Here is a 56,202-nt window from a genome sequence, read left to right as displayed (position 1 = left end):
AACGGCCGCTGCACCAAAAGAGGTCCGAAATGTCGGCGCGCACCAATACAGGTCCTTTCCCCGCGCTCGACAAAGCGCAATTTCAGCTCGGCACTCCAGCCTGCGGTGTCATCCGCAGCGGTGAGCAGTTCGGGTAGGGACATTCCAGTGCTTCCGAAAAACGCCGCGTTTATTGGGAAATGTCTGACATCCCGGTACTACGCAGCTGATTAAAAGCGCCTGCGAAACCCTTGTGATTGACGGGTTTGCGCGGACCTGATCGATCGATCAGTAATCGATGGAAGCTGTAAAAGCATATTGCGGGCCAGAATGGCGCATGTAGGGGATTTCTTGCGGGGAGTGTGCACTGGGATGGGGATGCAACATTTGGATCGAATGAACGCCGCGTACCCTGTGGGAGCGGGTTCACCCGCGATTGCGGTGGTGAATCCACCTTAGCAATCGCGGGTGAACCCGCTCCCACAGGGTACGCGTACGTCTTGAAGTCAGCGCTGGAATTTGGCCTGTGCGACAAGGCCTTTCACATACTCCGTCCCTGGCCGATCCAGCACCTCGGCAGTGCCGCCCTGCTCGATGATGCGCCCGTCCTTCACCACCACGATGCGATCGGCGATCGTCCTGACCACCCCCAGGTCATGGGTAACGAACACCAGGGTCATGCCCTCGGCCTGCAACTCCCGCAGCAACGCCAGGATCGCCGCCTGCACCGAGACATCCAGCGCCGAGGTGACCTCGTCGCAGATCAGCACCTCGGGCTCGCACACCAGCGCCCGGGCGATCGCGACCCGCTGGCGCTCGCCGCCGGACAGGTGATGGGGATACTTCGCCGCCGTTTCCGCCGGCAACGCCACCCGCGCCAGCGCCGCATCGATCCTTGCCCGGCACGCAGCGCCCTTGAGCCCGAAGAAGTGCTCCAGTGGCGCTTGCAGGCATTGGCCGATGCTCTGCCGGGGGTTCAGCGCGCGATACGGGTTCTGGAAGATGTACTGGATCCGGTGCCGGGTCGCCGCGTCGCGCTTGCGCGCCATCAGGCTCAGGGGTTGTCCGTCGAAGCTCAATGCACCGACGCCGCCATCGCCCAATCCGGCCAGGGTTCGCGCCAGACTGGTCTTGCCCGACCCCGACTCGCCCACCACCGCCAGGCATTCACCACGATGTACGTCCAGAGACAGGTCGAACAGCACCTGACGGTCATAGCTTAGGTTCAGGCCGCGCAGCTCCAGCAACGGCGTGCGCGCCTGGTGCACAACCTGCACCGGCGCTGTCTCTTCCTCCGGCACTGCAGTCAGTTGCGGGTGCAGGCAAGCCACCTGCTGCACGCCATCCAGCCCCTGCAACGCCGGCTCGATTGCCGAGCATGCCGCACTGCGCCGAGGGCAGCGGGGGGCGAAGGCGCAACCGGCCGGCCGCTGCCCCGGCGCCGGCGCATGCCCGGCAATTGCCCGCAATACACGCTGGCGCCCGACCTCGGGAATCGCCGCGAGCAACCCCAGGGTGTAGGGATGCCCTGGCCGCGAGAACAGCCGCTCACGACTGGCAACCTCGACGATGCGCCCCGCGTACATCACCATGACCCGGTCCACCAGGTCCTTGATCACTCCAAGATCATGGGACACATACACCGCCGCCACGCCCTGCTCCTTGCACAGCCGGCGCACGGTGGCGAGGATATGCGCCCTTGTGCCGACATCCAGCGCCGTGGTCGGCTCGTCCAGCACGATCAGCTTCGGCCGCAACACGAACGCCAGCGCCAGCATCACCCGTTGCTGCTGCCCACCGGACAGCTGATGCGGGAAGCGCCGCAGGAACTCCCGCTCCCCTGGCAGCCCGACATCCGCCAGGGTCTGCGCCAGGCGCTGCTCCCGCGCCGCGCGATCCAGCCCTGGCTCATGGGCCTGCAAGGTTTCCAGCAACAGCTTGCCGATACGGATCGCCGGGTTCAGGGCCAACGCCGGGTCCTGGGCGACATAGCCGATCAAACCGCCACGGGCCCGGCGCAACGCCTCGCCGTCGAGGGCCAGCAGGTCGGTCCCGGCCACGCTCACCCGTCCGCCATTGATCCGAGCACCACGACGGGCATGAGCGAGCAAGGCGGTCGCCAGGGTGGTCTTGCCCGAGCCGGACTCACCGACCAGGCCGAGGATCTCCCCCGGCGCCAGGCTGAAATCGATGTGCTCGATCACATCGGCGCCACTGTCCAGCTCGACCCGCAAGCCCTCGACCTGCAAAGCCTCTGGGGTAGAAAGAACGAATGCGTTCATGAGCGCGCTCCCGCGCTGTACCGGGCAATGCCTTCGGCCAGCAGGTTGGTGCCATAGGCGAACACCGCGATCAGCAACGCCGGGGCCAGCACGGCCCAGGGCTGGATCAGCAGGCCGGCCTGGTTTTCATTGATCATCAGGCCCCAGTCCGCCGCCGGAGGGGCAACGCCGTAGCCGAGGAAACTCAAGCCCGAGAGCATGCCGATGCCCCAGGTCAGCATGTTGCCGAAATGCACCAGCAGCGGTGTGAGCACATTGGGCAGGATCTCCCGCAACAGGATGCGCGTGCGGGAAAAGCCCATCATCTGCGCGGCCTCGACGAACTCCTGGCTGGCCACCGATACCGCACTGCCCCGTGCCAGGCGGATCACCCCGGGGGTGAAAGCGATGGCCACGGTCAGCACGATCAGCCACGGCTGGCGCCCCAGCATCGAAACGATCAGCAGCACCAGGATCAGGTCGGGAAAGGCCAGCCAGACATCCGCCAGCCAGGTGATCGCCTGGTCCAGGCGCTGGCGCGACAGCCCGGCGAGCATGCCCAGCGCACTGCCGACGATCAGTGCCAGCGACGCCGCGGCCACCGACATCCAGAGAATCGACAGGCCGCCGGCCAGCAGCCGCGAGAGCACGTCATGGCCAAGGAAGTCATGGCCCAGCGGCGCGCCCGCCGTGGGCGCACCGTAAACGCCGCCAAGCATGTCGGTCGGCGCATGGGGCGCCAGCCACGGGCCGAAAAGGGCCAGCAGGACCACCGCCAGGGTCACCAGGGCGCCCCGGCGTATCGACGGTTCACGCCAGAATCGTGCGCTGAACATAAGCGAATCTCCTTATCAAGGTGCCTTGGCCGCCGGACGTCGCCACCAGCTCTGGATACCGCGGCGGTTGCGCTGGATAAGGCTGGCCCGGCGCGCGGTGCGCAGTTTCGGGGTGAGCAGGACGGTGAGCAGGTCGGCCAGCAGGTTGACCAGTACCACGCCCAGGGTGATGACCAGCACCGCGCCCTGGATCAGCGGCAGGTCGCGCATCTGGATCGCGCTGTTGAGCAAGGTGCCGATGCCCGGGTAGCTGAATACCACCTCGGCGAGCAACGCACCACCGATCAGGGTGCGCAGGGTCAGGGCCACGCCCTGGATCGCCGGGACCAGCGCATTGGGCAAGGTGTGGCACCAGACCAACCGCCACTGCGGCACGCCGCGCAGGCGGGCGGCACCGACATAGTCCGAGTCCAGTGTTTCGATCATCGAGGCACGCACCAGCCGTGCCAGATACGGCAGCGCCGACAGGCTCAGGGCGAACACCGGCAAGGCCAGGTAATCCAGTTGGCGCCACAGCGGCCGGTCCGGATCGATCAGCGACACCGCCGGCAGCAGGTCGAAATGCGGCATGGAGAACAGCAGCACCAGGCCGATGGCGATCAGGTAGCCGGGCGTGGCCTTGAGCACGATCAGGGTCGCCAGGCCCCAGCGATCCAGGCGCGAGTCGCGGCGCAGGGCCAGGCCGACGCCGATGGTCAGGGCCAGCGGCAGTACCACCATCAGCACCCCGAGCAGCAGCGCCAGGGTATTGCCGAAACGGATGAACAGCAGCCCCGCCACCGGTTGCGCCGAATCCAGGGAAATCCCCAGGTCGCCGCGCAACACCTGGGCCAGCCAACTGAAGTACTGGACCAGGATCGGCCGGTCCAGCCCCAGTTGCTGGCGCAAGGTCAGGATGCTTTCCAGCGGCGCCTCGGGCCCGAGGATGACCCGGGCCGGGTCCGACGGCAGCGCCTGGGTGGCGATGAACACCACCAGGCTGATGACCCAGGCCGTCAGCAGGCCATAACCGAGCCGGCCGATGAACCACGGCAGCCAGGCGGGCAAACGGGAGGTACGGATAGGCTCAGGCATGGTTCAACCACAGGCTGTCGAAGCGCCAGGAGGCGAAGGTGGTCTGTTCGCCGTGCAGGCCGCCGACTTTCTGCGAGGCGGCATCGAGCACGTCGGTAAAGCCCCAGATCAGCAGGCCGCCACGCTGGTGCTGGATGGCCTGGGCCTCGTGCACCAGCTCGCGGCGCAGGGCGAGGTCGGGCTGGCCGAGGGCCTGGGTGAACAGTTGCGAGAAGCGCTCGTCACGGAAGTTGCTGCGGTTGTAGATCGCCAGGGGCGCATCGTTGTGCAGGCCGGTGGCGAGGAAGCCACGGGCCGGTGTCGAGCACGGCGACATCAGCCACTGCTCCTTCTGCGGGCCATTGAACACCGAACCGTCCACCGGCGTGACCTTGATCTCGATCCCGGCCTTCTTGGCCTGCTGGGCGAACACCAACGCCGCGTTGACCTCGTTGGCGGTGGTGGTCAGTTCCAGGCGCAGGTCGGTGGCCCCGGCTTGGCGCAGCAGCGAGCGAGCCTGCTCCAGGTCGTACGGACGCTGGGCGATGGCGTGGTTGTAGGTCGGGTCCTGGGGCGAATACAGGTCGTTGGCGATCCGCCCGAAGCCATTGAGGCCGCGCCCCACCAGTTCCTGGCGGTCGGCCAGCAGGCGGAACGCCTGGCGCACCCGCTCGTCCTGGAACGGCGCCTTGGCGGTATTCAGGTTGAAACCGCTGAACGAAGTGGTCGGCGAAGCCACCAGTTGCAGGCGTGGATCGGCCTTGATCAGCGCACTGTGCTCGGCCTGGATGGCACTGGCGATGTCGATCTGCCCGGCGCGCAGGGCGGCGACCCGCGACACCTGGTCCTTGAATTCGATGATCTCCAGCTCGTCGGCATAGGGCTGGTTGGGCTTGAAGTAGTTCTCGAAGCGGGTGAACAGCGCCCGCTGCCCCGGCACGAAGCGCTTGAGCCGGTACGGCCCCGCCCCCACCGGATTGTTCGGATCGTAGTCGGTGGGCACGATGCCGCCGAAGGCGATCAGGGTTTCGTCGAGGGGGAAGAAGCTGCGGCCTTCCTTGAAGCGGATCTCGATGGTCCGGTCGTCCAGCTTGCGCAAGGCCTGGCGATCGATGGCGCCGACCAGCCCGGCATAGGGCGAGGCCAGCTTCGGGTCGGTCAGGCGCAGGATCGAGAACAGCATGTCGTCCGAAGTGATGGTCTTGCCGTGGTGGAACTCCAACCTCGGCTTGATGCGGATGGTCCAGGCGCTGGCGTCGGCGTTGGGTTCGGCGAACTCGGCCAGGCCCAGGCGCGTGCTGACATCGTCGTTCCATTCCCAGAATTTGCTGTACAGCGCCCAGCCGCGAATGATCCCGCCGCCGGACGGCTTGTGCGCGTCGAGGTTGCCGGCCTGGTCGCCGTCGATGATGCCGACCCGCAGGCGACCGCCGCGCACTGGCGTGCCGGGGGCGACTGCCGCCCCGGCCACGGCAGCGGGTTCGCCGCCACCGCAGCCGCTGAGCAGGCTGGAACCGAGGATCAGGCCACCACCGACGACCAGGCCGTTGCCGAGAAACGCCCGGCGGGAAAATTCGTTGCGCATGGGTACTTCCTTAGGCCGGTTCGGCGGCCGTGCGGGCCTTGAGGCGCGGAACCTCGAAGCCATGGTCCAGGTCGAGCAGCGGGAACAGGAGGTCGGCGACCCGGTGCGCCTCATCGATCAGCGGGAAGCCGGAAAGAATGAAGGCGCTGGTGCCCTGGGCCTCGTACTCGCGAAGGCGTTCGGCGACCTGTTCGGCGCTGCCCACCAGGTAAGTGCCGGCAGCAGGACCGAGCAGGTTGAAACCGAACAGGCTCGGGCCGGTCCAGACGTTCGGGTAGATTTCCAGGTCGCGGGCTTTCGGCAGGCGACCTTCGCGGATCGCCTGGACATTGGCCTGGATCCGCGGGTCGTCGCTGTGGAAGCTGTCGAGGGTCTGGCCCGGCGGCAACTGGCGCTCGATGGCGGCGCGGGCGGTGGCCACGGAGGTGTTGTCCAGCAGCTTCTGGGCATGGGCCCAAGCTTCTTCCTCGGTCTCGCGGACGATGATCTGCAGGCGTGTGCCATAGGTCAGCTCGCGGCCGATCTTCGCCGCTTCGGCGGCCACCTTGCGGAACTTGGCACCCAGCTTCGGCGGGGTGTCAGCAAAGCTCAGGTAAACATCCAGCAGCTGCACCGAATGGGCCACACCCGGATCGGAGGTACCGGCGCCCCACAGCGGCACGGAAAGACGCTTCGGCGGATGCCAGCCACCCAGCGGGTGCCGTGCAGCCGCGGCCGGACGTGGCGCCAGCTTGACGAACTGGCCGTCATAGCCCTCGGTGCCACCGGCATAGATCGCCTGGAAGGCCCGCCAGTATTCAAGGCTGAACTGGTAGCGCTCGTCATGCGGGTAATGCACGCCCAGGGTCGCCAGCCCGGCATCGCTGCCGTTGACCACGTTGAACAGCAGGCGGCCACCGGAGAACTCGTCGAAGGTCAGCGCCCACTTGGCCAGCACGGCCGGCGACACCTCGCCCGGATGCTGGGCCACCAGGAAGCGCAGGCGCTCGGTGGCATCGATCAGCGAGGCCGCCACGGCCAGGCTTTCGTTGGGGCTGGTGCCGAGCAGCGAGCCGTAGTAGCCGAGGCGGTCTGCGCTCACGGCCAGTTGCTTGAGGTGATTGAAGTCGGTGCGCCAGCGGCCTTGCTCTTCCCATGGATAGGGGCCGTCGGGGCTGGTGAGGTACCAGAGGATCTTCACTGCCATGGTTCGATGTCCTTATGTGCGCGGGCTGTCGTTGGCGGGCACCAGGCCCAGTTCACGGGCCTGGCCGAGCAGCTTGCTCATGGTCCATTGCTGGGTCAGCACGCCCGGGCCATAAGGCCGCGATCCACCGATGGCCTCGGCCAGCAGTTGCAGTTGCGCGCCCTCCTCCAGCAGCAGGATGAATTCCGCCGTGGCCTGCAGGCCCTGGGTGCCCCACACGGTGGCGCCGCCATTGGCTTCGAGGATCGCCGGGGTGAAGGGGTTTTCCGCAAGGCTGTCGAGGATGAAGTCCACCTCGTCCTGGCGCCGGTCGATGTACACCGGCAGCTCGCGGGCGAGCTGGAAGCGCTGCACCGGCACATAGTTGAACGGCAGCGAGCGCTGGGTCTGGGCCCAGGCGCCGAGGTACGGCGAATGCACGTGGGACACCGTGGTGATCTGCGGCTGCTGGACGAACAGCCGGGTATAGCGGTTCAGCCCGCCCTTGCCCTGGCCATGCACCAGGTTGCCGGCAAAGTCGCTGACCGTGGCCTTCAGTGGCTGGTCCTTTTTCCACGGGCCCGGGTAGTTGACCGACACCAGCAACTCGCGCCCCGGCACCCGTTCGATAAAACCGACGGTGCCGTTGGCGGTGATGCTGTTGGTTTCCCGGTAGACCCGGAAGGCCTCGCCGGCCAGGTGGGTGACGTTGTCGACGAAGTCCTTGAGTTCGGCGTCGACCAGGTGTTCGGCAGTCAGTACGGTCATGTCAGATGTCCTTTTCAAGCGTGTCTTGGGAGGTGCGTTGGGCGAGCAGTTCACGGGCGGCCTGCAACGGGCGGTGGTCGACCCACTCGGCCAGGTCGAAGTCGGCCTCAAGGAAGCCATGCAGGTTGAGGAAGGTCTTCTGGATATCGAGGAAGGCCAGGCGCTGCTCGGACAGGTCCGGGGCCAGGGTGGTGTGGAAGTCGCCACGGTAGGCCTGGTCCACGCCCTCGGCACCGGCGCGGGTCTCGTCCTGGAGAATGCGCAGCACGCCCTCGCGGTTGTCCCGCGCCCAGTCGGCGGCGCGCAGGGTCTGGGCCAGGAAGCGCACCACCAGGTCGAAATGCTCGTCGAGCAGGCTCTGATGCACGGTGATCGGCCGCGGCGTACCGTTGTTGATGCGGTAGCGCGGGTCTTCGATCTGGTCCAGGTCGATACCCACTTCCAGGCCCAGGCGGCGCGCGGCATCGGCGGCGGAAGCGCCCTTGACGTAGACCGCATCCACTTCGCCGCGCACCAGGTAATCCAGGCCGGACCACAGGCGCTGCAAGCCCTCTTGCGGATTGGGCGCCTGCTCCTGGTCGTGCAGCGGCACCTCCACCAGGGTGACGTCATCGAAGCTCAGCCCGGCCAGGCTCAGCGCCCCCTTGTAACCGTGCAGGCTCATGGCCCGGGCGATGCTGCCGGGACGGCTGGCACCCCAGGCCGGCAGGGCCAGGCGCTTGCCTTTCAGGTCGGCAGCGCTGCGGATGCCGGAGCCGGGACGTACGAGGATGGTCTGCCATTCCTCGATCCAGGTCAGACCGATCAGGCGGCTCGGCGAACCGGCAGCACGGGCAGCCAGGGCCGGCACGTTGCCGCCCTCGCGAAACAGCCCGGGCAACTGGTGGTCGTAGTGATGGTGACCCAGCTGGCGGGCCTCCTGCAGGGTCAGGACCGGCAGGCCGTCGGCGGCGAATTCCTCGCCGAGCCAGCCGAGGGTGTAGGCGATGCCGGAAGCGGTCGGCACCGGGCAACGGGTGAACCAGAGTTGCTCCAGGGGCGCTGCGCCGGGCAGCGGCAAGGTAGCGGCAAGTGACATGAGTTGGCTCCATCAGGGGATCGAACGGGCCGGGTGGCCTTTGCCCGGGCTATTGCAGCGCTCGTGCCAACTCACTAATTCATTGTTTTTAAAAGGTTTTTTGTGATCGCCAAGCACCGACTGCTGATCTGCCAACACTCCCCCAGCGGGACTGCTGCTGCCTGAGCAACAATCGGCCCGGGGCTGCTGCTGGAGCAGCAACAGGGCTCGACGAAATCGCTGCAAGCCGCGCTCTGCAAGGGCTTCAGGGCGATGGCACAGAACCTGCTCCAGGGCCTGGACCTGTTCACCCAAGGAAGCTCTATCGTGTCCAACCTGCCCCGCCGCCTGGAAAGCGAAGACCAGGCCATTACCGCCGCCCACGAGATTGCCGGCGAAATCGCCGCCCTCGCCGCCGACCCGCAACACAACCGCAGCCTGCCCCGCCGCCAGGCCCAACTGCTGTCCGACAGCGGCCTCACCGCCATCGGTGTGCCCAAGGCCGATGGCGGCCTTGGCGCCTCGGTGGAAACCATCGTCGAGACGGTGCGGATCATTTCCCGCGCCGATGGGGGCGTCGGCCAGTTGCTGCAGATCCACAATGTGATGCTGCGCGGCGTGCTCAGCGGCTATCCGGACGAAGTGCGCCAGCGCCTGATCGACGATGTGCTGGCCGGCAAGCGCCTGGGTAACGCCCTGGCCGAAGTCGGCGGGAAGAACAAGTTCGCCCTCAAGACCCGGGTCGAGCGCCGCGAGGACGGCGTGCTGGTGCTCAACGGCAGCAAGTTCTACTCCACCGGTTCCTACCTCGCCGAATGGATCTCCCTCACCGCCGCCAGCGACGACGGCGGCGCCGGCGTGCTGCTGCACCGCGACACCCCCGGCCTGACCCTGGTCGACGACTGGGACGCCTTCGGCCAGAACAATTCGGTCAGCGGCACCGTGCGCTTCGACAATATCGAGCTGGACGAACGCTACGTGCTGCGCCGCCAGGGCCCGATGAAGCGCACCGGCCTGACCTTCCCGCAGATCCTGCATGCCGCCATCGACACCGGCATTGCCGCCGGCGCCCTGCAGGCCGGGATCGACTACCTCAACCAGCACGCCCGGCCCTGGGTCGAGAGCGAGGTGGAACGGGCCAGCGACGAGCCGCATATCATTCGCCAGATCGGTGAATACGCCGTGGCGCTGCGTGCAGCCGAATCACTGCTGCGCGATGCGGCACGGGTCTTCGATGCCCACGAGCGCGATCCCGAGAACAAGGCGTTGCAGGACGAACTGATCCTCTCGGTGGCCACCGCCCGCGCCCACTCCGACGGCGCCTCGCTGAAAATCTCCAGCGATATCTTCTCCCTGCTCGGCGCCAGTGCCTCCCTGAGCAAATGGAACCTCGACCGTTTCTGGCGCAACGCCCGGGTGCATACCACCCACGACCCGATCCGCTGGCGCCTGCACCACGTCGGCAACTACTACCTCAATGGCGTCGATCCGGGCGAGTACACCGCGATCCTGGCGGCAAAGCAGAAGGTCGGTGCCAGTCGCTGAATCCATCGCGCGGGTCGACCCGCGCGCTTCTTCGTCCTGTTTCGAGTTCTTCATGAGCCATCGACATCCGCTGCTGCGCAGCCTGGCGATCTACCGCGAAATGCCCTGGCGCTTCGCCCTGGTCGCCGGGTTGTTCGTTCTTATCAACCTGGGCCTGGTCTGGCAGCAATGGCTGATCGGCCATGCCCTCAACGACGTTACTGCCGGCGTCGCGGTGCGTCGCCTCGATGATGGCGGGCTCGACGGCACGGTGGCCTGGCACTGGTTCTGGGCCATTCTCGCCGTCGCCTTCGGCCGCGCCGTTTTGCAGTACGCCGCCTCCCTCGGCTCGCTGATCCTCGGCCAGGAACTGCTCACCCGCTTGCGCGAACGCATTCTCGAGCAGGTCTTGCGCCTGCACCTGGGTTATCACTGGCAGCACGGCATCGGCGAGATCGTCACCCGCACCACCCGCGATGCCGACAAGGTCCGCGATGCCCTGGTGAGCTTCTGGCGGCAATTGGTCGAGACCCCGCTGGTGGTGCTGGCCACCGTTGGCCTGCTCGGCTGGTACCACCCGCTGCTGGCCCTCGGGCCGTTGCTGCTGACCCTGCTCGGCCTGTACCTGTTCGTGCTGCAGACCGACCGTCTGGTGGAACTGGACCGGGCCGTGGGTGCGGCCTACGACCGGGTCAACCAGGACCTGGCCGAGGGCATCGGCGCGGTGCGGGTGATCAAGTCGTTCGGCCTGCAGCAGCAGCGCATCGACGGTTTCAGCGAGCAGGTCCGGCAGTTCACCGGGTTGGCGCGGCAGGCCCTGGCCTGGGCCAGCTCGCGGATTCCCCTGCCCCAGGCCCTGGTGGCGCTGGGGCATGTGTGGATTCTGGTGGTGGGTGCCCAGTTGGTCGCGGCGGGGAAGATCGGGATCGGCGAACTGGTCACCTCGCTGCTGATCGCTACCACCCTGGTGTTCCGTATCGAAGGCATTGGCCGGGTAATGCAGACCTTCGCCGATGCCCGCGCCAGCGCCGGGCGCATCTGGCAGTTGCTCGACGCACCGACGCAGATCGAAAGCGGCCCGCGCCTGCTGCCAGCGGGGCCGCTGGGCCTGCAACTGGAAGAGGTGAATGTCAGCGCCCCCGGCAGCGAGCGGGACATCCTGCGCCAGTGCTCGCTACTGATCGCGCCGGGCGAGGTGGTCGCCATCGTCGGCGCCACCGGCACCGGTAAAAGCCTGCTGGCCAGCCTGCTGCCACGCCTGACCGACGCCGACAGCGGCCGCGTGCTGCTCGGCAACCACCAAGGTGGCTGGCAGGACGTGCGCGCCCTGGACCTGAAGGACCTGCGCCGGCGCGTGCATGTGCTGCCCCAGGAAAGCTTCCTGTTCGCCGACAGCCTGGCGGCCAACCTGCGCCTTGCCGCGCCACAGGCCACGGACGACGAACTGCTCGACGCCCTGCATCGCGCCGCCGCCGACGACATCCTCGAACGCTTGCCCAACGGCCTCGACAGCCCGCTGGGCGACCGTGGCGTGACCCTTTCCGGCGGCCAGCGCCAGCGCCTGTGCCTGGCCCGCGCGCTACTCGCCTCCCCCGACCTGTTGTGTCTCGACGACGCCACCAGCGCCCTCGATGCCATCAGCGAGCGGCATGTCCTCGACCACCTGCGTCGCCCCGGAGGCCCGACCCTGCTGCTGATCGCGAGCAAGGCCACCACCGTGGAACGTGCCGACCGCGTGCTGCTGCTGGACCAGGGCCGTATCGTCGCCAGCGGCCCACACGCCGAACTGCTGCAACGCAATGCGGCCTACCGCGACCTGCTGGGGATCGACCAATGAGCAAGAACGCCGGCAATACCGCCATGAGCGATATCGAGATCGAAGAACGCCTGGCGAAAAAGGCCCTCGACCGCAGCATGCTGCAACGCCTGCTGCCACTGCTCAAACCGGTGCGCGGCCAGGTGGCCTGGGTGATCGTGCTGGAGCTGGTGCTGGTCTTCACCGTGTTCCTGCGGCCATGGTTCGTCCGTGAATTGCTTGATCGCGGGCTGGTCCATGACGGCACTGCCTGGCTGCTGGACCTGCCGCTGGTGCTCTGGCTGGGTGCCGGGCTGGCGGCGAGCTGGCTGGGGCGGATCCTGCTGGGCGGGCTGTCGCAATACATCGCCGGCAGCGCGGCCATCGCCGTCCTCAACCAGTTGCGGGTGCGGGTCTTCGCCCATGTCCAGGCCCTGAGCATCGGCTACTTCGACCGTACCCGCGCCGGGCGCATCCTCTCGCGCGCCGACCGCGACGTCGATGCCCTTGAGCCACTGCTGATCCAGGGCCCGCCGGAACTGCTCGGCGCCCTGCTGCGCTGCACCCTGGCGGCGCTGATGCTGTGGCTGATCACCCCGCTGTTCTTCTTCGCCCTGATTGGCAGCGTGCCGTTGCTGTTCCTCGCCACCTGGGCCTTCAAGCGCGTGGCCCAGCGCAACTGGGCCAGGGTCGCCGAGCAGCGCAGCCGCTTTACCGCGCACCTGGTGGAGAGCGTCGGCGGCGTGCGCCTTCTGCAGCAGAGCGGGCGCGAGGCGGACAACCAGCGGCGCTATCGCGGGCTGCTGGACGAATTCAACAACGCCCTGATCACCGGCAGCCTGCGCTCCGGCTGGTTCGCACCCTTCACCGCGCTGCTCGCGGCCGGCGGCATGGCGGTGCTGGTGCTGGTCGGCGCCTACTCGCTGGCACAGGGCACGGTGACCGTGGGCCAGGTTGGCGAAAGCCTGTTCTACGTGATGCTGTTCCTCGGCCCGCTGCAGGAGCTGACCGACCTGTTCGAGCGCTACGCCACCGGCTCGGCCTCGGCGCAGCGGATCTTCCTGCTGCTGGATACCGCGCCGGAGATTCGCGATCCCGAGCGGCCGCTGCCGTTGCCGCGGGTGCAGGGTGAAGTGCATTTCGACAAGGTGCGCTTTGCCTACCAGCCCGACAGCGGGCGACCGGTGATCGATGACCTGGACCTGCGCATCCGCGCTGGCGAGGTATTGGCCATCGTCGGCCCGTCCGGGCATGGCAAAAGCACCCTGGTGCAGTTGCTGACCCGCTTCTACGAAGTCAACGACGGCGCCGTGCGCCTTGACGGCGTGGATATCCGCCATGTCAGCCAGGCCCAGTTGCGCCGGCATATCGGCGTGGTGCTGCAGGACAACGTGCTGTTCGCCGGCAGCATCCTCGACAACCTGCGCCTGGCCGCGCCGGGGGCGGACGACGCCAGCCTGATCGCGGCGGCGCGGGAGCTGGGCGCGGACGAGGTGCTCGAGCGCTTGCCCCATCAGTACGCGACCCAGGTCGGCAGCCTCGGCAGCCATCTGAGTCATGGCCAGCGGCAACTGGTATGCCTGGTGCGTGCCTACCTCGCCAACCCGGCGGTGCTGGTGCTGGACGAGGCCACCTCGGCGGTGGACGTGCACACCGAGCGACGCATCCAGCGGGCCTTGCGCAGGCTGTGCCAAGGCCGTACGGCGATCATCATCGCCCACCGCCTGGCGACCATCCGCGATGCCGACCGCATCGTGGTGATCCGCCAGGGCCGCGTGCATGAACAAGGCAGCCACGGGCAACTGCTGGCGGCGGACGGAGCCTACGCGGCGCTGTATCGCAGCCATGACCAGCTGGCCGTGCATGAACAGTGATTGCTTTTGGGGTGCTGCCCAGGCAGCACACAGATCCTGTGGGAGCGGGTTTACCCGCGATTGCAATGGTGGATTCACCACCGTCATCGCGGGTGAACCCGCTCCCACAGGGTCCACGTCACTCCCGTGGCACACAGGTTGCACCTTCTCTTTTCAATTCACCAAAGGACCCGCCATGACCACCGAATTCTTCTGGCGCCTGCCCCTGGGCACCGACGGCCCGCAACTGACCACCGACAAGCACAACCGCGGCAGCTTCGCCGGCCAGCACGGGCATATCGCCCCCGGCCTGCTGGCCGACGGCAGCCCCGACGGTTTCACCTACATCGACTACATCGCCCAGGTGGCCAAGGCCGCCGAGCTGGCCGGCTTCGAAGGTGCCCTGCTGCCTACCGGCCCGGAGCCGTGGATAGTCGCCGCCGCCCTGGCCCGGGAAACCCGGCGCCTGCGTTTCCTGGTGGCGTTCCAGGCCACCTGGACCCTGCCCGCCTACGCCGCGCAGCAGGCCGCGATCCTGCAGCACCTGAGCCATGGGCGCCTGGACTGGAACATCATCACCGGCGGCAGCCCGGCCAGCCAGCGCGCCCAGGGCGATTTCCTCGACCATGACCAGCGCTACCAGCGTACCGGCGAGTTCCTCGATATCATCGATGGCCTGTGGAACCACGAGCGCTTCAGCTACGAAGGCCTGGTCTATCGTCTGGAAAACGGTGCCCTGCCGCCGGGCCTGGGCAACGAGCGTAAACCGGCGGTGTACTTCTCCGGCTTCTCCGACCCGGCACTGGAGGTGGCGGCCCGGCATGCCGACGTGTACCTGAACTGGGCCGAGCCGGTGGACAAGCTCAAGCCGCATATCGAGCGGGTTCGCGAACTGGCCGACAAGCAGGGACGCACGGTGCGCTTCGGCCTGCGCGTCGACCTGTTCGCCCGGGAAACCGAGGAAGCCGCCTGGCGTGACCTGCGCCGCCAGTTCGAGCGCCTGGAGGGCAAGCCCAGTGCGGTCTCCAGTGCCTTCACCCGGGCCAGCGACTCGGTCGGCGGCGCACGGCAGACCGCCTATCATCAGAACATCCAGGACTTCGACGACCTGGTCATCGGCCCTAACCTCTGGGCCGGGTTCGCCAAGGCCAAGCCGGGGCCGACCGTGGGCCTGGTGGGCAGCCACCAGAACATTGCCGAGCGCCTGGCCGAATACCGCGACGCCGGCTTCTCCACCTTCATCCTCGCCGGCAACCCGCACCTGGAAGAAGCCCTGCGCATCGGCCAGGAAGTCCTGCCGCTGCTGCGTCAACCCACTCCCCAGGCTTTCAAGGATACGATCGCCCCATGAGCACACCTCTCGATACCCTTTGGTACACCCACAGCCCGGTGCCCACCGGCCTCGGCATCGCCGTGCAGACCGGGCGCCTGGCCGAGGCCTTCGCCCCGCTGGGCACCTCGATCCAGTCGCTGCGCGAATCCAGCGAACGGGAAGTACGCGAGGCCCACTACGACCACCACCTGCCCAACTCGGTGCGCCATGGCGGCAATATCCCGGCGATCTGGGCCTACTCGGCCGGGGTCGAGACCCGGGTGCTGGGCTTGAGCTGGGCCGATGAAGTGCAGTTGATCCTGACCACCGCCGAGAGCGGGGTGAAAACCGTCCGCGACCTGAAGAACCGCCGTTTCGGCCTGCCCAAGTGGGCCAACGTACAGATCGACTTCACCCGCGCCCAGGCCCTGCGCGGCCTGGAAAACGCCCTGCGCCTGGAAGGCCTGAACGTGGGTGATGTGGAGCTGGTGGACTATCCCTATGGTGGTACCCACAGCGACGAGCAGGTCACCCATGTCCACGGCGCCGCCGTCTATCTCAGTGGTGCCCGCATCAGCCGGCGCAACAACGAGCTGATCGGCCTGCTGCGCGGCGATATCGACGCGATCTTCCTCAAGGGCGCCACGGCCTTGCAGCTCGCTTATGAGCTGGGCCTGCATGTGGTGATCGATACCGGCTCGCACCCCGACCCGCTGATCCGCGCCAACAACGGCACACCGCGCACGCTCACCGTGGACACCCACTTGCTGGACAACCATTTCGGCGCCTGCAAGCGCATCGTCGACGTGCTGCTGCGCACCGAGCAATGGGCCTGGGCCAACCCGGACGAGACCCGTCGTTACCTGGCGCGGGAGCTCAACACCAGCGAGTACTGGGTAGCGGCGGCCTACGGCGAGGACGCCCACCGGCGCCTGCGCACGACCCTCGACAGCCGCTCGATCACCGCGCTGCAGGACTTCACCGATTTCCTGTATCGCTGGGAGTTCATCCCACGGCACTTCGATGTGCGGGAATGGATTGATTTCAGGGTGCTGGAGGCGGTGATCGGGTCGACGTCGCGGGTGGCGACCTGAGGGAAACAGCTGTTGTCGCTCATGACCCCATCGCGCATTTTCTGGCGATGGGGTCGAGGTAAAAAACGATGCATAACCACACCGAAACTTATGTTTATAAAAAAGGAAATCTCTTACACCGAGCAATAAACAAGAAACAAACCTTGAAACAAACAGTATGAATTCCCGGGATTCAATCATTTAAACGCCATCTATAACTACTTCGCCTTACCTTCAAAGCAAGCCAAGCACAGGCGTCATCTCCGAGTGCAGAGTGTGACGCCGAACCCATGGCATTGGAAAATGCGGAGTAAATATGGATCAGTTGAAAGACATTATTTATGCACCCTGCCTGCGATCAAGTACATACGACCTTCTGGCACTAAGAGAAATCGAGGAGCGTCGCCGAAAGAGGATTAGTCCAATCATATCTGCCAGGGGTAATGATTTGGCCTTGATAAGCGAGTTCGCCAAGTATTGGGAAGGTGATAGCTTCTGGCTGGACTCATCAAGATTTCCACAGGACAGCCAGACCGAACTGACAAAGAAACTGAACGATCCTAGCGGAAATTTCGACGGCAAGTTTTCTGCCTTCAGTAAGATCAAACAGATCAATCCAGGCACACTGCCCGTTGTAGGTTTCAGTTCCGGTGATAAACCGCGTAACGTGGTGCAATTCGCCCTTCGACTATATAAGGAGTTTTCAGCGGTCGCCATTCGCATTGAGGGTTCTGGAGCAGTTCTTGAACGCAACCTGGCAACAGCGCGCGCCGTTCTGAACGCTGTCAGCGACGAAGATCTAGCACGTACAACCATCATCCTGGATGCCTGGAGCATCAGCCAGATCCCTTCCATGCAGGAAGGAAGCAGCCTTCAGAAAATGCTCCGTCTGACCGAGGAGTACGATGTCGCCAACGTGATCACCCTAAGCACGTCCTGGCCCGACGACCGTCCGGACAGAGGTGTCAACGCGACTGTGCCCTGCATTGACCCTTTCTGGCAGGCGATCACGCACAAACAGTTGGGTACCAGGGGAGTAGCACATGTCTACGGGGACTACGCTTCTACTAACCCGATGCGCGATCTGCTGGACGATTTCGATCCCAAGAAAATGGCGCAGCCCATTCCTTTCGCCGGCTACTACAACGCTTGCTCCTGGCATCAGGAACGCCATGGTGCAGGTGGTGAAAACGAGAAATATCGGGATATCGCCCGCTCATTCAGGGCACTCGGTAACTACCACGGTGACGAGTTCTGCTGGGGCACACGTGCAATCGGGGCAATCGCTAGTGGCGCACGTGACAAGCCCGGAAATATGGCGTTCTGGAACAAGATCCGTATCAACCAACACATCTGCGCCATGCTTGAGGACCTCTCGGGAGGCCTGCTGCAAGCCCTAAGCAACCCACATGAGCCTGAGTACGACGATCTGGATGACCTGATCTAGCCGCCCTTACGGTCCTTGAGACAAGCCAGTACACAACTGCGAATCGAGTCGATAGGAACAGATCCGGAGACCTTGCCGCGGACTTCCGCCTTGGTCTCCTTCTTTTTCACAACGATGCCGTTTTGCTCGCACAAGGCATCCAACTCCTCACGCCAGAGCAGACCAGTGAGGTCGTAAGCATTGGCTTGGCGATTAGGCTTAGCATTGCGCAACAACACGAGCCCTCCCAGGTCATCAGCAACAAGAATGCCGACGCCTTTGGGCGTGACCTCGAGTGCCTTCTCAAGATGGCGACCATGGGTACACAGCCACACCTCATCGAAGACGTTGAAATAGGCATCACATTGGCTCGGCCAGCGTTTCAACGTATCGGCACCGGATTTGATTTCAAAAGCGACAAGGCGGCCATTGGCAACTGCAAGATCCGCCCGGAAGGTCATGTCGATGGACCGCCCTTCCTGCCGGTTGACGAACCCCAGCTCCTCGATAAGCACATCATTGACGTCCTTGGAGAGATGGGTCGTGACCCAACCTTTCAGGTTGTCCCGGATGGCGGCAGGCGAAAGCATGGCGATTCCTCAAACGATAAGCGGCGGGAGTATAGGAAATCGCCAAGGGCCTAGCCAGCGTCACCTATCGGTAGCAGCCAGAAGAGTTGTTTCTAAACGGCAAAGACCGATTTCATCTTGCATGGTCGGGAAAATATGCAATAAAGGCCGCCCTACGCATTACCCGGCCTGTCGAGCCGCCATGGACTGCCAAACCGATGAACATCAACAAGAACTGCCTCGCCCTGCTGGGCCTTCTGACCCTGCCCCACGCCCGGCTGTCGATTGCCGACCCTGCCAACGGCTCCGACTCAACGGCAATCTTATTCCGAAGACCTTGCAGGAAAATGGCGTGAAGATGCCGCCGTTTACTTGGAAGGTTCAGGATTTCCAGGATTTGAATCAGTACATGGTGGGGGTGATTTCAAGAGCGCGGTGATCCGGGTAGGACAATCAAGGCTGCTAAGCCATTACAGAAAGGTACAGTTGCCACCCTTTGCTTGATTCGCCGCGGCCCTTGTGGGAGCTGGCTTGCCAGCGATAGCGGTGGTGAATTCACCGGCGTCATCGCTGGCAAGCCAGCTCCCACAGGGTCCGTGTCATCAGGCCGACTTCCCGCCACATCAGGCAACGAACTTCACCGATTTCCGACTTTCTTGTAGGCAATTTCCCAAGCATACTTCCGCGGCTTATCAGCTATTGCGTGCCGGGGAAACGCTGCCTAGTCTTGCGGCCGTCGTTGATGTCTGGCGACCGGTTTTGACAGACCGCAACCGAAAGTACCCGCAACGCCCATTTCCTTCGCGGCAGGCTTTGTATCGCCTGGGCGACGTGTCATGGCGGCTGTGCGTGGGGCGCATTCGTGCGCGCCGGGGTCCTTTCGGTCCGGTCTGTCAACCTACGTACAGCTGCCACCCGTTTGTTTGACAGCAACGCTTGGCAGTTCCTATCAATCCGAAAGGAAGTGCCCATGAAAAAGCTCGTCCCCGATCCACCCCGTGCCGTCACCGTCCACACCCGCTTTTCCGCCTGCGACGGCCACCATTCCCCGCTGTTCGCCGTCTGTGCCGGTGCCGATGTCGACAAGGCGATGGCCCATCTCGTCGTACTGCTGCGCTCTGCCTATGAAACCAATCTCCAGGCCTGCGACGCGGTCAAGAATGATCATCTGGCCGGAATCCTCTGGGCGACCCAGCACGCGCTCGAAGCGTCCCGGGCGCTGGCGGAGTCGATGATGAGGGGGATAGCGGAGCAGGCCTCTGGCTGAGCCAGTTGATTCGATGCGGACCCTGTGGGAGCGGGTTCACCCGCGATTACTCTAGTGAATTCACCGACGTAATCGCGGGTGAACCCGCTCCCATAGGGTCCGTGTCGTCAGGCCAGATATTGCAAGGCTATTACGCCTAACCGATCCCATAATTGCTCTACCCGCTTGACACCGAAGGCGCGCAACCCGGAGTGAACCAACCCGTCCACCACTTCGACATCCGCCTTGACTCCCGCTCCCACAAGTGCCACCGCATAAGCCACCCCGTGATCCCGCAACGGATCCACCCCGGCCACGGCAATGAACGCCGGCGCCAGCCCGCTGAAGTTCCCTGCCTCCAGCGGCATGGCACAAGGATCCTGCCAATCACTCTGTTGCGGCAGAAACCCCGCCAACGACCGCCGCAATCCCGCCACTGTCATCAACGGTGCCTCGGCATGCTCGCTCATCGATGGCAGATGCTCCCGTGCCGTCAGCACCGGATAGACCAGCAACTGCCCCAACGGCTGCGGCTGACCATCCCGGCGCAAGGCCATGCACAGCCCGGCAGCCAAGGTCCCGCCAGCGCTGTCACCACCGACGATCAGCCGCTCGCGACTCAGCGCCGCATCGACCCGCCCTTCGCGCAAGCCATTCCATGCACCCATGCAATCCTCCAGCGGCGCCGGATAGCAATGTTCCGGCGCCAACCGGTACTCCACCGCCACGATCGCCACCGACACCCTTCGCCCAAGCGCATAGGCAAACCAGTCATGGGTGTCCAGGTTACCCAGGTTCCATCCACCACCATGCAGATACAGCAACGTTGGCCAGCCACCATGCGGTACCGGTCCCGCTGGCTTGTAGACCCGAAGCCTCACGCCATCCAGCACCCGGTCAGCGATAGACCAGCCTACCGGCGCCTCGGGCGTACAGGCCCGACAAGCCCGCAGAAACGCCTCCCGCCGTGCCTCGATACTGTCATCGACAGGCACAAACCGCTGGCATGCCTCGACATAGGCCTGGATTTCCGGATCAAGGCGATAACTCATGACAACACTCCAAAAACGCAAAAGCCGCCGCCCGTTCCAGGGCAGCGGCAAGGTTCAAGACAAAGGTCAGAACAACGGCAAGGTATACGCCAGAATCACCCGGTTTTCATCCCGGCGCCCGGTGGCATCGCCTTGCAACTGGACATTGCGCAGGCGCAGGGCAAGGTTCTTCAGCGGCCCGTCCTGCACGGTGTAGGTGATGTCGATATTGCGCTCCCACTCGCTGCCGTCCTCGCCCGCCACCTTGAAGTTGTCGCCCTTGACGTATCGGGCGAAGGCCACCAGCCCCGGCACGCCCAGCGAGGCGAAGTCGAGGTCGTAGCGCGCCTGCCAGGAGCGTTCCTGGGCCCGGTCGAAACGCAGCACCTGCACGGCGTTGGCCGCCGCTGGCAGGTCGGTGTCGTGGATGAACGGCAACGCGCTGTCACCGGCGTTGTACTGGTAGCCGACGCGGAAGGTCTGCGGCCCGAGAGTGGCGCTGAGCATCCCGGAGGTCATGCGGCTGTCCAGCTTGCCGGCCTTCTCGGCGCCGGACTCACCGGTGTCGAGGTAGTTGAGCGTTCCGGACAGGTTCCAGTCGCCGAGCTTCTGCGTGTGGGTGACGGTAGCGAGGTTCTGCTGGTAGACATCCTCCAGACGCCCGCCCCACAGCCCCGCCGACCACTGCGGGGTGATGCGCCAGGTGCCGCCGAGGTAGTTGAAGCGGTCGCTGAACACGCTGTAGTAGTTGCCCACCTGGATATCCCGGGCGCCTGCGAATTCACGTTGATTAACCTGGCGCATCTGGCCGACGCTGAGGTCGAGGTTGTCGATCTCCTTTACATCGAGCATGACGCCTTCGAAGAACTGCGGCAGCAGGCGTGCGTCGCCGGAGCTGACCAGGGGGATCTTCGGGAACAGCCCGCCTACCTTCAGCTCGCTTTTTGAATACTTGAACTTGAGCGCGGCCGTGGCTTCGGAAAACTCGTCCACCGAACGCGGATCGGCATTGCGCGGGCCGCCGGCACGGTCGTAGGCGCCTGGCAGCAAGGCAGTGCCACTGCGCGACGGTGAAGAGTCCAGCTTCAGGCCAAGCCCGGCATAGAAATCCACGCCCACGCCAACGATGCCCTCGGTGTAGCCCGATTCACCCTTGAGGATGAAGCCCTGGGCCCACTCCTCCAGCTTGGATTGCGCGGGCTTGGTGGAGTCGCGCAGGTCGTGGTTGTAGTAGAAGTTGCGCAGGGTCAGGTTGGCCTTGGCGTCTTCGAAGAACGCCGCATGGGCGCCCAGCGGTGCCAGGCCCAGCAGCAGTGTCAGGGGTTTTGCCGAGCGAGCGAAGCCCGCCCCGTACGAGGATGATTTCATTGTTGTTGTTCTCTTTTTTAAGGGTGGTGGATCGGTAACGCGCGGCCGGGCTCAGCGCCCGTGCCAGATAAACGTCAGGGTGGTCTCCAGGGCCTCTCCCGGGGCCAGTTCATGGGTGCCGACCTCGGCCCACTCCGCTCTGGGGCGGTTGAAGGCATCGGCCAGATGAGAAACCGGCTCCAGGCACAGGTAGCCCAGGCCTGCGGGGGCGAAAGCGACCATGTGGGTCAGGTCGCTATGCAGCTGGAGCGAACCCTGCGGATAGTCCACCCGGACTTTGCCGTCCCAGCGCGACTGGTAATGGGCGACCGCCTCGCCGTTGTCGGCGGCGATGTGCTGGGTTTTCGGCGCGTCCAGGTAGCTGCCGGTAGCGAGGTAGTCGGCATCGATCTGCCATTCACGCCCGACCCGGTATTCCACGCGCATCCCGGGATGACGCTGGAAGTACGGATGCAGCCCGAGCCCGGCCGGCATCGGCGTCACGCCCTGGTTGACAAGGCGCAGGGTGACCCGCAAGCGAGGGCCCTCCAGCGCGAACGCCTGCTCGGCACGAAATGCCCAGGGCCAGTGCTCGCCCTGGTAATCGCAGCGGATCAGCGCCCTGTCGGCTTCGGCGCTGACCACTTGCCATGGCCGGGTATGACTCACGCCATGCAGGGTGTGCGGCAAGGCCGCGTGGTGGGCCGGCAGACGATGCTCGACGCCGTTGAATGCCAGGCGCGCCTTACGGATGCGGTTGGAATAAGGAAACAGCGGATAGCCCCCGGCCCGCGGCCAGTCCAGCGGGTCGAAGGACTCGCTGGTGATCGGCAGCAGCAACTCCAGCCCGTCGGCGCTGAGGGAAGCGATACGCCCGCCCCACGCCGGCAGCAAGGCCAGCTTCCAGATGGCGTTGTTCAGTTCGACACGTTGCATGACACCCTCCGTTACCCCGAAGCGGGCACGACAAGCCCCTGCCGCCACGCCGAAGCGTGGCGGAGGTTGAAAGCCAAAGGACAAGAAAGCCGATCAGTTGCGGCGCCAGCGCTCGATCACGTGCTGATCGATGTCCAGCCCCAGGCCCGCGCCTTGCGGGATCTGCAACTGGTTGCCGCTGCGCAGCGACTCCACCGGATATAGCCAGCCTGCCGGCTCGACGAACAGGTATTCCACCTGCGGCACCCACGGCTGGACAGCCGCCAGGTGCAGGGTGGCGATCAGGCCGGGGCCGAAGTACGGGCAATGCGGCAGTACCACCGCCTCGCGCTGGCGCGCCAGTTCGCCGATGCGCAGGCATTCGGAGATACCACCGACCTTGGTCACGCTGGGCTGGATGGAATCCACCGCCCCCGTCACCAGGGCCTGCTCGAACTGCACTGCGGTGCACCAGTTCTCTCCCGCCGACAACGGCACGCCCTGCCCGCGCAGGCCGGCCAGGGTGGCGAAGTCTTCCGGCGGGAAGATCGGTTCTTCCAGCCACGCCAGCTTGAGGTCACGCAGTGCCGGCAGCCAGTCGCGGGTGTCTTTTACCTTCCAGCCGCAGTTGACGTCGGTGGCCAGCGGCACGTCGTCGCCGATGGCGCGGCGGCAGGCGGCGATCTCGTCGACCGTGACTTCATGCAGCTTGATATCGCTGAAGCCCATCTCCAGGGCCTTTTCGCAGATGGCCGGGGCCACCTCGTTGTCGGAATAGCGAACCAGGCTGGCATAGGCCGGCACACTCTCGCGCACCGCCTCGCCGAGCAGGCGATGCAGCGGCAGGTTGCGCCGGCGCGCTGCCAGGTCCCACAGGGCGATATCGATGCCGGAGATGGCGAACAGGGTCACGCCATAGCGCCCGAACAGGTGCAGGCGCAGTTGCAGTTCCTGGTTGAACGCGGCGATATCGGTGATCTCGCGGTTCAGCAGCAGCGGCGTGATCAAACGGTCTATCAGGGCCTTGGTGGCGTTGGCGACGAAGTAGCCGAAGGCCTCGCCCCAGCCGACATTGCCCTGCTCGTCCTCAATGCGGACCAGCACGTTTTCCAGGGTGTTCCAGGTGGTCGGGGTAATGCCCTGGCCCTTGCCACCATCATGGAACGGGATTTCCACGATCTGCGTGTCAATGCGGACGATCTTCATTGCGGGTTCTCCAGCAGCGAAGCCAGGGGCACGCCGGCGTACGCACCGCCGACATGGTCGCGGCCCGAGCCTACCGCGGCCATGGCTTCATACGGCAGGTAGTTGTCGGCCAGATGCTCGCCGGCATTGTCCTGGGGCTGGTAGCCGAGGGCACGGGCGCGGTTGTTGTGGAACAGCGGATTGGGGCTTTCCGAGACGCCATAGACGATCTCGTTGCGCACCTCGGGGTGTTCCAGGCCGATCAGCATGAGCTGGGCCAGGTCGCGGGCGCTGGTCCACATGCGCAGGCGGCGGGCGTCGGAAACCTTGGGGTCGGCATTGCCGATCCGCACGATGAAGGTCGCCACCTCGCTGCGCAAGGAGAAGGTGGTGCAGGCGGCTTCGCCGAACACCTTGCTCAGGGCGTAGTAGCTGTCCGGGGCCACCGGCATGTCGTCGAAAAACTCGGCCCGGTCGCTGCGGTACTGGCCCAGCACATGGTGGCTGCTGGCGAAGACGAAACGCTTCACGCCATGGCGCTGCGCCGCTTCAAGCAGGTACAAGGTGCCGTGGTAATTGGGCTCCACGGTGCTGTTGAAGTGGATGTCGGTGCCATGGGCACAGGCCAGGTGGAGGATGCCATCGACCCCGTCCACCGCGCGCTGCACACAGGCCGGGTCGGTGAGGTCGCCGACCACCGCGGTCTCGCCTTCGTGCAGGTCCGCGACTTGCTGGCGGTCGAGCAGGCGCAGGCTGTAGCGCTGGCGCAGGAAGGGCCGCAGGGCGGTCCCGACGATACCGGCGGCGCCGGTGACAAGAAGCGTAGGCATAGCGAATTCCTGAAATCCGGGTAATTGCACAAGCGGGTTGCGGCCCGCAGGCCGCGTTTTACTATCAGGCTGCCGCGACCACGGCGTCGCGCTTGACCGGCGCCTTGCCGACGAAGAACGCTACGATCAGCGCTCCCAGTACACCGAGGCCGCCGGCCAGGGCGAAGCCGCTGCCGTAGGTGCCGGTGGCCTGGATGATAAAGCCGGTCACGGTCGGCGCCACGATCCCGGACAGGTTGGCCAGGCCGTGCATGAAACCGCCGGCAGTGCCCACCTGGTGATCAGGCACCGCGTCCTGGATCAGCGACCAATAGGCCGGTGCGGTGAGCATCAGGAAGCCGATGGCCACGGTCATCACCGCCACTGTGCTGGTGACGCTCTCGACCCGTCCGGTCAGGACGATGCACACCGCCGCCACCAGCAGGCAGGTAACCAGCACCACCTTGCGCGAGAACAGCTGCTTGCCGGTGCGCTTGAACACCCAGTCGATCAGCAGGCCGCCGCAGACGAAGCCGACCGTACCCACGAGCCAGGGCAGCGCGGTGACGATGCTCATGGACTTGAGGTCGATGCCCTTGGCGTCGATCAGGTAGCTGGGGAACCAGGTCATGAAGAAGTACAGGATGTAGTTGTAACAGAACAGCGAGACACCGGTGACCAGCACCGACCGTTGCAGGATGATCTGCAGCACCGGGGTGCGCGGGGCCTGCTCGGCGGTCATGACCGGGGCAACGCGGCCTTCGTTGATCTCGGCCAGTTCTTCCGGCGAAACCTTGGCGTGTTCCTGCGGGGTCGAGGTCGCCAGCCGGTACCAGGCGATAGCCCAGAGCACGCCGACCACCGCGATCACCACAAAGGCCACGCGCCAGCCCAGCCACAGCGCGAGGAAGCCGACGATCGGGCCGGCCAGCGCACCGCCCAACGGGCCGCCGGCCTGGTTGATGCCGATGGCGCGGGCGCGTTCCTTGATCGGGAACCAGCTGTTGACGGTCTTGTTCGCGGTGGTCGAAACCGGGCCTTCACCTACCCCGAACAGGGCGCGAACGATCAGCAGCGACCAGAAGTTGAAGGCCAGCGCGGTGGAACCGCAAAGCACCGACCAGAAGCTCATGGACCAGGTCAGGACCTTCTTCGGCCCGAAGCGGTCGGCCAGGTAACCGCCGACGAAGCAGAACAGTGCATAGCCGAAGAAGAAGCTGCTGAAGATCATGCCTTTTTCGGCAGGGGTCAGATGGTATTCCTGGGTAATGAAGGGCATGGCGATGGACAGTGCGGCCCGATCGACATAGTTGATGATCATGGCGATGAACAGCATCGTCAGGATCGTCCAGCGGTAATTCTTTTTCTTGTTCATGTACGTCTCCGTCCGGCGCCAGTAGCGAACCGGATCTTGTTGTTATAGCGCCGGACCCCAGGCAGGGTCCGGCTGCCTGTCGGGTCTAGACGCTGTAATCCACTGCCACCCACTCGAAGTACTGCTTGAGCTCCGCGACCAGTGCCTGGTGCGCGGGGTGTGGCAGGTACCGCTCTACCGCGGCGGCATCGTCGAAGCCCGAGTCGAGGATGTAGTCCCAGCAGATGGGGCGATCCAGCTCGTTGGCGGCGACGGTCCAGTCACGGATGAAATCGATCTCCTGATCGAGGTCGCGCATGCGCGCGACCAGGCGTTGCTCCAGTTCCGGCTGCCGCTCGACCTCGGCGAGGCGGCGAAACAACACGACGTGACGCATCATGGCGCTGCCCTCCCCTTAGCCCAGCGTCCACGCCGGCGCGTCCTGCAACGCGACCGGACGCAGGAAGCGCTCCAGCGCGGCGTAGCCGACCGAGGTGGTTTGCGGGGTGGTGGACGACGGCCAGGGCCCGCCATGCTGCTGGGCGTGGCACACCGCGACACCGGTCGGCACACCGCCGAACAGCACGCGCCCGGAGATCTTCTCGGCCGCACGAACCAACTGGCGATTGTCATCGCTGGCCTGCTCGGCGCCCCACAGGGTGGTGGTCAGGCTGCCGCCGACGGCGTTCAGCACGGCCACCACTTCGGCAACCGAAGCGGCACGCACCAGCAGCGCCGCCGGGCCGAACATTTCCTCGCGCAGATGGGCATTGGCGATGAATGCCGCCGCATCGGTGCTGAACAGGCGCGGCGCCGGGCCGGCCCCATCGGCCGCCGGGGTGAACACGGCATCGGCATTCGCCGCCACGGTGGCCGCCGCAGCATCGAAGCCCTGGCGCATGCCGGCGGTGAGCATACGGTGCGTGGCGATCGGCGCAATGGCCTCGGCCAACTGGGTGACGAAACGCTCGCTGTGGGGCGAGTCCAGCAGCACGATCAGGCCGGGGCTGGTGCAGAACTGGCCGCAGCCGAGGGTGATCGAGGCGGCCAGCGTTTTCGCCAGGCCTTCGCTGTCTTTTTCCAGGGCGGCAGGCAGGGCCACCAGCGGGTTGATCGAACCCAGCTCGCCGAAGAACGGCACCGGGCGCGGACGCTCATTGGCCGCCTGCCACAGGGCCTTGCCGCCCTGGTAGGAGCCGGTGAAGGCAACGGCGGCAATGCCCGGATGCTGCACCAGGTAGGTACCGCCAGCACGGGAGGTGGCTTCGACCAGGGTCAGCAGGCCTTCCGGCAGGCCCTGCTGGCGAACCACACCGGCCGCCATTTCGTAGACCGCACGGGACAGCTCCGGGTGACCGGAATGCGCCTTGACCACCACCGGGCAACCGGCGGCCAGGGCCGAGGCGGTATCGCCACCCAGCACCGAGAAGGCGAACGGGAAGTTGCTCGCCGAGAACATGGCGACCGGGCCGAGTGCACGCTGCACCCGCACCAGCGCCGGACGCCCGGCAGGCGGTGCGCCGGCCACGGCATCGCTGACCACCTGGCGGTACGGCACGCCCGCTTCCACTTCGCTGGCGAAACCGCGCAATTGGAAGGCGGTGCGGGCCACTTCGCCCTTCAGGCGGCCTTCGCCCAGGCCACTCTCGCGGTCGGCAATGGCGACCAGTTCGGCCTGCTGGTCTTCCAGCGCGGTCGCCAGGCCATTGAGCAGCGCAGCGCGCACGGCGGCCGGGGACTCGGCCCAGAAGTCGGCGGCGGCAACGGCCTTGGCAACCACCTGGTCGATCAGCGCCAGGGACGGATCGTGTTGAATACTCATTGAACGCTTCCTTCAGCGGGCCTTGGGTTCGAGGTGATAACCGCGGCCGGTGTAGTCGAAGTCCACCAGCTCGTTGATCGCCACGTCCTTGTCCGCCGGCGAGGCGTAGTAGGCGCGGATCTCGCGGATCAGGCCGCTTTCCTCGTCGAAGACGTACCACTCGTCACCGCGCAGGGCGGTGCCCGGCTTGCTCTTCCAGTGGGTCCATTCGATCACCGCTTCATTGCTGTCGTGGCTGACCAGGATCTTCTCGATGGTCCACTGCGAGCCCAGGTTCTCCACGCACCACACCCACTTGCGGGCGATGGTGTCGGCCGTGCGCCAGGGCACTTCCGGCAGGCCGGCGGGGAAGTAATGCACGGCGTCCGGGGTGAAGCAGGACACCAGCTTGTCGTAGTCGCCCTCGTTGCAGGCGTCGAAGTAACGGCGGATCAGTTGCGCGTGCTTGTGCTCGGCCACGGCTTAGGCCTCCTTCTTGTCGATGATCGAAGGGATCGCCGGACGGCCGCTGGCGACCCAGGCGTGGTAGTCGGAGACCGAGGCCGGGCTCGGCGGGTAGACGCCCCACAGCGGCTCGCCCGAGGCGATGCGCATGGCCAGGTAGTGCTCGATGTCGTCCTGCACGCTGCACACTTCGGCCAGCTCCTCGGCCAGGTGCGCGGGGACCACCGTCAGGCCATCGGCATCGCCGACGATGATGTCGCCCGGATACACGGCGACGCCGGCACAGCCGATCGGCACCTGCAGGTCGGCGACGTGGTGATAGGAAATGCGCGTGGTGGCGGTGATCTCGCGGGCATAGGCCGGCAGGTTCATGGCAGCGATCTCGCTGCCGTCGCGCAGTGCCCCATCGGTGACGATGGCCTTGGCGCCACGTGCCAGCAGGCGGGTCACCAGGATATTGCCGGCGGAGGCTGCGGCTGGGTCGTTGCGGCTGTCGATTACCAATACGTCGCCAGGCTGCACCTGCTCCACACCAACCCATTGCAGGTTGTCGTCGTTGGGCTTGGTGGTCATGGTCTGGTAGGTGTCGATGTCTTCACGGGCAGGAATGAAGCGCATGGTGAAGGCGCGCCCGGCGAACGGCTGGGTGTCGCGGGTCATGGCGCGCAGGCCGACCAGCGCCGGCTGACGGAAGCCGCGCTTGAACAGCTGGGTGGTCAGCGAACCGCTACTGCAGGCGGCCAGCTTGGCCAGGGTGGCGTCGCTGACTTCGACGCGCTTGCCCGAGGCGCTTTCGTGGGCATCGGCATAGGTATGGATGACGGACATTCTTATAGGTTCTCCAGGCGGATTCATCCGATGGGTGGCCGACGCCAATTCCCACCATGTGGAACACGCGCCGGCTTCAACCCCCGTTGAGGCCGATTCTATGGGGGAAAGTCCCAGCAAAAAGGGGCAGAATCCGTGTCACAGCCGTTCCGTTCCAACTGATGGGAATAACCGATGAAACCAGGTGAAGGCACCGCCGCCCTTGAAAAGGCCCTCGACGTGCTCCAGGCCGTGGGCGCCATGCCCAGCGGTATAAGCCAGGCGCAACTGGCCGCCCAGGTGCCACTGCCGCGCACCACCCTGTACCGCATCCTCGCCACCCTGGTGGAGCGCGGGATGATCCGCCGCGATCCGACGCGCAAGGTCTACCGCCTGGGCTTCAACTACCTGGAGATGGTGCGCAATGCCTACCTGGAGCCGGACCTGGTAGCGGCGGCCAGCGAGGAACTGCGCGCCCTGCGCGACCTGACCGGGGAGACTTCGTACCTGGCGGTACTCGACGGCAACCAGGTGCTGTCCCTGGAGCGCTGTGATGGCGCCCATACCCAGCGCTCGGCGGCCAGCCTTGGCCAGGGCAAACCGGTGTACTGCACCGGCCAGGGCAAGGCGATTCTCTCGGCGCTGTCGGCCACGGCGCGGGACGAGATCCTCAAGGGCGTGGCAATGGAGCCGCTGACTCCGCTGACCATCACCGACCGCCGCCGCTTGCTGGCCGAGCTGCAGATTACCCGCGCCCGCGGCTATGCCCTCGACGACGAAGAAATCCGCCTCGGCGTGCGCTGTGTGGCAGCGCCGATCATCGACAAGCAGGGTGTGGTGCGTGGTGCGTTGAGCGTGGCCGGGCCGGCCTATCGCCTGACCCTGGAGCGCCTGACCCTGCTCGGCCCGGAGCTGGCGGAGGCGGCACGGCGGGTGGGCGAGCAGTTGCGCCCGGAAGCCACCCAGCGGCCGTCGGGTGCCTTGAACGTGCTGCCGGCGCCCTGGTCGTTCCATGGCGCGTTTCCGCGCTGGCACGCGGCGAGCGGTCTCTTGTACTGGGCAGATACCTTGGCTCCGGCAATCCATTGCTGGGACGGGAAAAACAGCCGCCTGCTGACCCGCCTGGACCTGCCGGTGCGGGCCATGGAGCTGCACCGCGACGGCTTGCTGGTGGCCCAGGCCGGGGGCTGGTCATTGGTGGATTGGGAAGGCAACGAGCATCCGATGCAGGATGTCCTGGGCAGTCGCTTGCTCGCCTTGGCCGGGCATCCATCCGGCACCCTATGGGCCTGTGCCCGCACGGCCAGCGGTTGCCTGATCGGCGAGATGAGCAACGAGGGCGAGTTGCGTCATGGCTGGGCGCTGAGCGAACAGATCAGCGGGTTTCGCTGGGATGCCAGTGGCAGCGCGGTGTATGCGATCGCGCCGGAGGCCGGGGCTATCCTGCGCTTGCAACCGGGGAGCACGGTGGTGCGGCGCTTGGCGTCGCTGCCTCGGGGCGGCGGCAGCCTCAGCGGGCTGGCGCTGGATGCACAGGGTGGGGTCTGGACTACCCAGCGTGATGGCTGGAGCCTGGCGCGGTTCGATGCCGAAGGGAACCTGGAGCGGATGATCGGGTTGCCGGTGCCCTGCCCTACGGACCTGTGTTTTGGCGGGGATGGGATGCGGACGCTGTTCATAACCAGTGCGCGGCAGGAATTGAAGCTGGAGGTGCTGGGGAGTGCGCCGGATTCGGGGGGTGTGTTGCAGGTGGAGACCGAGGTGGGTGGGCAGGTTGTAGGTGGGATCAACAGGTTTCCTTGACTGTCCGGGCCTCATCGCTGGCAAGCCAGCTCCCACAGGGATCGTGTGCACCGCTGTGGGAGCTGGCTTGCCAGCGATGAGGCCCTCAGGAGCAACAGCAAAATGGAATTAACAAATGCAAATTCAGTATTTCTGGTTCTAAGAGCAAACCAGTAGTCTCCCGCTCATGGCCCCCTGCTCCAGACAAGGAATCCTCCATGAGCCACGCCGCCACCATCCTCGATTTCACCCTGCACCGCAAACGCAAGCTGGCTCAACAACAAGGTCGTCTGCTGTGGGCGATGTATGCGCAGCAGGCCGGCTTTGCCGCCAGCCCGGAGAACGTCGCCATCACCTCATCGAAAACACCGCGCCAGGCGTAATGGCATGACCACGCCCACCCGCTTTCTGATCACCTCCGACGAACCGCCTTTTGCCTTGCCCGACGCCGTCACCCAGGCAGACGACGGCATCGGCCAGCGGGTCGCCAGCAATCTCCAGCGCCTGCGCGCCAAGCGCCAACTGTCCCTCGACGCCCTGGCCCGGGCCAGCGGCGTCAGCCGGGCGATGCTGGCTCAGGTCGAATCCGGGCGCAGCGTGCCGTCGATCCGTGTGCTGTGCAAGATCGCCCGGGGCTTGAAAGTGTCGGTGGCGGCGTTTCTGGATCAGCGCGAATGCGCCGGGGTCACGGTGCTGCCGGCGCGCGACAGCAAGCGTCTGGTCAGTGCTACGGGGGCGTTCGTCAGTCGAGCGCTGTTTCCGGTGGATGTACCGCAACAGTCCGAATTCTATGAATTGCGCATCAGCCCGTTGGGCGAGGAGCACTCCGCCGGACACGGCCCGGGCGTGCGGGAGAACCTGGTAGTGGCCCAAGGTGCGCTGGAGATCAGCGTCAACGACGAGCGTTTCCTGCTGTCGACGGGCGATTCCATCGTCTTCTACGCCGACCAGCCCCACCGCTATCGCAATCCGGTGGACAGCGAAGCGGTGGCGTACCTGGTGGTGACCCATCCCGAGAGCAGGGACTGAATCAAAAGCCGTACGTCAATCCCTGTGGGAGCGGGTTTACCCGCGATTGCGATGGTGAATTCACTACTGTAATCGCGGGTGAACCCGCTCCCACAAGGTCAGTGCAAACCCGCCGATCAGCAGGTGCAGCACATCATCGGCATGCCGTTGCAGCTCATCATCATCGGCATGCTGCAGTCGTTCATCATCTTCATCATCAGCATGCAGCAGCTGTTCATCATCTCCATGCTCATGCCGGCCATCGGCATCATCTTGCAGGTCATGCCGTCGGCCATGACGGTGCACTCCATCATGCATTTCATCATCGGCATCATCATGCCGTTCATGGGCATCATCGGCATGGTCATCTGATTGCAGCCCATCAGCATCAGGTTGCCGCACTGCATCATCATCGGCATGCCGCAGTTCATCATCATCTGCATCATTTCCGCGCTGTTGCGGAACATCGCCATGTCCATGCCGGCGGCAGGCTTCATGGTGCACATCATGCCGTCGTCGACCATCTTGCAGGTCATCGTGGCCATCATCATCGGCATGCCGGTCATTGGCATCATCGGCATGGTGGCGTTCATCATCGGCATCTGCATTGCGTTCATCATGGTGAAGTCCTTGTTCAAAGTGACGAGAGGAGATGGATGCAGATTCTAGGAATCGGCGACGAGGCGGCAAGATGGCGGAAAAACAGCGGCTAGCGGTGCGGCGACGGGCAAACAGGACGCTGTGGCAATTCCATCCGATGCAATGATGACGATCCGTATAACATTGCAGCCATAACCGGCATCCAGACTGGAAAAACGACGCAATGGATATCGCCAGATGATCCATGCTCATAACCGCCATGCATATTCGGTCTAAGCCGCCGTGAAATAATCGCCGGTGGCGGCTCTTCACCCGCTGGCGGATCACGGCTAACCTTGGCGACCGGTCTTTTGGAATCCCCTGTCACGATGGAAATCTCTGCCCCTCAACCTGCGGCCAACGGCAAGGACAACGCCGGCGGACGCGTCCAGGTCATCGACCGCTCGATCGTCCTCCTGCGTGCCCTCGCCAACCTCAAGCACGGCGCCAGCGCCCTGGACCTGGCACGGCAGACCGGCATCGAACGCTCCACCATCCACCGCCTGCTCAAGACCCTCACCTATTGGGGCCTGATCGAATCCCGCGGGGCCACCTACCATATCGGCCCGGAAAGCCTGATCTATTCCGCCGCCTACCTGAACCGCCTGAACCTGCGCCGCCTGGCCCTGCCCTATGCCATCGAATTGCAGCGGGTGATCGGCGAACGGCCGGCGATCGTCTCGCTGTCGGTGCCGGTGGGGGACCAGGTGGTGCTGATCGAGCGCATGTGGACGCCAGCCACGCCGTTGAATGTGATCGTGGACCTGGCGGATCAGTTTCCGATCGAGGGCAGCCCCAGCGGCCGGGCGGTACTGGCGACCTACAGCGAAGCGATGGCGCTTGGAGTGCTCGGGGAAGAGCGCTATGCCAAGGCGCTGCCAGGGTTGCAGTTGATCCATAGCCAGCAAGACTTCGCCTTCGGGCATGGGGAGTTCAAGCCGGGACTATCGTCGGTGGCGTTTCCGATCCGCGTCGCGGGTGGGCAGGCATTGGGAGCGGTGGTGGTGGCCGGGCTGGATATGGAGGAAGAGACCCATCCGGGGTCGGCACTGGCGGCCCATGTACGGCGGGCTTGCGAGGGGATTGCGGCGCAGCTTGGGAATCCGTAACGGGTCGTATGGTCTTGGGTTGTTGCCGGCGATGAGGCCATCAGCTACAGCACACAACCCGGAAATCACAACCAGATCGCATCCCAATGCGGATAATCCCCAGCCTTCGACACCAACCCGGCACGCACCGGATTTGCAACGATGTACCGCGCCACCGCAACCACATCATCCTCCCGGCGCAAGGCACGGTCATGAAACCCCTGCTGTCACAGACGCCCCTGCCTGCCATAAGCCTTGTTGATCAAACAGGTACTTCGGCATTTCACCCGGCGCATCAAGGTTGTCAACGAAACCTGATCCAGCTCTATCAACCAATGCAAGTGGTCAGGCATGACGACCCACGCCAGTGATCGGACCATCCCGGTCCGCTCGGCATGGCGCAACTGCTCGACCATCAACCTGGCCACCGCAAAATCGCTAAATACAGGTTCACGCCCATCCACAGTCGTGGTGAGCAAATACAACTGCCCGGGAATCGAAACCCGTCCCCGGCGCAGTCGGTTGGAAGCTGGACTGTCCATGTCACTCTCCTTGCGAAATGAATCCTCAAGGTAGAAACAACAGTCCAGGAATGACCAGAAGCATGGCAACAAGGTATTTCGACCTAGGCCCCCAGCACCGCCAACAACCGGTTGCGCTGCACCTTCCCATAATGCGAACGCGGCAATTCCTCGATGAAGTGCACCTGCCTCGGCACCTTGTAGCGCGATAGCAAACCGCGACAGTGCTCCAGAAGCTCCTCCACCGTCACCACCGCGCCAGGCTCCAGGACCAGGGCCGCACACACCTGCTCCCCCCACTCCAGGTCCGCCCTGCCGAATACATGGGCCTCGCGCACCGCGGCATGGCCGAGCAACGCCTGCTCCACCTCCCCCGGCTGCACCGATTTACCGCCGCTGCGGATGATGTCCTTGCAGCGCCCGAGCACTTCCAGCAGCCCGTCAGCGCGAATTCGTCCCAGGTCGCCACTGCGCAACCAGCCGTCCACCAGCACCTCACCGGTAAGACCCGGCTGCTGCCAGTATCCCGCCATCAACTGCGGACCGGCCAGCAGGATCTCGCCGATACCGCGCTCATCCACCCGGTCGATCCTGACCGCCGCCGAGAACAGCGAACGCCCGACCACGCCTTCGGCGCTTTCGCCGGACGCACGCAGCGCAACCATTTGCGCCGCGGACAGGTAGCAGCTCCAGGGGGCTTCGGTCATGCCGTAGAGCACCGCGATGCGCCCGGCGAACAGGCTGAACGACCCCTCAAGTACCTCGCCGGTCAAGGCCGCCGCGCCAATGTCCAGGCTCTTGAACCAAGGCAGATCCGCCGGCGCGTTGCCGCTCTCACGCAACAACCGCAGCAACTGGGTCGGCACCAGCGAACTGAACGCCACCCGATACTCGCGCAGCGAATCCAGGAACTGCTTGCTGTCGAAGCGACCACCCAGCACCACCTCGCCACCCGCAAGCAGATGCGCCAGTACCGCCACCGCCGCGATCGGCCACAGCGGCCGCACATTCAGCAGGACATCCCCCGGCAGCGCACCACGGCCCATGACCACGTTCTGCAACACCGCGCAGAGGCTGGCATGCCGGTGCATCACCGCCTTGGGCACACCGGTGGTGCCGCCGGTGTAGTTGAGCGAGGCCAGGGACTGCGCCGGCTGCGCAGCGCGGACAGGCAAGGGTGATGCGCAACCGACCGTCAGCGAAGCCAGGTGCCGACACTCGACGCCCTCCCCGCGCAACGCCTCGGCCACCTCCGCATACGCCGAGGAAAACAGCAGCAATGCAGCCCCGGCATCGCGCAACTGGGCCAGCAACTCGCTCTGGGACAGGGCCGGGTCCAGCGGCACCCGCACGCGCCCGTTAGCCATGCAGCCATAATCGGCGATCAGGTAATCGACACTGGCATCGGCCAGCAGCGCCACCCGAGCCCCTGGCTCGATACCCAGGTCGTCCAGGGCCAGGCCGAACGCCGTCAGCGCCTGGTCCAGCTGCGCGAAGGACAGGCGTCGCCCGGTAGCCGGCTCGTGCAGCGCCGACGCCTCTGGCCATTTGCCTGCGGCCTGGCCCAGCAGGGTACTGATATCCATGCTCACCACCCGCTCAGGACGATGCGTCCATTGACCTGCCGCGATTCCAGCAGCGCATGGGCCTCACCCGCCTGCGGGAAGGGCATGACCCGGTCGATCAATGGCCGCACCTGCCCGCCATGGATCAGCGCCAATGCCGTGCGCAACTGCTCCAGGGTCGCACTGCCCGAGCCTTGCAGCCTCAACCTGCGCCCGATCAGCAGCCCGGGATTCACCGGTACGCTGCCCGGCTCGACATTGCCCAGCACCACCACGCGACCGCCCAGGGTCATGCTGCGCAGGGTGTCTTCCAGCGTGTGCCCGAGGTTTTCCATGGCCACATCGACGCCGCGCTTGCCAGTCAGCTTCCACACCTCGGCGCTATAGCCGCCGGCAGAAACCACGACCTCATGGGCCCCCAGCTGGTGCAGAAACTCACGCTTGGCCTCGCTCCCGGTCACCGCGATCACCCGCGCCCCCAGGGCCCGGGCCAGCTGGATCTGATGCGCCCCCAGACCGCCACTGGCGCCATTGATCAGCACCGTCTCGCCGGGCTGCAATCCGGCTTCCCCATACAGCGCGCGAACGCTGGTAGCGATCGGGCAGGACGCCAGCGCGGCGAGCGCGTAGTCCAGCCCTTCGGGCAATTCGACCGCGGAAATCGCCGGGATCCGCAGGTATTCGGCGTAGGCGCCCTCGGTATCCACCGACGGCAGGCCCAGGGCCCGGCACAGGTCCTGACGCCCGCGCAGGCAGTCGCGGCATTGCCCACAGAAACGTCGTTGATAGACCACCACCCGCGAGCCGACCTTGAGCTGCAACACGCCGGCGCCAACCTCGACCACCTCCCCGGCCACTTCATGCCCCAGCACCACCCCGGTATGGGCCCCGGGCAGTTGCCCGGCGCGGTGCAGCAGATCGTGGTGGCAGACTCCGGCGGCGTGCACCCGCACCAGCACTTCTCCCGGCCCGGCCTGTGGCGTCGGAACCTCTTCGAGTTGCAACTGTTCCGGCCCGCCGAAGGCCTTAAGTACTATCGCTTTCATTTTTTATAACCATTTGAGAGGAACACAAAACATGTTCGTATAACAAACATGTTGTTTGCATTATGAACATACATTAAGTTTTCCCCACTTCGACGCGATGCCGCAAGAGGCAAAACGTCTTTCTTTCACCCGCAGCGAAAATCGTAATGACAGTCGACTACCAACCCCTTGGCGATGGCGTGGTGCAGATCACCCTGAACCGCCCCGAGCGCCTGAATGCCCTGGATGGCCAGGCCAAGCGCGAACTGGCCGAGGCCTGGGCACGTGCCGCCGCAGACCAACAGGCGCGGGCCATCGTCCTGCGCGGCGCCGGCGACAAGGCCTTCTGCGCCGGCTCCGACCTCAAGGAAATCCAGGCCACCGGCGAAGCCGTGGCCAGCGCCCTGCTCGCCCGCGCCCTGCCCGATGTCGGCCTGGACCTGAACAAACCGGTAGTTGCCGCCTTGCACGGCCACACCCTGGGCCTGGGCATCAGCCTGGCGATCCACTGCGATTTCCGCATCGCCCGCCCGGACACCCGTTTCAGCTTCCCGGAAGTGCGCCACGGCATGCTCTCCGGATTCAGCGCGATCACCCTGCCCAGCCTGATCGGCGAGGCGGCGGCCCTGGACATCATGCTCAGTGCCCGCAGCTTCGATGCCGAAGAGGCCCTGGCCCTGGGCCTGATCAACCGTATTGCGCAGGACCCGCACAGCGCCGCCATCGAACTGGCGACACAACTGGCCGGACATTCGGCCAAGGCCATGGAATGGAGCAAGACCCTGCTGCTGGCCGACCGCAAGCGTCGCCTGCAACAACACATGGCGCTGGTCGACCAGGCCCGACAGGACGTCATGCTGTACCGATAACCAAAAGCCCAACACTTAAAAGCCTCGCCAGTACTGTCAGGAACACCCACCACCAGGAATGGACAGCGGCCCCCGATCCCGGAGCCTCACCATGTCTCGCCCCATTCTTTTCCAGCCCAGGCTCAACCTGCTGACCGCAGGCATCCTCGGCTTGTGCGTCGCGCCCCTGGCCAGCGCCGCCGATACCAGCAGCACCGACACCGCCCTGCAGACGGTGGTGGTCACCGGTGCCCGCGACAGCGGTCGCACCGTGGCCAAGAGCCTGGCGCCGATCGACGTGATCAGCGCCGACGACCTCGCCCGTTCCGGCAAGCAGAACCTGCGCGACGCCCTGGCCGCCAGCGTACCGTCCTATACCAATGCCGCAGGTTTTACCGGCGGTACCGGGCTGTCGGTGAAGTCCGCGACCCTGCGCGGCCTGGGCGGTAACCATGTGCTGGTGCTGGTCAACGGCAAGCGCCGGCACAACACGTCGCTGATCTTCGTGCAGACCGCCGCCAGTTCCAGCGGCCAGTCGCCGGCCGACCTCGACCTGATCCCGATCAGCGCGGTGGACCATGTGGAAGTCCTGCGCGATGGCGCCGCCGCGCAATACGGCTCGGACGCCATCGCCGGGGTGATCAACATCATCCTCAAGAGCAACAAGTCCGGTGGCAGCGCCAGTGCGTTGTATGGCCAGTACGAGAACCGCATCGGCGGCAAGGGCAACTTCGGTGCCCGCGGCCAGGGCCAGATCAACCAGGGCTTCGAGCTGCCCAATGACGGCTTCTTCAGCCTCAGTGCCGATATCGGCATCCAGGAGAGCTCCAACGTCGCCGGCGCCGTGCCGGAGCGCACGCGCATCTATTTCCCGGTCAATGGAGCCGCCGACCCGCGCGAAAACGGCGAAAGCCGCTACCGCCAGCAACTCGGCCAGCCGCGCTCGCAGACCTACAACTTCGGCTACAACGCCGAGTTGCCGCTGAACGACCAGGTCAGCCTGTATTCCTTCTCTACCCTCAGCCACCGCAACTCCACCAGCTGGGGCACCTACCGCACCGCCAACTCGCCGCAGAACATCGTCTCGGTGTACCCGGACGGCTTCTCGCCGCGTTTCGTGGTGGAAGAGGACGACTTCCAGACGGTGATCGGCCTGCGCAACGAGGACGTGCTGGGCTGGAAGCTGGACCTAAGCACCAGCTACGGCTACAACGACGCCAACACCCGCAACGAGAAGTCGCTGAACCCGTCCCTCGGCCCGGACAGCCCGCGCAACATGGACGGCGGCCATCTGATCGCCAGCCAGTGGACCAACAACCTCGACCTGACCCGCGCCTTCGACACCGGGCTGTTCGCCAAGCCGCTGAACGTCTCCACCGGCCTGGAGTTCCGCCGCGACGGGTTCGAGATCGAGGACGGCGAATACGCGTCCTACGCCGATGGCGGCTACGTGTTCCCGGCCGGCCACCCGCTCGCCGGCCAGCGCCCGAACCCTGGCGCACCGGGCCTGGTCGGCTTCACCCCGGCCGACGCGCACAACTATTCGCGGACCAACACCGCCGGCTACATCGACCTGAGCCAGAGCCTCACCGAGCAGTGGGACGTCAGCCTGGCCGGGCGCTTCGAGCACTACAGCGACTTCGGCGACACCGCCAGCGGCAAGTTCTCCACGCGCTATGCCTTCACCCCGCAGTTCGCCGTGCGCGGCACCATCAGCAACGGCTTCCGCGCGCCGTCGCTGCAACAGCAGTACTACTCGTCATCGCTGACTGCCTGGCGTACCAGCCCCCTGACCGGGGTACTGGAACAGGCCACCACCCGCTACGTGACCGTGGACGACGCGGCCGGCCGCGCCCTGGGTGCCAAGGACCTGAAGCCGGAAAAATCCATGAACTACAGCCTCGGCTTCGTCGCCACGCCGACCGAGAACCTGGATATCACCGTCGACCTGTACCAGATCGATATCAAGGACCGCATCCTGCAGACCAGCAACCTGCAAGGCACCGCCGTGTCCAACATCCTCGCCGCCAATGGCCTGGACCCGAACCAGATCGTCTCCTACTTCGGCAACCTGGCCGACACCCGCACCCGCGGCATCGACCTGGTCGCCGACTACCGCTACGACCTCGGCGAATACGGCAAGACCAAGTGGACCCTGCTGAGCAACCAGAGCCTGCAGACCATCGAGAAGATCAAGGAACCCGACGCCCTTGCCGGCACCGGCGTGACCGCCGTCGGCCGCGACCGCCAGGGCAACCTGACCAGTGCCTATCCGAAGAACGTCACCTCGCTGACCGCCGCCTGGCAATTGGGCGACTTCGACGTCACCCTCAAGGGCACGCGCTATTCCAAGGTCACCGGGCGCAACCAGATCTCCGCCAGCCGCGACGAGGAAATCCGCCCGGCGTTCATCACCGACCTGAGCCTGGGCTACTGGCTGAGCGACTCGGTGAAGGTGACCGTCGGCGGGGAAAACATCTTCGACCGCCGGCCACAGCAACTGAACGCCGAAGCCAAGCGCTACTACTACTTCCCCACCGACGACCCGACCTACAGCTGGTACTCGCCGTACGGCCTGGAAGGCGCGTACTTCTTCGGCAAAGTCGACGTGAGCTGGTAACCCGCGATGAACAGCCTGTCCGCAACCACCGACGCCGCGCCTGCGGCGTCGGCACCGAGCTTCGACCAGCGCCTGTACCGCAAGCTGGCCTGGCGCATCATGCCGTTCCTGTTCCTGTGCTTCGTGCTCAACTGGCTGGACCGGGTCAACATCAGCTTCGCCCACTTGCAGTTCAAGGCCGACCTGAACATCAGCGACGCCACCTTCGGCATCATCGTCGGGGTGTTTTCCATCGGCTACCTGCTGTTCGAGATCCCCAGCAACCTGCTGCTGGAGAAGTTCGGGGCGAAGAAGACCATGACCCGGATCATGATCCTCTGGGGCCTTGTCACCATCGCCACCGCCTTCGCCCAGACCCCGGCGCAGTTCTATGTGCTGCGGGTGCTGCTGGGGGCGGCCGAGGCCGGATTCTTCCCCGGGGTGATCCTGTACCTGACCTACTGGTTCCCGGCGGCCTATCGGGCGCGGATCACATCGCGCTTCATCATGGCCATCGCCGTCTGCGGCATCGTCGGCGGCCCCTTGTCCACCTGGATCATGAGCCACTTCGGCGGAGTTGGCGGGTTCAGTGGCTGGCAATGGCTGTTCGTGGTCACCGGCATCCCGCCGGTGCTGGCCGGCCTGTTCGCCTGGTATTGGCTGGACGACAAGCCGGCCAAGGCCAAATGGCTGAGCGACGTCGAGAAGCAGACCATCGAGCAGGCCCTGGCGGATGAGAAGAGCAAACGCAAGCCCGGCGGCCACCAGCGCTTCGTCGAGGCGCTGAAGGACCGCAAGGTGTGGTTCATCACCCTGGCCTATTGCCTGACCATCATGTGCACCGGCAACGTCACCAACATCTGGGCGCCGTCGATCATCCGCGATTCCGGGGTGAGCAACCTCGGCCAGCTCGGCCTGTTCTCGGCCCTGCCCTATGTGGTCGGGGTCGGCGTGATGCTCTGGGCCTGCCGCCACTCCGACCTACGCCAGGAACGCCGTTGGCATTTCGCCCTGGGCGGCCTCACCGCCGCGCTGGCCATGACCCTGCTGCCGAACCTGATCGCCGGGCCCTGGTCGGCCATCGCCCTGCTGACCCTGATGACCAGCGGTTACCTGGTGGCCACGGCGGTGTTCTGGACCATTCCCACCTACTACCTCTCCGACCGTGCCCGGGCCGCCGGCCTGGCGCTGGTCAACTGCTGCGGACAGATCAGCAGCCTGCTGACGCCGATCATGATCGGCAGCATCAAGACCAACACGGGCGATATCAGCCTGGCGCTGTACATCGTCGCGGGGCTTGTCACCTGCGGCACCCTGATCCTTTTGCTCGGCGTTCCGCGCCAGGCCTTGCGCGATGCATCCTGATCCCTTTTTCGAGACATGCCCATGACCGATTACCTGGCACTGGCCAATGAACTGGCCACCCACATCCAACCTGGCGCCGCCGAGCGCGATGCGCGGCGCATCCTGCCCCATGAGCAACTGGAGCTGATCCGTCAATCCGGCCTCGGAGCCGCCCGTGTTCCCGTCGAACTGGGCGGTGGCGATGTCAGCCAGCTCGACGTGGCACGGATCTTCATCACCCTGGCCAAGGCCGACCCGAGCGTGGCCCAGGCCTTGTTTCCGCATTTCGCCACGGTGGAACACCTGCGCCTGATCGCCGACGCAGACCAGCAGCGCCGCTACCTGGGTGCGTTCGCCGAACGCCGCCTGTCCTCGGGCGCGATTGCCGAGCGCAGCGGCAAGTTCCGCGGCGAAATCCACACGCGCCTGGAGCGCGATGGCGAACGCCTGGTGCTCAACGGCAGCAAGTTCTACAGCACCGGCTGCCTGTTCGCCGACCTGCTGAAGATCCAGGCGGTGGACGAAGCCGGAGACGCGGTGTACGTCATGCTCCCGGCCGATACCCCGGGCATCACCCTGCTCGACGACTGGGACGGCATGGGCCAGCGGGTCACCGCCAGCGGTACCACCCTGCTCAAGGATGTGCCGGTGCTGCCCGAGCAGGTCATTCCCCTGGCCAGGTGGTACCAGCGGCGCAACTACATCGGCGCCAGCGCCCAGCTGATCCACTGCGCCATCGATATCGGCATCGGCCTGGCGGCACTGGACGATGCGGTGGAGTGGTCGCGCACGGGGGCGCGGCCGGTGCGCGAAAGCGGCGTCGACCAGGCGCGCAACGACCCGTACATCCTGCATACCGTGGGCGATCTTTCCGCCGCGATCCATGGCGCCGAGGCGCTGGTGGAAAAGGCCGCGCTGACTGTCGATCTGGCCGCTCGTACCCAGTTGCAGGGCTTGCTGGAAGGTGAGGAGCTGGACGCCCTGCTCGCCCGTTCCTCCATCGCCGTGGCCGAAGCCAAGATCGCCTCGACCCGCGCCGCCCTGCATGTCTGCGAGCGGCTCTACGAAGTCGGCGGCGCCGCCACCACACAGTCGCGCTACAACTTCGACCGCCACTGGCGCAACGCCCGTACCCATACCACCCACGACGCGGTGGCGTACAAGTACAAGGCCATCGGCGACTACCTGGTGAACGGCAACTATCCGCCGATCGCCTTTACCTACTGAGGAGCCGGGATGCTGCCGTTTCGTCTTGCGGGGATCGCATTGTTACTGGTGTCAGGGGCCGTTGCCGCCGAGGATTGGGGCGACCTGGATACACGGATCGCCAAGGCCCTGCCCGGGGTGATCGAGCTCCGCCACCAGATCCATCAGCACCCTGAACTGGGCAACCGCGAAGTGCAGACCGCCGAGCGTATTGCCCGGCGTCTGCGCGAACTGGGGCTGGAGGTGCAGACCGGGGTCGCCCATACCGGTGTGGTCGGCATCCTGCGCGGCGGCAAGCCGGGGCCGGTGGTGGCGATCCGCGCCGAACTGGATGCCCTGCCGCTGACCGAGCAGACCGGCCTGCCCTATGCCTCCAGCGTGCGGGCCAAGGACGAAGGTGGCGATTTCCGCACCCGGGGCAAGGAGGTCGGGGTGATGCATGCCTGCGGGCATGACGCCCATATGGCCATGGCCCTGGGCGTGGCCGAAGTGCTGGCTGCGCGGCGCGACGAATTGTCGGGCACCTTGAAGCTGATCTTCCAGCCTGCCGAGGAAGGTCCGCCACTGGGCGAATCCGGTGGGGCGAAGCAGATGATCGAAGAAGGCGTGCTGCAAAACCCGGCGCCGGCAGTGATTTTCGGGATCCATGTCACGGCTGGCGCCTCCGGTGGTTTCACCCTGAGTCGCACTCGCACAACAGCCGCGGCGGACACCTTCGTCGCCCGGATCAAGGGCCGCCAGACCCATGCCGCCTTCCCCTGGACCGGCATCGACCCGGTGCCGGTGGCGGCGCAGACGATCCTCGCCTGGCAGACCATCCCCAGCCGCCAGTCGAACCTCAGCGTGTTGCCGGCGCCGGTGATTTCCGTGGGCCGGATCGAAGCCGGCGACCGGCATAACATCATCCCTGCCGAAGTGCGCCTGGAAGGCTCGGTCAGGACGGTCAGCGACGAGCAGCGCGAGGATGTGCTGCAGCGCATGCGCCGCACGGCGGAAAAGATCGCCGAGGCCTCGGGGGCCAGTGCCGAGGTGGACTACCTGCCCGGCAACTACCGCGCCGGCTACAACGACACGGCGCTGGTGGACCGGCTGTTGCCGGTGCTGGAAAGCGTCTCGACAGTGCCGGTCAAGGTGGATAGCGGCACCTACGGCGCAGACGATTTCGCCGAATATGCGCGGCAGATCCCCGGGATCTTCATGCGCATGGGGGTAACGCCGAAGGCACTGGCGGACAAGCCGGTATGGCCGACCCATTCGCCGGGGTTCCAGGTGGATGACGGGGCGCTGGCGGTGGGGATCCGGGCACTGGCCAGGATGACCCTGAGTTATATGCAGGAGCATTGATGGTGTGCTTGAGGGCCTCATCGCTGGCAAGCCCCACAGTGATCGCGTACACCGCCGGACCTGTGGGAGCTGGCTTGCCAGCGATGAGCATGGGTATCTACACATCTCTCAGCCTCCATGTTGAGTGCTCTTGATCTTGATCTTGATCTTGATCTTGATCTTGATTGTCCCGGCCTTCAGGAGGCTGAGTGGAGCGCTGATGTAGGGGGTGGAGGCCCATGGATGGGCCGGAAAGCGCCATAGGGCAGGAGCCCGTATGGCGCGGCCCCCGGAATCAGTGCGGAAGGAAGGGACCCGGAGCGAAGCGGAGGGCCGGATGCGGGCCGGGAGGCCTTTTGTCGGATCGCCGCACCGTTCCTTTTGGGCCTTTCCAAAAGGGAGTCGCCGTAAGGGCGAAAAGGTGACTAAATTTCACCAAAGTGAATGGATATGCTCACAAAAAGCAGGACCTAAGGGCTAAGCGGCGGTACAGAAATCGGGGGCATATCCATTACATGCAGCGCCCCCGAGTCACCCTTCCGCCCTTACGGCGGCTTACTTTTGGAAAGGCCCAAAAGTAAGCAAAAGGCCTCCGCTCCTGCATCCGGCCCTACGCTTCGCTCCGGGTTCCTTCCTTCCGCACTGCTTCCGGGGGCCGCGCCATACGGGCTCCTGCCCTATGGCGCTTTCCGGGCCATCCATGGCCCTCCACCCCCTACATCAGCGCTCCACTCAGCCTCCTGAAGTCGCGGCAGATCAAAAGCCAGATCAAAAGCAACAGCCAGAGCAAGAGCCAGAGCAAGAGCCAGAGCCAGAGCCAGAGCCAGAGCCAGAGCCAGAGCACTCCGCATGAGGCTGAGGGATGTGTAGATACCTATGCAGCGATGAGGCCCTCAAGGTCTAGACTCAACCAGCCACCCTACCCAGGAGCTGCCGTGATGACCCCGAAAAGCGCCATCTCCCACCGTGTCCGGATCGAGGCGGCGCTGAAGGATTAGGCAAGAACCCGGTCGGATCGGGTTACCGGCTGCGCCCGGCGCCCCCTGAAGATGAAACCGTCACTTACCCTACCGAGGAGTTGCGCATGCAAGTCATCGCCTATGGCGCCCATTCCGGCCACCAGCCGCTGGAGCCGCTGACCATCACCCGCCGCGACGTCGGCGCCCACGACGTGCGTATCGAAATCGCCTACTGCGGCATCTGCCACTCCGACCTGCACCAGGTGCGCTCGGAGTGGGACGGTACCCGTTACCCCTGCGTGCCCGGCCATGAGATCGTCGGCCGGGTCGCCGCCGTCGGGGGGCATGTCAGCGGCTTCAAGGTCGGCGACCTGGTGGGCGTCGGTTGCATCGTCGATAGCTGCAAGCAGTGCGCCGACTGCGACGAAGGCCTTGAGAACTACTGCGACGGCATGATCGGCACCTACAACTTCCCGACGCCGGATGCCCCGGGCTGGACCCTGGGCGGGTATTCCGAACAGATCGTCGTGCACGAGCGCTATGTCCTGCGCATCCGTCACCCCGAAGAGCAACTGGCCGCCGTCGCGCCGCTGCTCTGTGCCGGCATCACCACCTACTCGCCGCTGCGCACCTGGGGTGCCGGACCGGGCAAGAAAGTGGGTGTGGTCGGCATCGGCGGCCTGGGGCATATGGGCATCAAGCTGGCCCATGCCATGGGCGCCCATGTGGTGGCCTTCACCACCTCGGAATCCAAGCGCGAGGCGGCGCTAGAGCTGGGTGCGGATGAAGTGGTGGTGTCGCGCAACCGGGCGGAAATGGCGGCGCACAGCAAATCCTTCGACCTGATCCTCAACACCGTCGCCGCGCCCCATGACCTGGATGCCTTCCTGGTCCTGCTCAAGCGCGACGGCACCCTGACCCTGGTCGGCGCCCCGGCCACCAACCACCCGTCACCGAACGTGTTCAACCTGATCTTCAAGCGCCGCAGCATCGCCGGCTCGATGATCGGCGGGATCCCGGAAACCCAGGAAATGCTGGACTTCTGCGCCGAGCACGGGATTGTCTCGGATATCGAGCTGATTAGGGCCGAGCAGATCAACGAGAGCTACGAGCGGATGTTGAAGGGGGATGTGAAGTACCGGTTCGTGATCGATAACGGGACGCTGGCGGGCTGATCGGCGCAGGTCTTCAGGGCCAATCGCCGGCAACGCCGGCTCCCACAGGGTTTTGAGTCACTCTGGAGTCAGTGTCCGCCGCGGACTCTGTGGGAGCTGGCGTTGCCAGCGATTGGCCCGAATGAACACCACAAATCTGCCGGAGTCCCAACACCATCACTCCCCGACAAAGGTGCTGGTCATGTCCCCCATCACAGGCGGCTGCCTCTGCGGCCAGGTCCGCTTCGAAGCCCGCGGCGAGCCCTACCGCGTTGGTCTCTGCCATTGCATGGACTGCCGCAAGCACCACGGCGCCCTGCTCAACGCCTCGGCGATCTACCCCGAAACCGCCGTCAGCGTCACCGGCCAGACCGGCACCTACCAGAATCGCCATTTCTGCCCCAGGTGCGGTTCCCCGGTGTTTTCCCGCAGCGGCGATGAAGTCGAGCTGAATATCGGCTCGCTGGATGCACCCAGCCAGTTCAAGCCGACCTACGAACTCTGGGTGATACGCCGGGAAAACTGGCTCCCGGAATTTCCCGGCGTCAAGCATTTCGAACGTGACCGCACTGGCACCAGTCGCAACGAGGACTAGGCTTTTTGCTTGCTGCGCAACCGCTCCAGCACCTGCTGCGCATTCTCCGAGCAGGCCTGGCCCTGCGGCCGGCTTTCGATGCCCTCGATCGCTACCAGCAACTGTGCCTTGTTGCGCGCCAGGCGTTCCTGCAAAACCTCGATCTCCGCAACCTTGCGCCTCAGCCCGGCCAGCAGTTCCTCCTGCGGCCAGGCGCCCCCGGAAGTCGGCAGCAGGCTGCGGATCTCGTCCAGGGAAAACCCGGCGCGCTGCGCACCGGTGATGAGTTCGAGCATCCACAGCGCATCCGCCTCATAGCTGCGATAACCATTGCCCGTACGTTCCACCGTGCTCAGCAGGCCGCTGGACTCGTAGAAACGGATCCTCGACGCCGATAACCCGCTACGTTTCGCCAACTCGCCGATTTTCATTCACCACCCCGCAGCAAAGTGCTTGACCTTAAAGTTCACTTTAAACCTAAGGTGAGGCCACGACCAACCGTGGAGTCCCCTTATGAACCTGTTCACGCCCCTGACCCTGCCCAACGGCAGCGTGCTCCCCAATCGCCTGGCCAAGGCCGCCATGGAAGAAAACATGGCCGATGCCGACCATGCCCCTTCTGCCGGGCTGCTGCGCCTGTACCGGACCTGGGCCGAAGGTGGTGCCGGGCTGCTGATCAGCGGCAACGTGATGATCGATCGCCGCGCCATGACCGGCCCCGGTGGCGTGGTGCTGGAGGACGACCGTCAACTCGAACGCTTTCGCCACTGGGCCCGTGCCGGACAGGCTGGCGGCGCGCAGTTCTGGCTGCAGCTCAACCATCCCGGGCGACAGATGCCAGCCAATCTCGGCCAACCGGCCTGGGCACCCTCGGCCGTGCCCTTGGCGCTGGGCACTATGTCGCGGCATTTCGCCCCGCCCCGGGCCATGGACCAAGCAATGATCGCCGAGGTGATCCAGCGCTTCGCCAACACTGCCCGCCTCGCCGAGCAGGCCGGTTTCAACGGCGTGCAGATCCATGCGGCGCACGGTTACCTGCTCAGCCAGTTCCTTTCGCCCCTGAGCAACCAGCGCACGGATCAATGGGGCGGTTCGCTGGAGAACCGCGCACGCCTGCTGATCGAAGTGGTGAACGTCGTGCGCACCGTGGTCGCGAAGGATTTCACCGTGGCAGTCAAGCTCAACTCCGCGGACTTCCAGCGCGGCGGCTTCAGCGCCGAGGACGCCCGCGAGGTGGTGATGCGCCTGAACGAACTGCCCGTGGACCTGGTGGAATTGTCGGGCGGCAGCTATGAAGCACCGGCGATGCAGGGCGTAGCCCGGGATGGCCGGACCCTGGCCCGGGAAGCCTATTTCATCGACTTCGCCCGGGATCTGCAGGGTGTGGCGAAAATGCCGCTGATGGTGACCGGCGGCATCCGGCGTCGCCCGGTGGCCGAACAGGTGATCGCCTCCGGCGTGGCCATGGCCGGGATCGGTACGGCCCTGGCCATCGAACCCGACCTGCCGCGCCAATGGCAGCAAGGGCGGGACAACGTCCCGGCACTGCGCCCTGTTACCTGGAAGAACAAGGTATTGGCCTCGCAGGCAAACATGGCGGCGGTGAAGTTCCAATTACGCCAGCTCAGTCGGGGTAAACACACGCGGCCGCACGTAGCCCCACCATGGGCGTTGCTTGTCCAGCAACTCAGTAACGCGTGGCAGGCCCGGCTATACCGACGCTGGATCATCAGTCGCCGCTGAGGCCCTGGGCTGCATTGCCCCTGCCGGACCAACGATGAAACCACCATGCCAGCCGGCGAACTTCGGATGAATGTGGGGAAGCCCGCGACTCATGGAAATGAATAGGAACAACGGTACAGGGGTTGGGTCAAGCGGTGTTACCGCTTCTCCAAGGGCTTCCCGGATTCCAGCCATGCCTTCAAGCGTGCTTGCCATCAGTCCCGGGGCAGGAACCTGCCTGATCCGATACCAAGCGACCGGGCTCGCCAAGAGGATGTAGAACAGGCTCAACAGCAAGCGCAAAAACCAGCGCAGGGGGTTGAAAAGAACATTGATTCGCCCTGTCTCTCCACGCTTGGCCGGGCGCAACAGGCGCGAGACCCATGACAGGTAGCCGGCCGGCCACAATGAGATATCCGACATCCGCCGGAATATACGCCGAACTCCGATGACGTATGCGTCAGCGGACGGAGGACGAGTAACACATAGCCAGCTCTTGACCATGATTCGCTGGCCCACACCCATGGCCCGAAGCTTGCTAATCAACGGGATTAGCTTGTCGCCCTCTTCGACGATGTTTGGCTTCTTGTCGTTGATATGGATAGCAATGGTCGCCTTACGGTCGAAGCTGAGCGACTGACCGTTGCCGACGGGTAGGAGTAAGCCCTTCGGCCCCAGAACCAGATACAACAAAAGACCGGTACCTGCGGACCAGCACAGAAGATCGATTGGAAGATAGTGTTGGGCAGGAATAGCGTGCAGCGATTCATACTCAAATAAACCAACCAGCAGCAACTGCAGCAGCAATTGTATGAATATCAGCCACGACGGCACCACGCTCATCAGCAAAACAATGCGGGCAAGCCGAACGTTGAACACACGCAACATAAAGACATGCCACGTGGAGTCCAGCCACGCCATCAGATCCCTGTCTTTTCTTTTCGACCAGAGCAGCCAACCTACATAACAGGAGAAAATCAGCCCGATCGGCATGATCATCAAAGAGGCGAGAAATTCATGGCTGACCAATATATCAAGCGACTCAACAACAAACATTCATCCCCCTCGACGGCAAAGCAACAGGCTGTCATCCTGCACGCATGCTCGGCATGCGTCTTTATATGTCGACCTCTTCAACTGCCCAAGCAGGGTACCTGCACTGTCACGAAGCGACCTGAGAAAACACCTTGAAAATGCAATTTTTCAAGAAAAATCATCCTGATACTCGCCCTGTACTTCCAGCAGGATATCCAAATAAGGACTATCAGGCAGCAGCCTGATTTCCTGGGCAATATCGTAACGCTTTACAATCGCGTACAAATACCCCAAGGCATCGTCTGATCTCGCAGAATAAGCACCGTAGATGGATATCAAGAGAGCCGCCTCATCACTCAAATGCGCCTTGATGATATCCGCATAAAATCGTTCACCCCGAGTAGGATAAGATGCCTCTTCAATATTTCCTACGAAATGCGGCCCAATTTCACCCTCAGGCGCATTATGAAAATTGAACTTCAATACCTCGCGAACTACGTTCAAGTAGGTTATGACCTGCCTGAAGCGGAAATAAGCAGAATCACCGCCATCCGCGATATTTCCTTTTATTTCCAGCAAACTATTCAGCGTACCACGAATCAAGCTTAAACCATCGCCCCGTGGGACACTGATTTCATTTAGTAACCGGTTGTGCTGATCGAGCAACGAGAACAACGTACCCTCAAATTGCTGCTTTATCTGAGTTCTCGATTGCTCATCCAGAACCGCCTGGGTCTTTTCCTGCGCGTCAGCAGTTCGCGCCAGCTCCTCTCGAGTCAACTCTAACTCGTTGCTTTGGAGCACAATCGTCAACAGCAGGGCAATTAGTCCTAAAAAGCTGAGAATCGGGTTGAGCGTGCCGCCGACAAAGTCACCAAATGTGCCCCACTCCGCTTTCTTTGCGCTTAAAAGCATCTCCATAGATCCAAACTTAAAAAAATACAGACCAAAAACCAAAAACAACAGTACAGCAGCGAATAGCACTATGGAGGTGAGCAGCTTCACTATACGCTGTCCATCAAGAGCAGCTATCTTAAGCATCCCTATTCCTTTCGAATATTAAGCGTTAGAGCCACCTAGCCGCAGGGAATCACCGCTGAAAATGTATTCGCGGTGGTACGCTAGATAGCTAGGCATTCCATACGGTACGAAACGTAAAGGTTGCGGTAAATTCAATGCCTCTTGATGACCAGCGCTCAACCAGTGCGACACCAGCATCCGCCCTTGCTCATCGAACGAGATCAACCCGCGATAGAACAGCACATCCAGATTCGCTGACAACAACAACCCATTGTTCGGATCCAGCCGCTCCGCCGCCGTCGCCACCGCCCAGGGCTTGATATGCGAGGCACGCAACACCTCGGCGCAGGCCAGCCCGGTCACCGCACAGGCTCCGCCCCAGGTTTCCAGCAGGTCCTGGCGGAACTTGCCGCGCCCGCGGCGGGCTTGAAGGTGGGTCAGTAGCTCGGTCACCGGCTCGCGGCCTTCCAGCAGCGCATCCCGGTCCGAGGCCGCCACCGGTTCGCTCGGCGCGCAGTGGATGGCGTCGATCAAGCGCGCCCAGCGCTCGCCCCGCTGCGACGCGGGAATGGCATCCATGATCCGCCCCACCAGGGCCAGGTCCAGCTCGCTGGTGCCTGCGGACGCCAGCTTCTCCGCGCCATTGATCGCCCGCAGATCAAGGGTGACGGGCTCGTCGAACCACCAGAAGTACTCTTCCGGGCAGATCCAGGCGGGAATACGCTGAAGGTTCTGTTTCCAGTTGCGCAGGAAGTGGTGGCGGTCATCCTCGTGGATACGCCGGACCTTGGTCACGGCCCAGGCTTCTTCCCACAGTTCCTGCAGGGCGAGCTTGTCGACGATCTGCTGGCGCTGCCCCAGCAGGCGTTCGTCGAACAGGCCGACGGCGTTACCGGCGACGCCTACCAGTTGCAGGATGCCGTTGTGCGCGGCGGTCATGAACACGAAGGTCTGGCCGGCGTTTTCCACCAGCGGCGCCGCACCGGCGCCCTCGGTATGGAAGACCCGGTAACGCTGGTTGCCCTGGCGCAGGAGCAGGCGTGGCGAGTTGTTCCATTCTTCGTGGCCGTAGCCGTTTTCCCGGGCGAAGCCACTGGTGGCGAAGCCGCCGGACGGCGCGATGTAGTTGTTGGTGTTCCAGAACACCGGCTTTTGCAGGAATAACGCCATGGGACTCGGGATCCTTAGTACAACTCGCTTGCGCAGAGCACTGGATATTATTTGTGGGCAAATGATAGCAAAAAGACACTATCCTTTCGAGAGAGCGCTGCGGACCTTGTGGGAGCGGGTTCACCCGCGATTACGGCGGTGAATTCAATATGGTAATCGCGGGTGAACCCGCTCCCACAAGGTCCGCGGCGCTCAATAAAAATACTTATTCCTGATTTTGAAAAGCCAATAAATACATAACTCGCATAATTAGCTTAGAACCAAAAAGCCTTTCCCTCCCACCTGCTCGCGCGCCTATCGTTCTATCCCAAGACCCGACCCCATTCCCGGCGGAGGCCGTCCCCAACGACCTCAGCCGGAGTGAATGCGCCAATGATCCCCCTGTTTCGCAACGCCCCCGCCCCGCTCCAGCTCGCTGCCGATGTGCTGGTGATCGGCGGTGGCCTCGCTGGCACCTGGGCCGCCGTCGCCGCCGCCCGCGAAGGCGCCAAGGTGGTGCTCGCCGAAAAAGGCTGGTGCGGCACCAGCGGCGTGACCGCCAGCGCCGGGCCCGGCCATTGGTGGGTGCCGCCCGACCAGCGCCAGGCCGCGATCGGCAAGCGCGTCGAGAGTGCCGCAGGCTTGGGCGACGCGCGCTGGATGGCGCGCATCCTCGACACCACCTGGCAGTCCTTGCCGCAACTGGACCGCCTCTACCATTTCCCCAGCGATGAGCAGGGACGCAAGCAGTACCGTGCACTGCGCGGCCCTGAATATATGCGCGCCATGCGCCAGCTTGCGCTGGAGCACGGCGTCACCCTGCTGGACCAGAGCCCGGCCCTGGAACTGCTGCGCAGCGAATCCGGCGAGCTGGCCGGCGCCCGCGGCTGGCAGCGCCAGCTCAACCGCGAGTGGCAGGTAACGGCCCCGGCCACGGTGCTGGCCACCGGCGGCTGCGGCTTCCTGTCACGCCTGCTCGGCAGCCATACCAATACCGGCGACGGCTACCTGATGGGCGTGGAAGCCGGCGCCGAGCTGTCGGGCATGGAGTTCTCCGCCTACTACTGCATCGCCCCGGCCGGCAGCACCATGACCCGCTCGATGGTCTACACCTTCGGCCGCTATTTCGATGCCGCCGGACGCGAGCTGGATATTCCCCAGGGCCCTGAATTCAACAACGCCCTTGCCCGCCATCTGCTGCGCGGGCCGGTGTACTGCCGCCTGGACCGGATTCCCGCCGACATCCGCGCACGCCTGCCCTATGTGCAGCCGAACCTGATGCTGCCGTTCGATCGCCTGGGAATCGACCCCTACCGCGACAAGTTCGCCGTGACCTTGCACGGCGAAGGCACCATTCGCGGTGTCGGCGGCCTGCGGGTGACCGACGACCACTGCCAGACCACCGTGCCCGGCCTGTTCACCGCCGGTGATGCCGCCAGCCGCGAAACGGTGACCGGCGCGATCTCGGGCGGCGGCGCGGTGAATTCCTCGTGGGCGCTGTCCAGCGGGCAATGGGCGGGAAGCGGTGCTGCGCAATACGCAAAAGCCAATCGTACGGTGGTACGTACCGTGGCACGGTACGCTGAAACCTCGATTCCCGCTGCCGACGCCGATTACCGCGAGACTATCCAGGCCGTGCAGAACGAATTGCATCCGTACGACAAGAACCTGTTCCGCACCGGCGCCCAATTGCAGCGCTCGTTGCTGACGCTGGACAGCCACTGGGACCGCCTGCGCGGCAACGCTCCCCACAGCGACCCGGACAGCCTGTTGCGCCGGCGGGAAACCCAGGCCCTGCTGGCCAGTGCCCGCTGGTGCTACTCCAGCGCCCTCGCCCGCAACGAAAGCCGCGGCATCCACCAGCGCACCGACGCACCGCAACGACACGACCGCTTCGACGTGCACCTGCGCAGCGGCGGACTGGACAGCCCTTGGGTCCGTCACGACCCGGTCACGCGCGCCGTGGAGACCCCGGCATGATCGAACTGATCTTCAGCGACCGCTGCAGCGGCTGCAGCCAATGCATCAGCGTATGCCCCACCAATGTCCTCGCCCTCGGCAGCGACGGCAAACCGCGCATCGCCAACCAGGGCGCCTGCCAGACCTGCTTCATGTGCGAGCTGTACTGCGCCAGCGATGCGCTCTACGTACACCCCGATTGCGAACATCCGGTCAGCCTCGACCCCGCGCAGGTCCTGGCCAGCAACCTGCCTGGCCAATATCGCCGCGATTCCGGCTGGGACGAGTTCGCCAACGACCCGCGCTACGACAACCAGCACTGGCGCATGGAGCATATCTTCGCGCTCGCCCGGGCGCTGGCCACCCCTTCCCCCGACACAGGACCACGCCATGAGTGAATCCCTCAATCACCTGCTTGCCGAACTGCATGCCGAACGCGTGCGCACCTGGGCCCCGGAAGCCCTCAAGGTCAACATCGACCAGCGCCAGCGCCTGGTGGACGAAGCCGATCCGCAGCGCTTCATCAAGGCCGGCGACCTCGTCGAGCCCTTCGAACTGCTCAAGGTCGAAGGTGGCTCCGTGACCCTCGACCAGTTGCTGGAGAACGGACCTGCCGTGCTGGTGTTCTTCCGCTTCGCTGGTTGTCCGGCATGCAATATCGCCATTCCCTACTACGAGCGAAACCTGCAACCGGCCCTGCAGCGTCGTGGCGTGCCGCTGGTCGCGATCAGCCCGCAGGTGCCGGAGCGCCTGGTGGACATCCGCGACAAGCACCGCTTGACCCTGCAGGTCGCCAGCGACCCGGACAACCGGCTCGGCCGCCGCTTCGGCGTGCTCTACAGCTTCGACGAAGCATCGCGCCAGGCCGCCTTGGCCAAGGGCAGCAGCATCGGCGCCGTGACCGGCACTGGCACCTGGGAATTGCCGCAGCCCACGGTGGTGGTGATCGGCCGCGATAGCCGGGTGCAGTTCGCGGAGGTCAGCCCCGACTGGCTGGTGCGCAGCGAAGCCCAGCCGATCATCGACGCGGTGGATGCCGCCCTCGATGCCGATGGCCTGGTAGTCCGCCACGCCTGGGCCTGAGCCCTTCTTCTTCACCAACTACAGGAGTTGCAGCATGAGCACACGGCAATTGCACCTTGGCGCGATCCTCACCGGTGTCGGCACCGATCAGCAGGAATGGCTGGACCCGAGCATTCCCGGCAACGCGAGCATCGATATCGACTGGTACAAGCAGCAGGCCCGGGCGGCCGAAGCGGCGAAGTTCGACTTCGTCTTCATCGTCGACAGCCCCTACATCACCCCGGACTCGGCGCCGCACTTTCTCAATCGGCTGGAGCCGCTGACCTTGCTCTCCGCGCTGGCCGGCGCCACGGACCGGATCGGCCTGGTAGCGACCCTGACCACCTCGTACACGGAGCCCTTCAATGTCGCCCGCCAGTTCGCCTCGCTGGACCACATCAGTCATGGCCGTGCCGGCTGGAACGTGGTGACCACCGGACTGGAAGGCGCCGCCGGCAATTTCGGCCGCGAGCAGCATATCGACCACGGCGAGCGCTATCGCCGCGCCCATGAGCACGTGGCGGTGGTCCAGGGGCTGTGGGACTCCTACGAGGACGATGCCTTCCCGCGGGATCGGGCCAGCAGGCGCTTCCTCGATCCGTCCAAGCAGCATCGACTGGACCATCGCGGCGAGTTCTTCTCGGTCGCCGGGCCGCTGAACATCTCGCGCTCGGCCCAGGGCCAGCCGGTGATTTTCCAGGCCGGGGTGTCGGAGTCCGGTCGAGGGCTGGCCGCGCACATTGCCGAAGGGATCTTCGCCGGGGTCGACAACTTCGACGATGCCCGCGAGTACTACGCCGACATCAAGCGCCGGGCGGCGCAGGCCGGGCGCGATCCGGCGCAGGTACTGGTGTTCCCGGGGATCACGCCGATCATTGCCGATACCGATGAAGAGGCACAGGCGATCCTCAAGGCCAGGCATGGCGAGCTGGACCTGAACAAGGCGCTGGTGCAACTGGGGCGGCCGTTCAATTACCACGACTTCAGCCAGTACCCGCTGGATGAGCCGTTCCCGGAGTTGGGTGACCTGGGCAGCAATGGTTATCGCGGACATGCCGAGAAGATCAAGCGGGTGGCCCGCGAACAGGGCCTGACCCTGCGCGAGACAGCGCTCAGGTTCGCTCGGCCCTTTACCGGCTTCGCCGGATCGGCGCGAACGGTGGCCGACGAGATCGAACGCTGGTTCAAGGAAGGCGCGGTGGACGGATTCAACGTGCACGTCGGCGCGCCGGCGGCGTTTGCGCGCTTTACCGACGAAGTGCTACCGATCCTGCGCGAGCGCGGGTTGTTCAGGGAGGAATATAAGGGGCGGACCTTGAGGGACCACCTGGGGCTGGTGGTGCCGGTGAATCGGCACAGTACCAAGGATGCCGAAGTCGCCTGATCGAAGACCGCCGCAGTCCC

49 protein-coding genes and 2 pseudogenes (1 of these 51 only partly in view) are annotated in these 56,202 nt (G+C 64.7%); 24 read left to right on the top strand and 27 right to left on the bottom strand.

Annotation, left to right across the window (positions count from 1 at the left end; translation table 11 throughout):
• From ACKLLE_RS00255 to ACKLLE_RS00220, 8 genes are all read right to left on the bottom strand, one after another.
• On the bottom strand, nucleotides 1–143 hold the start of the coding sequence (locus ACKLLE_RS00255) for an urease accessory protein UreD (RefSeq protein WP_420056353.1). Its footprint begins 691 nt before the window's first position; the window shows 143 of its 834 coding nt (coding positions 1–143); it begins with the start codon at nucleotides 141–143; its stop codon lies beyond the left edge, outside the window.
• Nucleotides 144–485: 342 nt separating this feature from the next.
• Nucleotides 486–2,261 (bottom strand): dipeptide ABC transporter ATP-binding protein, encoded by a 1,776-nt coding sequence (locus ACKLLE_RS00250; protein ID WP_420056352.1) that lies wholly within the window; start codon nucleotides 2,259–2,261, stop codon nucleotides 486–488.
• A complete protein-coding gene (locus ACKLLE_RS00245; RefSeq protein ID WP_009407769.1) occupies nucleotides 2,258–3,076 on the bottom strand; it encodes an ABC transporter permease in 819 nt (272 codons plus the stop codon). The genes ACKLLE_RS00250 and ACKLLE_RS00245 overlap by 4 nt, the downstream gene beginning before the upstream one ends.
• A 15-nt stretch (nucleotides 3,077–3,091) precedes the next feature.
• The gene (locus ACKLLE_RS00240) at nucleotides 3,092–4,150 is read right to left on the bottom strand and encodes an ABC transporter permease (RefSeq protein WP_064304742.1); all 1,059 of its coding nucleotides are present in this window, start codon (nucleotides 4,148–4,150) and stop codon (nucleotides 3,092–3,094) included.
• On the bottom strand, nucleotides 4,143–5,714 hold the full coding sequence (locus tag ACKLLE_RS00235; protein WP_420056351.1) for an ABC transporter substrate-binding protein: 1,572 nt from the start codon (nucleotides 5,712–5,714) through the stop codon (nucleotides 4,143–4,145). Before ACKLLE_RS00235 ends, ACKLLE_RS00240 begins: the two co-directional genes overlap by 8 nt.
• Before the next feature lie 10 nt (nucleotides 5,715–5,724).
• On the bottom strand, nucleotides 5,725–6,900 hold the full coding sequence (locus tag ACKLLE_RS00230) for an LLM class flavin-dependent oxidoreductase (RefSeq protein WP_420056350.1): 1,176 nt from the start codon (nucleotides 6,898–6,900) through the stop codon (nucleotides 5,725–5,727).
• 12 nt (nucleotides 6,901–6,912) lie between these two features.
• Nucleotides 6,913–7,647 carry a class II aldolase/adducin family protein gene (locus tag ACKLLE_RS00225; protein WP_420056349.1) on the bottom strand — a complete coding sequence of 245 codons (735 nt, stop codon included), beginning with the start codon at nucleotides 7,645–7,647 and terminating at the stop codon, nucleotides 6,913–6,915.
• A gap of 1 nt (nucleotide 7,648) precedes the next feature.
• Nucleotides 7,649–8,725: an ABC transporter substrate-binding protein gene (locus ACKLLE_RS00220; RefSeq protein ID WP_420056348.1), complete on the bottom strand. Its 1,077-nt coding sequence runs from the start codon at nucleotides 8,723–8,725 to the stop codon at nucleotides 7,649–7,651.
• 306 nt (nucleotides 8,726–9,031) lie between these two features.
• Here ACKLLE_RS00220 and ACKLLE_RS00215 point away from each other — a divergent pair, with 306 nt between their 5' ends.
• The 6 genes from ACKLLE_RS00215 to ACKLLE_RS00190 all read left to right on the top strand — a co-directional run bounded on the left by ACKLLE_RS00215 (nucleotide 9,032) and on the right by ACKLLE_RS00190 (nucleotide 17,708).
• Nucleotides 9,032–10,249 carry an acyl-CoA dehydrogenase family protein gene (locus ACKLLE_RS00215; protein WP_037062382.1) on the top strand — a complete coding sequence of 406 codons (1,218 nt, stop codon included), beginning with the start codon at nucleotides 9,032–9,034 and terminating at the stop codon, nucleotides 10,247–10,249.
• A 52-nt stretch (nucleotides 10,250–10,301) separates the two neighbouring features.
• Nucleotides 10,302–12,065 (top strand): ABC transporter ATP-binding protein, encoded by a 1,764-nt coding sequence (locus ACKLLE_RS00210; protein WP_420056347.1) that lies wholly within the window; start codon nucleotides 10,302–10,304, stop codon nucleotides 12,063–12,065.
• On the top strand, nucleotides 12,062–13,897 hold the full coding sequence (locus ACKLLE_RS00205; protein WP_064304746.1) for an ABC transporter ATP-binding protein: 1,836 nt from the start codon (nucleotides 12,062–12,064) through the stop codon (nucleotides 13,895–13,897). Before ACKLLE_RS00210 ends, ACKLLE_RS00205 begins: the two co-directional genes overlap by 4 nt.
• Nucleotides 13,898–14,072: 175 nt before the next feature.
• Entirely contained in the window at nucleotides 14,073–15,227 is a 1,155-nt protein-coding gene (locus ACKLLE_RS00200; RefSeq protein WP_420056346.1) for an LLM class flavin-dependent oxidoreductase, read from the top strand.
• A complete protein-coding gene (locus tag ACKLLE_RS00195; protein WP_064304748.1) occupies nucleotides 15,224–16,282 on the top strand; it encodes an ABC transporter substrate-binding protein in 1,059 nt (352 codons plus the stop codon). The genes ACKLLE_RS00200 and ACKLLE_RS00195 overlap by 4 nt, the downstream gene beginning before the upstream one ends.
• Before the next feature lie 295 nt (nucleotides 16,283–16,577).
• On the top strand, nucleotides 16,578–17,708 hold the full coding sequence (locus tag ACKLLE_RS00190; RefSeq protein ID WP_420056345.1) for a beta family protein: 1,131 nt from the start codon (nucleotides 16,578–16,580) through the stop codon (nucleotides 17,706–17,708).
• On the opposite strand, the gene ACKLLE_RS00185 is transcribed toward ACKLLE_RS00190, so the two are convergent.
• Nucleotides 17,705–18,277, bottom strand: coding sequence for a sce7726 family protein (locus ACKLLE_RS00185; RefSeq protein WP_064304750.1), 573 nt, complete (start codon nucleotides 18,275–18,277; stop codon nucleotides 17,705–17,707). The two genes, ACKLLE_RS00190 and ACKLLE_RS00185, sit on opposite strands and share 4 nt — an antisense overlap.
• 283 nt (nucleotides 18,278–18,560) lie before the next feature.
• Here ACKLLE_RS00185 and ACKLLE_RS00180 point away from each other — a divergent pair.
• Together ACKLLE_RS00180 and ACKLLE_RS00175 are read left to right on the top strand one after the other, a co-directional pair.
• Nucleotides 18,561–18,695, top strand: a pseudogene (locus ACKLLE_RS00180) (cytochrome c); the annotation flags it as partial.
• A 531-nt stretch (nucleotides 18,696–19,226) separates the two neighbouring features.
• A complete protein-coding gene (locus tag ACKLLE_RS00175; RefSeq protein ID WP_420056344.1) occupies nucleotides 19,227–19,523 on the top strand; it encodes a hypothetical protein in 297 nt (98 codons plus the stop codon).
• 107 nt (nucleotides 19,524–19,630) lie between these two features.
• Here ACKLLE_RS00175 and ACKLLE_RS00170 read toward each other — a convergent pair whose 3' ends face one another.
• From ACKLLE_RS00170 to ACKLLE_RS00125, 10 genes are all read right to left on the bottom strand, one after another.
• A complete protein-coding gene (locus tag ACKLLE_RS00170) occupies nucleotides 19,631–20,554 on the bottom strand; it encodes an alpha/beta hydrolase (RefSeq protein ID WP_420056343.1) in 924 nt (307 codons plus the stop codon).
• Between the two features lie 66 nt (nucleotides 20,555–20,620).
• Nucleotides 20,621–21,901 (bottom strand): OprD family porin, encoded by a 1,281-nt coding sequence (locus tag ACKLLE_RS00165; protein ID WP_420056342.1) that lies wholly within the window; start codon nucleotides 21,899–21,901, stop codon nucleotides 20,621–20,623.
• Between the two features lie 51 nt (nucleotides 21,902–21,952).
• Complete coding sequence (locus tag ACKLLE_RS00160; RefSeq protein WP_420056341.1) at nucleotides 21,953–22,816, bottom strand: aldose 1-epimerase; 864 nt, start codon at nucleotides 22,814–22,816, stop codon at nucleotides 21,953–21,955.
• Nucleotides 22,817–22,909: 93 nt separating this feature from the next.
• On the bottom strand, nucleotides 22,910–24,001 hold the full coding sequence (locus tag ACKLLE_RS00155; protein WP_420056340.1) for a mandelate racemase/muconate lactonizing enzyme family protein: 1,092 nt from the start codon (nucleotides 23,999–24,001) through the stop codon (nucleotides 22,910–22,912).
• Nucleotides 23,998–24,810 (bottom strand): NAD-dependent epimerase/dehydratase family protein, encoded by an 813-nt coding sequence (locus ACKLLE_RS00150; RefSeq protein ID WP_420056339.1) that lies wholly within the window; start codon nucleotides 24,808–24,810, stop codon nucleotides 23,998–24,000. Before ACKLLE_RS00150 ends, ACKLLE_RS00155 begins: the two co-directional genes overlap by 4 nt.
• 64 nt (nucleotides 24,811–24,874) lie before the next feature.
• Complete coding sequence (locus tag ACKLLE_RS00145) at nucleotides 24,875–26,164, bottom strand: MFS transporter (protein ID WP_009407799.1); 1,290 nt, start codon at nucleotides 26,162–26,164, stop codon at nucleotides 24,875–24,877.
• 85 nt (nucleotides 26,165–26,249) lie between these two features.
• Nucleotides 26,250–26,543, bottom strand: coding sequence for a Dabb family protein (locus ACKLLE_RS00140; protein ID WP_009407801.1), 294 nt, complete (start codon nucleotides 26,541–26,543; stop codon nucleotides 26,250–26,252).
• Between the two features lie 15 nt (nucleotides 26,544–26,558).
• Nucleotides 26,559–27,965: an aldehyde dehydrogenase (NADP(+)) gene (locus ACKLLE_RS00135; RefSeq protein ID WP_420056338.1), complete on the bottom strand. Its 1,407-nt coding sequence runs from the start codon at nucleotides 27,963–27,965 to the stop codon at nucleotides 26,559–26,561.
• A 12-nt stretch (nucleotides 27,966–27,977) separates the two neighbouring features.
• Nucleotides 27,978–28,424, bottom strand: coding sequence for a nuclear transport factor 2 family protein (locus ACKLLE_RS00130; RefSeq protein WP_009407805.1), 447 nt, complete (start codon nucleotides 28,422–28,424; stop codon nucleotides 27,978–27,980).
• A 3-nt stretch (nucleotides 28,425–28,427) separates the two neighbouring features.
• Nucleotides 28,428–29,237, bottom strand: coding sequence for an RraA family protein (locus ACKLLE_RS00125; RefSeq protein WP_420056337.1), 810 nt, complete (start codon nucleotides 29,235–29,237; stop codon nucleotides 28,428–28,430).
• Nucleotides 29,238–29,411: 174 nt separating this feature from the next.
• Here ACKLLE_RS00125 and ACKLLE_RS00120 point away from each other — a divergent pair, with 174 nt between their 5' ends.
• The 3 genes from ACKLLE_RS00120 to ACKLLE_RS00110 all read left to right on the top strand — a co-directional run bounded on the left by ACKLLE_RS00120 (nucleotide 29,412) and on the right by ACKLLE_RS00110 (nucleotide 32,027).
• Entirely contained in the window at nucleotides 29,412–31,019 is a 1,608-nt protein-coding gene (locus ACKLLE_RS00120; protein ID WP_420056336.1) for an IclR family transcriptional regulator domain-containing protein, read from the top strand.
• A 197-nt stretch (nucleotides 31,020–31,216) separates the two neighbouring features.
• Nucleotides 31,217–31,381 (top strand): hypothetical protein, encoded by a 165-nt coding sequence (locus ACKLLE_RS00115; protein ID WP_279898308.1) that lies wholly within the window; start codon nucleotides 31,217–31,219, stop codon nucleotides 31,379–31,381.
• A gap of 4 nt (nucleotides 31,382–31,385) precedes the next feature.
• Nucleotides 31,386–32,027 carry a helix-turn-helix domain-containing protein gene (locus ACKLLE_RS00110; RefSeq protein ID WP_420056335.1) on the top strand — a complete coding sequence of 214 codons (642 nt, stop codon included), beginning with the start codon at nucleotides 31,386–31,388 and terminating at the stop codon, nucleotides 32,025–32,027.
• Nucleotides 32,028–32,143: 116 nt separating this feature from the next.
• On the opposite strand, the gene ACKLLE_RS00105 is transcribed toward ACKLLE_RS00110, so the two are convergent.
• The gene (locus tag ACKLLE_RS00105) at nucleotides 32,144–32,626 is read right to left on the bottom strand and encodes a hypothetical protein (protein ID WP_080604708.1); all 483 of its coding nucleotides are present in this window, start codon (nucleotides 32,624–32,626) and stop codon (nucleotides 32,144–32,146) included.
• Between the two features lie 348 nt (nucleotides 32,627–32,974).
• On the opposite strand from ACKLLE_RS00105, the gene ACKLLE_RS00100 reads away from it, so the two are divergent.
• Nucleotides 32,975–33,754, top strand: a complete 780-nt coding sequence (locus ACKLLE_RS00100) for an IclR family transcriptional regulator (protein ID WP_064304802.1) — start codon at nucleotides 32,975–32,977, stop codon at nucleotides 33,752–33,754.
• Between the two features lie 65 nt (nucleotides 33,755–33,819).
• On the opposite strand, the pseudogene ACKLLE_RS00095 reads toward ACKLLE_RS00100, so the two are convergent.
• From ACKLLE_RS00095 to ACKLLE_RS00085, 3 genes and pseudogenes are all read right to left on the bottom strand, one after another.
• Nucleotides 33,820–34,275 (bottom strand): annotated as a pseudogene (locus ACKLLE_RS00095) (REP-associated tyrosine transposase).
• 83 nt (nucleotides 34,276–34,358) lie between these two features.
• Nucleotides 34,359–35,840 (bottom strand): class I adenylate-forming enzyme family protein, encoded by a 1,482-nt coding sequence (locus ACKLLE_RS00090; RefSeq protein ID WP_420056334.1) that lies wholly within the window; start codon nucleotides 35,838–35,840, stop codon nucleotides 34,359–34,361.
• A 2-nt stretch (nucleotides 35,841–35,842) separates the two neighbouring features.
• Complete coding sequence (locus tag ACKLLE_RS00085) at nucleotides 35,843–36,865, bottom strand: alcohol dehydrogenase catalytic domain-containing protein (protein ID WP_420056333.1); 1,023 nt, start codon at nucleotides 36,863–36,865, stop codon at nucleotides 35,843–35,845.
• A gap of 146 nt (nucleotides 36,866–37,011) precedes the next feature.
• On the opposite strand from ACKLLE_RS00085, the gene ACKLLE_RS00080 reads away from it, so the two are divergent.
• From ACKLLE_RS00080 to ACKLLE_RS00050, 7 genes are all read left to right on the top strand, one after another.
• A complete protein-coding gene (locus ACKLLE_RS00080; RefSeq protein WP_064304806.1) occupies nucleotides 37,012–37,713 on the top strand; it encodes an enoyl-CoA hydratase/isomerase family protein in 702 nt (233 codons plus the stop codon).
• A gap of 91 nt (nucleotides 37,714–37,804) precedes the next feature.
• On the top strand, nucleotides 37,805–40,312 hold the full coding sequence (locus tag ACKLLE_RS00075) for a TonB-dependent receptor plug domain-containing protein (RefSeq protein ID WP_064304807.1): 2,508 nt from the start codon (nucleotides 37,805–37,807) through the stop codon (nucleotides 40,310–40,312).
• Between the two features lie 6 nt (nucleotides 40,313–40,318).
• A complete protein-coding gene (locus tag ACKLLE_RS00070; RefSeq protein WP_420056332.1) occupies nucleotides 40,319–41,656 on the top strand; it encodes an MFS transporter in 1,338 nt (445 codons plus the stop codon).
• A 21-nt stretch (nucleotides 41,657–41,677) separates the two neighbouring features.
• Nucleotides 41,678–42,862: an acyl-CoA dehydrogenase family protein gene (locus tag ACKLLE_RS00065; protein ID WP_420056331.1), complete on the top strand. Its 1,185-nt coding sequence runs from the start codon at nucleotides 41,678–41,680 to the stop codon at nucleotides 42,860–42,862.
• Nucleotides 42,863–42,871: 9 nt separating this feature from the next.
• Complete coding sequence (locus tag ACKLLE_RS00060; protein ID WP_420056330.1) at nucleotides 42,872–44,185, top strand: amidohydrolase; 1,314 nt, start codon at nucleotides 42,872–42,874, stop codon at nucleotides 44,183–44,185.
• Nucleotides 44,186–45,248: 1,063 nt separating this feature from the next.
• The gene (locus tag ACKLLE_RS00055) at nucleotides 45,249–46,298 is read left to right on the top strand and encodes an NAD(P)-dependent alcohol dehydrogenase (protein WP_064304812.1); all 1,050 of its coding nucleotides are present in this window, start codon (nucleotides 45,249–45,251) and stop codon (nucleotides 46,296–46,298) included.
• A gap of 181 nt (nucleotides 46,299–46,479) precedes the next feature.
• On the top strand, nucleotides 46,480–46,872 hold the full coding sequence (locus ACKLLE_RS00050; RefSeq protein WP_420056329.1) for a GFA family protein: 393 nt from the start codon (nucleotides 46,480–46,482) through the stop codon (nucleotides 46,870–46,872).
• On the opposite strand, the gene ACKLLE_RS00045 is transcribed toward ACKLLE_RS00050, so the two are convergent.
• The gene (locus ACKLLE_RS00045) at nucleotides 46,869–47,282 is read right to left on the bottom strand and encodes a MerR family transcriptional regulator (RefSeq protein ID WP_420056328.1); all 414 of its coding nucleotides are present in this window, start codon (nucleotides 47,280–47,282) and stop codon (nucleotides 46,869–46,871) included. The genes ACKLLE_RS00050 and ACKLLE_RS00045 overlap by 4 nt on opposite strands.
• A gap of 82 nt (nucleotides 47,283–47,364) precedes the next feature.
• Between ACKLLE_RS00045 and ACKLLE_RS00040 the strand changes: the two genes are divergently transcribed.
• A complete protein-coding gene (locus ACKLLE_RS00040; protein WP_420056327.1) occupies nucleotides 47,365–48,594 on the top strand; it encodes an NADH:flavin oxidoreductase/NADH oxidase family protein in 1,230 nt (409 codons plus the stop codon).
• On the opposite strand, the gene ACKLLE_RS00035 is transcribed toward ACKLLE_RS00040, so the two are convergent.
• The 3 genes from ACKLLE_RS00035 to ACKLLE_RS00025 form a co-directional block, all read right to left on the bottom strand.
• On the bottom strand, nucleotides 48,562–49,629 hold the full coding sequence (locus ACKLLE_RS00035; protein WP_420056326.1) for a hypothetical protein: 1,068 nt from the start codon (nucleotides 49,627–49,629) through the stop codon (nucleotides 48,562–48,564). The two genes, ACKLLE_RS00040 and ACKLLE_RS00035, sit on opposite strands and share 33 nt — an antisense overlap.
• Nucleotides 49,630–49,776: 147 nt before the next feature.
• Nucleotides 49,777–50,649: a hypothetical protein gene (locus ACKLLE_RS00030; RefSeq protein WP_420056325.1), complete on the bottom strand. Its 873-nt coding sequence runs from the start codon at nucleotides 50,647–50,649 to the stop codon at nucleotides 49,777–49,779.
• 18 nt (nucleotides 50,650–50,667) lie between these two features.
• Nucleotides 50,668–51,798, bottom strand: coding sequence for an HNH endonuclease (locus tag ACKLLE_RS00025; RefSeq protein WP_420056324.1), 1,131 nt, complete (start codon nucleotides 51,796–51,798; stop codon nucleotides 50,668–50,670).
• 372 nt (nucleotides 51,799–52,170) lie between these two features.
• Here ACKLLE_RS00025 and ACKLLE_RS00020 point away from each other — a divergent pair, with 372 nt between their 5' ends.
• From ACKLLE_RS00020 to ACKLLE_RS00005, 4 genes are read left to right on the top strand one after another with little or no spacing between them, the layout of a single operon-like run.
• Nucleotides 52,171–53,757, top strand: a complete 1,587-nt coding sequence (locus ACKLLE_RS00020) for an FAD-dependent oxidoreductase (RefSeq protein WP_420056323.1) — start codon at nucleotides 52,171–52,173, stop codon at nucleotides 53,755–53,757.
• A complete protein-coding gene (locus ACKLLE_RS00015) occupies nucleotides 53,754–54,134 on the top strand; it encodes a 4Fe-4S dicluster domain-containing protein (protein WP_420056322.1) in 381 nt (126 codons plus the stop codon). The genes ACKLLE_RS00020 and ACKLLE_RS00015 overlap by 4 nt, the downstream gene beginning before the upstream one ends.
• Nucleotides 54,127–54,819 carry a peroxiredoxin-like family protein gene (locus ACKLLE_RS00010; protein WP_420056321.1) on the top strand — a complete coding sequence of 231 codons (693 nt, stop codon included), beginning with the start codon at nucleotides 54,127–54,129 and terminating at the stop codon, nucleotides 54,817–54,819. Before ACKLLE_RS00015 ends, ACKLLE_RS00010 begins: the two co-directional genes overlap by 8 nt.
• 34 nt (nucleotides 54,820–54,853) lie before the next feature.
• Nucleotides 54,854–56,182: an LLM class flavin-dependent oxidoreductase gene (locus ACKLLE_RS00005; protein WP_420056320.1), complete on the top strand. Its 1,329-nt coding sequence runs from the start codon at nucleotides 54,854–54,856 to the stop codon at nucleotides 56,180–56,182.
• Nucleotides 56,183–56,202: the final 20 nt, after the last annotated feature.

The sequence above is a fragment of the Pseudomonas bharatica genome (assembly GCF_048586865.1).
Taxonomy (GTDB): domain Bacteria; phylum Pseudomonadota; class Gammaproteobacteria; order Pseudomonadales; family Pseudomonadaceae; genus Aquipseudomonas; species Aquipseudomonas bharatica.
The sequence above is the reverse complement of the archived record's forward strand: the minus strand, read 5'-3'. Positions and strand labels throughout refer to the sequence as shown.

What these genes read in the sequence shown, in the direction of transcription:
- ACKLLE_RS00250 (WP_420056352.1), bottom strand. Translation starts at nt 2,261, where the DNA reads ATGAACGCATTCGTTCTTTCTACCCCAGAGGCTTTGCAGGTCGAGGGC.
- ACKLLE_RS00245 (WP_009407769.1), bottom strand. Translation starts at nt 3,076, where the DNA reads ATGTTCAGCGCACGATTCTGGCGTGAACCGTCGATACGCCGGGGCGCC.
- ACKLLE_RS00240 (WP_064304742.1), bottom strand. Translation starts at nt 4,150, where the DNA reads ATGCCTGAGCCTATCCGTACCTCCCGTTTGCCCGCCTGGCTGCCGTGG.
- ACKLLE_RS00235 (WP_420056351.1), bottom strand. Translation starts at nt 5,714, where the DNA reads ATGCGCAACGAATTTTCCCGCCGGGCGTTTCTCGGCAACGGCCTGGTC.
- ACKLLE_RS00230 (WP_420056350.1), bottom strand. Translation starts at nt 6,900, where the DNA reads ATGGCAGTGAAGATCCTCTGGTACCTCACCAGCCCCGACGGCCCCTAT.
- ACKLLE_RS00225 (WP_420056349.1), bottom strand. Translation starts at nt 7,647, where the DNA reads ATGACCGTACTGACTGCCGAACACCTGGTCGACGCCGAACTCAAGGAC.
- ACKLLE_RS00220 (WP_420056348.1), bottom strand. Translation starts at nt 8,725, where the DNA reads ATGTCACTTGCCGCTACCTTGCCGCTGCCCGGCGCAGCGCCCCTGGAG.
- ACKLLE_RS00210 (WP_420056347.1), top strand. Translation starts at nt 10,302, where the DNA reads ATGAGCCATCGACATCCGCTGCTGCGCAGCCTGGCGATCTACCGCGAA.
- ACKLLE_RS00205 (WP_064304746.1), top strand. Translation starts at nt 12,062, where the DNA reads ATGAGCAAGAACGCCGGCAATACCGCCATGAGCGATATCGAGATCGAA.
- ACKLLE_RS00200 (WP_420056346.1), top strand. Translation starts at nt 14,073, where the DNA reads ATGACCACCGAATTCTTCTGGCGCCTGCCCCTGGGCACCGACGGCCCG.
- ACKLLE_RS00195 (WP_064304748.1), top strand. Translation starts at nt 15,224, where the DNA reads ATGAGCACACCTCTCGATACCCTTTGGTACACCCACAGCCCGGTGCCC.
- ACKLLE_RS00190 (WP_420056345.1), top strand. Translation starts at nt 16,578, where the DNA reads ATGGATCAGTTGAAAGACATTATTTATGCACCCTGCCTGCGATCAAGT.
- ACKLLE_RS00185 (WP_064304750.1), bottom strand. Translation starts at nt 18,277, where the DNA reads ATGCTTTCGCCTGCCGCCATCCGGGACAACCTGAAAGGTTGGGTCACG.
- ACKLLE_RS00175 (WP_420056344.1), top strand. Translation starts at nt 19,227, where the DNA reads ATGAAAAAGCTCGTCCCCGATCCACCCCGTGCCGTCACCGTCCACACC.
- ACKLLE_RS00170 (WP_420056343.1), bottom strand. Translation starts at nt 20,554, where the DNA reads ATGAGTTATCGCCTTGATCCGGAAATCCAGGCCTATGTCGAGGCATGC.
- ACKLLE_RS00165 (WP_420056342.1), bottom strand. Translation starts at nt 21,901, where the DNA reads ATGAAATCATCCTCGTACGGGGCGGGCTTCGCTCGCTCGGCAAAACCC.
- ACKLLE_RS00160 (WP_420056341.1), bottom strand. Translation starts at nt 22,816, where the DNA reads ATGCAACGTGTCGAACTGAACAACGCCATCTGGAAGCTGGCCTTGCTG.
- ACKLLE_RS00155 (WP_420056340.1), bottom strand. Translation starts at nt 24,001, where the DNA reads ATGAAGATCGTCCGCATTGACACGCAGATCGTGGAAATCCCGTTCCAT.
- ACKLLE_RS00150 (WP_420056339.1), bottom strand. Translation starts at nt 24,810, where the DNA reads ATGCCTACGCTTCTTGTCACCGGCGCCGCCGGTATCGTCGGGACCGCC.
- ACKLLE_RS00145 (WP_009407799.1), bottom strand. Translation starts at nt 26,164, where the DNA reads ATGAACAAGAAAAAGAATTACCGCTGGACGATCCTGACGATGCTGTTC.
- ACKLLE_RS00140 (WP_009407801.1), bottom strand. Translation starts at nt 26,543, where the DNA reads ATGATGCGTCACGTCGTGTTGTTTCGCCGCCTCGCCGAGGTCGAGCGG.
- ACKLLE_RS00135 (WP_420056338.1), bottom strand. Translation starts at nt 27,965, where the DNA reads ATGAGTATTCAACACGATCCGTCCCTGGCGCTGATCGACCAGGTGGTT.
- ACKLLE_RS00125 (WP_420056337.1), bottom strand. Translation starts at nt 29,237, where the DNA reads ATGTCCGTCATCCATACCTATGCCGATGCCCACGAAAGCGCCTCGGGC.
- ACKLLE_RS00120 (WP_420056336.1), top strand. Translation starts at nt 29,412, where the DNA reads ATGAAACCAGGTGAAGGCACCGCCGCCCTTGAAAAGGCCCTCGACGTG.
- ACKLLE_RS00115 (WP_279898308.1), top strand. Translation starts at nt 31,217, where the DNA reads ATGAGCCACGCCGCCACCATCCTCGATTTCACCCTGCACCGCAAACGC.
- ACKLLE_RS00110 (WP_420056335.1), top strand. Translation starts at nt 31,386, where the DNA reads ATGACCACGCCCACCCGCTTTCTGATCACCTCCGACGAACCGCCTTTT.
- ACKLLE_RS00105 (WP_080604708.1), bottom strand. Translation starts at nt 32,626, where the DNA reads ATGATGAACGCAATGCAGATGCCGATGATGAACGCCACCATGCCGATG.
- ACKLLE_RS00100 (WP_064304802.1), top strand. Translation starts at nt 32,975, where the DNA reads ATGGAAATCTCTGCCCCTCAACCTGCGGCCAACGGCAAGGACAACGCC.
- ACKLLE_RS00090 (WP_420056334.1), bottom strand. Translation starts at nt 35,840, where the DNA reads ATGGATATCAGTACCCTGCTGGGCCAGGCCGCAGGCAAATGGCCAGAG.
- ACKLLE_RS00085 (WP_420056333.1), bottom strand. Translation starts at nt 36,865, where the DNA reads ATGAAAGCGATAGTACTTAAGGCCTTCGGCGGGCCGGAACAGTTGCAA.
- ACKLLE_RS00080 (WP_064304806.1), top strand. Translation starts at nt 37,012, where the DNA reads ATGACAGTCGACTACCAACCCCTTGGCGATGGCGTGGTGCAGATCACC.
- ACKLLE_RS00075 (WP_064304807.1), top strand. Translation starts at nt 37,805, where the DNA reads ATGTCTCGCCCCATTCTTTTCCAGCCCAGGCTCAACCTGCTGACCGCA.
- ACKLLE_RS00070 (WP_420056332.1), top strand. Translation starts at nt 40,319, where the DNA reads ATGAACAGCCTGTCCGCAACCACCGACGCCGCGCCTGCGGCGTCGGCA.
- ACKLLE_RS00065 (WP_420056331.1), top strand. Translation starts at nt 41,678, where the DNA reads ATGACCGATTACCTGGCACTGGCCAATGAACTGGCCACCCACATCCAA.
- ACKLLE_RS00060 (WP_420056330.1), top strand. Translation starts at nt 42,872, where the DNA reads ATGCTGCCGTTTCGTCTTGCGGGGATCGCATTGTTACTGGTGTCAGGG.
- ACKLLE_RS00055 (WP_064304812.1), top strand. Translation starts at nt 45,249, where the DNA reads ATGCAAGTCATCGCCTATGGCGCCCATTCCGGCCACCAGCCGCTGGAG.
- ACKLLE_RS00050 (WP_420056329.1), top strand. Translation starts at nt 46,480, where the DNA reads ATGTCCCCCATCACAGGCGGCTGCCTCTGCGGCCAGGTCCGCTTCGAA.
- ACKLLE_RS00045 (WP_420056328.1), bottom strand. Translation starts at nt 47,282, where the DNA reads ATGAAAATCGGCGAGTTGGCGAAACGTAGCGGGTTATCGGCGTCGAGG.
- ACKLLE_RS00040 (WP_420056327.1), top strand. Translation starts at nt 47,365, where the DNA reads ATGAACCTGTTCACGCCCCTGACCCTGCCCAACGGCAGCGTGCTCCCC.
- ACKLLE_RS00035 (WP_420056326.1), bottom strand. Translation starts at nt 49,629, where the DNA reads ATGTTTGTTGTTGAGTCGCTTGATATATTGGTCAGCCATGAATTTCTC.
- ACKLLE_RS00030 (WP_420056325.1), bottom strand. Translation starts at nt 50,649, where the DNA reads ATGCTTAAGATAGCTGCTCTTGATGGACAGCGTATAGTGAAGCTGCTC.
- ACKLLE_RS00025 (WP_420056324.1), bottom strand. Translation starts at nt 51,798, where the DNA reads ATGGCGTTATTCCTGCAAAAGCCGGTGTTCTGGAACACCAACAACTAC.
- ACKLLE_RS00020 (WP_420056323.1), top strand. Translation starts at nt 52,171, where the DNA reads ATGATCCCCCTGTTTCGCAACGCCCCCGCCCCGCTCCAGCTCGCTGCC.
- ACKLLE_RS00015 (WP_420056322.1), top strand. Translation starts at nt 53,754, where the DNA reads ATGATCGAACTGATCTTCAGCGACCGCTGCAGCGGCTGCAGCCAATGC.
- ACKLLE_RS00010 (WP_420056321.1), top strand. Translation starts at nt 54,127, where the DNA reads ATGAGTGAATCCCTCAATCACCTGCTTGCCGAACTGCATGCCGAACGC.
- ACKLLE_RS00005 (WP_420056320.1), top strand. Translation starts at nt 54,854, where the DNA reads ATGAGCACACGGCAATTGCACCTTGGCGCGATCCTCACCGGTGTCGGC.